The 57,671-nt window shown below is 68.4% G+C and carries 58 protein-coding genes (2 of these 58 running past the window's edge); 16 read left to right on the plus strand and 42 right to left on the minus strand.

Going from position 1 to position 57,671, the window contains the following annotated elements; all coding sequences use genetic code 11:
• The 6 genes from lnt to NV2_RS10015 form a co-directional block, all read right to left on the minus strand.
• Positions 1-389: the 5' portion of an apolipoprotein N-acyltransferase gene (lnt, locus tag NV2_RS09990; RefSeq protein ID WP_067871413.1), read on the minus strand. Its footprint begins 1,195 nt before the window's first position; only the first 389 of its 1,584 coding nucleotides appear in the window; it begins with the start codon at positions 387-389; its stop codon lies beyond the left edge, outside the window.
• 83 nt (positions 390-472) lie between these two features.
• A complete protein-coding gene (locus NV2_RS09995; RefSeq protein ID WP_067871292.1) occupies positions 473-2,068 on the minus strand; it encodes an amidohydrolase in 1,596 nt (531 codons plus the stop codon).
• A 59-nt stretch (positions 2,069-2,127) separates the two neighbouring features.
• Entirely contained in the window at positions 2,128-2,610 is a 483-nt protein-coding gene (locus tag NV2_RS10000; protein ID WP_067871293.1) for an FxsA family protein, read from the minus strand.
• 96 nt (positions 2,611-2,706) lie between these two features.
• Positions 2,707-3,366 carry a response regulator gene (locus NV2_RS10005; RefSeq protein WP_067871294.1) on the minus strand — a complete coding sequence of 220 codons (660 nt, stop codon included), beginning with the start codon at positions 3,364-3,366 and terminating at the stop codon, positions 2,707-2,709.
• A gap of 31 nt (positions 3,367-3,397) precedes the next feature.
• Positions 3,398-4,615, minus strand: a complete 1,218-nt coding sequence (locus NV2_RS10010) for a sensor histidine kinase (RefSeq protein WP_067871295.1) — start codon at positions 4,613-4,615, stop codon at positions 3,398-3,400.
• 89 nt (positions 4,616-4,704) lie between these two features.
• Complete coding sequence (locus NV2_RS10015; protein ID WP_084474307.1) at positions 4,705-5,367, minus strand: TetR/AcrR family transcriptional regulator; 663 nt, start codon at positions 5,365-5,367, stop codon at positions 4,705-4,707.
• A 207-nt stretch (positions 5,368-5,574) separates the two neighbouring features.
• On the opposite strand from NV2_RS10015, the gene NV2_RS10020 reads away from it, so the two are divergent.
• Genes NV2_RS10020 through NV2_RS10025 form a run of 3 tightly spaced genes read left to right on the plus strand, consistent with a single transcriptional unit; the run spans position 5,575 to position 8,629 of the window.
• Positions 5,575-7,098 carry a TldD/PmbA family protein gene (locus NV2_RS10020; RefSeq protein WP_067871415.1) on the plus strand — a complete coding sequence of 508 codons (1,524 nt, stop codon included), beginning with the start codon at positions 5,575-5,577 and terminating at the stop codon, positions 7,096-7,098.
• Complete coding sequence (locus NV2_RS31365) at positions 7,095-7,238, plus strand: hypothetical protein (RefSeq protein ID WP_157102832.1); 144 nt, start codon at positions 7,095-7,097, stop codon at positions 7,236-7,238. Before NV2_RS10020 ends, NV2_RS31365 begins: the two co-directional genes overlap by 4 nt.
• A 5-nt stretch (positions 7,239-7,243) precedes the next feature.
• Positions 7,244-8,629 carry a metallopeptidase TldD-related protein gene (locus NV2_RS10025; protein WP_210749361.1) on the plus strand — a complete coding sequence of 462 codons (1,386 nt, stop codon included), beginning with the start codon at positions 7,244-7,246 and terminating at the stop codon, positions 8,627-8,629.
• A 3-nt stretch (positions 8,630-8,632) separates the two neighbouring features.
• Here the strand turns inward: NV2_RS10025 and NV2_RS10030 are convergent, their stop codons facing one another.
• Complete coding sequence (locus NV2_RS10030; protein WP_067871296.1) at positions 8,633-9,133, minus strand: PNPOx family protein; 501 nt, start codon at positions 9,131-9,133, stop codon at positions 8,633-8,635.
• A 101-nt stretch (positions 9,134-9,234) separates the two neighbouring features.
• Here NV2_RS10030 and NV2_RS10035 point away from each other — a divergent pair, with 101 nt between their 5' ends.
• Positions 9,235-9,858: a TetR/AcrR family transcriptional regulator gene (locus NV2_RS10035; protein ID WP_067871297.1), complete on the plus strand. Its 624-nt coding sequence runs from the start codon at positions 9,235-9,237 to the stop codon at positions 9,856-9,858.
• A 70-nt stretch (positions 9,859-9,928) separates the two neighbouring features.
• On the opposite strand, the gene NV2_RS10040 is transcribed toward NV2_RS10035, so the two are convergent.
• Positions 9,929-10,192 carry a helix-turn-helix domain-containing protein gene (locus NV2_RS10040; protein ID WP_067871298.1) on the minus strand — a complete coding sequence of 88 codons (264 nt, stop codon included), beginning with the start codon at positions 10,190-10,192 and terminating at the stop codon, positions 9,929-9,931.
• A 75-nt stretch (positions 10,193-10,267) separates the two neighbouring features.
• Between NV2_RS10040 and map the strand changes: the two genes are divergently transcribed.
• Together map and NV2_RS10050 are read left to right on the plus strand one after the other, a co-directional pair.
• Positions 10,268-11,035 (plus strand): type I methionyl aminopeptidase, encoded by a 768-nt coding sequence (map, locus tag NV2_RS10045; protein ID WP_067871299.1) that lies wholly within the window; start codon positions 10,268-10,270, stop codon positions 11,033-11,035.
• Between the two features lie 32 nt (positions 11,036-11,067).
• Positions 11,068-11,454 (plus strand): PPOX class F420-dependent oxidoreductase, encoded by a 387-nt coding sequence (locus NV2_RS10050; protein ID WP_067871300.1) that lies wholly within the window; start codon positions 11,068-11,070, stop codon positions 11,452-11,454.
• Between the two features lie 22 nt (positions 11,455-11,476).
• Here the strand turns inward: NV2_RS10050 and NV2_RS10055 are convergent, their stop codons facing one another.
• A complete protein-coding gene (locus tag NV2_RS10055) occupies positions 11,477-11,857 on the minus strand; it encodes a PPOX class F420-dependent oxidoreductase (protein WP_174550569.1) in 381 nt (126 codons plus the stop codon).
• An 84-nt stretch (positions 11,858-11,941) separates the two neighbouring features.
• On the minus strand, positions 11,942-15,571 hold the full coding sequence (gene cobN / locus NV2_RS10060) for a cobaltochelatase subunit CobN (RefSeq protein ID WP_067871302.1): 3,630 nt from the start codon (positions 15,569-15,571) through the stop codon (positions 11,942-11,944).
• 332 nt (positions 15,572-15,903) lie between these two features.
• Here cobN and NV2_RS10065 point away from each other — a divergent pair, with 332 nt between their 5' ends.
• The 5 genes from NV2_RS10065 to NV2_RS10085 all read left to right on the plus strand — a co-directional run bounded on the left by NV2_RS10065 (position 15,904) and on the right by NV2_RS10085 (position 20,276).
• Positions 15,904-16,143: a hypothetical protein gene (locus tag NV2_RS10065; RefSeq protein WP_157102833.1), complete on the plus strand. Its 240-nt coding sequence runs from the start codon at positions 15,904-15,906 to the stop codon at positions 16,141-16,143.
• Positions 16,144-16,149: 6 nt separating this feature from the next.
• Complete coding sequence (locus NV2_RS31875) at positions 16,150-16,476, plus strand: hypothetical protein (RefSeq protein WP_174550570.1); 327 nt, start codon at positions 16,150-16,152, stop codon at positions 16,474-16,476.
• A 60-nt stretch (positions 16,477-16,536) separates the two neighbouring features.
• Entirely contained in the window at positions 16,537-17,730 is a 1,194-nt protein-coding gene (cobG, locus tag NV2_RS10075; RefSeq protein WP_067871304.1) for a precorrin-3B synthase, read from the plus strand.
• 198 nt (positions 17,731-17,928) lie between these two features.
• On the plus strand, positions 17,929-18,564 hold the full coding sequence (locus NV2_RS10080; RefSeq protein ID WP_067871305.1) for a precorrin-8X methylmutase: 636 nt from the start codon (positions 17,929-17,931) through the stop codon (positions 18,562-18,564).
• A 104-nt stretch (positions 18,565-18,668) separates the two neighbouring features.
• Entirely contained in the window at positions 18,669-20,276 is a 1,608-nt protein-coding gene (locus tag NV2_RS10085) for a precorrin-2 C(20)-methyltransferase (RefSeq protein ID WP_067871417.1), read from the plus strand.
• Positions 20,277-20,337: 61 nt separating this feature from the next.
• On the opposite strand, the gene NV2_RS10090 is transcribed toward NV2_RS10085, so the two are convergent.
• Genes NV2_RS10090 through dprE2 form a run of 3 tightly spaced genes read right to left on the minus strand, consistent with a single transcriptional unit; the run spans position 20,338 to position 23,104 of the window.
• Positions 20,338-21,156 (minus strand): cobalt-precorrin-6A reductase, encoded by an 819-nt coding sequence (locus tag NV2_RS10090; RefSeq protein ID WP_067871306.1) that lies wholly within the window; start codon positions 21,154-21,156, stop codon positions 20,338-20,340.
• Positions 21,126-22,352: a precorrin-6y C5,15-methyltransferase (decarboxylating) subunit CbiE gene (cbiE, locus tag NV2_RS10095; protein ID WP_157102834.1), complete on the minus strand. Its 1,227-nt coding sequence runs from the start codon at positions 22,350-22,352 to the stop codon at positions 21,126-21,128. Before cbiE ends, NV2_RS10090 begins: the two co-directional genes overlap by 31 nt.
• Positions 22,349-23,104, minus strand: a complete 756-nt coding sequence (gene dprE2, locus NV2_RS10100; RefSeq protein ID WP_174550571.1) for a decaprenylphospho-beta-D-erythro-pentofuranosid-2-ulose 2-reductase — start codon at positions 23,102-23,104, stop codon at positions 22,349-22,351. Before dprE2 ends, cbiE begins: the two co-directional genes overlap by 4 nt.
• Positions 23,105-23,218: 114 nt before the next feature.
• Between dprE2 and NV2_RS10105 the strand changes: the two genes are divergently transcribed.
• Complete coding sequence (locus NV2_RS10105; RefSeq protein ID WP_067871308.1) at positions 23,219-23,629, plus strand: PPOX class F420-dependent oxidoreductase; 411 nt, start codon at positions 23,219-23,221, stop codon at positions 23,627-23,629.
• A 30-nt stretch (positions 23,630-23,659) separates the two neighbouring features.
• Here the strand turns inward: NV2_RS10105 and NV2_RS10110 are convergent, their stop codons facing one another.
• Positions 23,660-24,787: a M24 family metallopeptidase gene (locus tag NV2_RS10110; RefSeq protein WP_067871309.1), complete on the minus strand. Its 1,128-nt coding sequence runs from the start codon at positions 24,785-24,787 to the stop codon at positions 23,660-23,662.
• A 101-nt stretch (positions 24,788-24,888) separates the two neighbouring features.
• Between NV2_RS10110 and NV2_RS10115 the strand changes: the two genes are divergently transcribed.
• Positions 24,889-25,857: a 5'-3' exonuclease gene (locus NV2_RS10115; RefSeq protein ID WP_067871310.1), complete on the plus strand. Its 969-nt coding sequence runs from the start codon at positions 24,889-24,891 to the stop codon at positions 25,855-25,857.
• Positions 25,858-25,927: 70 nt separating this feature from the next.
• Here the strand turns inward: NV2_RS10115 and NV2_RS10120 are convergent, their stop codons facing one another.
• From NV2_RS10120 to NV2_RS10200, 17 genes are all read right to left on the minus strand, one after another.
• Entirely contained in the window at positions 25,928-26,698 is a 771-nt protein-coding gene (locus tag NV2_RS10120; protein ID WP_067871311.1) for a DUF4333 domain-containing protein, read from the minus strand.
• Positions 26,699-26,797: 99 nt separating this feature from the next.
• Positions 26,798-29,497 (minus strand): DEAD/DEAH box helicase, encoded by a 2,700-nt coding sequence (locus NV2_RS10125; RefSeq protein ID WP_067871312.1) that lies wholly within the window; start codon positions 29,495-29,497, stop codon positions 26,798-26,800.
• The gene (tatC, locus tag NV2_RS10130; protein ID WP_067871419.1) at positions 29,494-30,498 is read right to left on the minus strand and encodes a twin-arginine translocase subunit TatC; all 1,005 of its coding nucleotides are present in this window, start codon (positions 30,496-30,498) and stop codon (positions 29,494-29,496) included. Before tatC ends, NV2_RS10125 begins: the two co-directional genes overlap by 4 nt.
• Before the next feature lie 113 nt (positions 30,499-30,611).
• Entirely contained in the window at positions 30,612-30,911 is a 300-nt protein-coding gene (gene tatA / locus NV2_RS10135) for a Sec-independent protein translocase subunit TatA (protein ID WP_067871313.1), read from the minus strand.
• A 64-nt stretch (positions 30,912-30,975) separates the two neighbouring features.
• Positions 30,976-32,013, minus strand: a complete 1,038-nt coding sequence (locus NV2_RS10140) for a 2-dehydropantoate 2-reductase (RefSeq protein ID WP_084474276.1) — start codon at positions 32,011-32,013, stop codon at positions 30,976-30,978.
• On the minus strand, positions 32,010-33,008 hold the full coding sequence (locus NV2_RS10145) for a helix-turn-helix transcriptional regulator (protein ID WP_067871315.1): 999 nt from the start codon (positions 33,006-33,008) through the stop codon (positions 32,010-32,012). Before NV2_RS10145 ends, NV2_RS10140 begins: the two co-directional genes overlap by 4 nt.
• A gap of 37 nt (positions 33,009-33,045) precedes the next feature.
• Complete coding sequence (locus NV2_RS10150) at positions 33,046-34,041, minus strand: helix-turn-helix transcriptional regulator (RefSeq protein WP_157102836.1); 996 nt, start codon at positions 34,039-34,041, stop codon at positions 33,046-33,048.
• A gap of 104 nt (positions 34,042-34,145) precedes the next feature.
• Positions 34,146-35,504 carry a Pup--protein ligase gene (gene pafA, locus NV2_RS10155; protein ID WP_218018966.1) on the minus strand — a complete coding sequence of 453 codons (1,359 nt, stop codon included), beginning with the start codon at positions 35,502-35,504 and terminating at the stop codon, positions 34,146-34,148.
• Positions 35,505-35,702: 198 nt separating this feature from the next.
• Positions 35,703-36,506: a proteasome subunit alpha gene (prcA, locus tag NV2_RS10160; protein ID WP_067871317.1), complete on the minus strand. Its 804-nt coding sequence runs from the start codon at positions 36,504-36,506 to the stop codon at positions 35,703-35,705.
• 40 nt (positions 36,507-36,546) lie between these two features.
• Positions 36,547-37,368 carry a proteasome subunit beta gene (prcB, locus tag NV2_RS10165; protein WP_067871318.1) on the minus strand — a complete coding sequence of 274 codons (822 nt, stop codon included), beginning with the start codon at positions 37,366-37,368 and terminating at the stop codon, positions 36,547-36,549.
• Positions 37,369-37,394: 26 nt separating this feature from the next.
• Positions 37,395-37,589 carry a ubiquitin-like protein Pup gene (locus NV2_RS10170; protein ID WP_067871319.1) on the minus strand — a complete coding sequence of 65 codons (195 nt, stop codon included), beginning with the start codon at positions 37,587-37,589 and terminating at the stop codon, positions 37,395-37,397.
• A 119-nt stretch (positions 37,590-37,708) separates the two neighbouring features.
• Entirely contained in the window at positions 37,709-39,208 is a 1,500-nt protein-coding gene (dop, locus tag NV2_RS10175; RefSeq protein WP_067871320.1) for a depupylase/deamidase Dop, read from the minus strand.
• A gap of 79 nt (positions 39,209-39,287) precedes the next feature.
• Positions 39,288-39,656, minus strand: a complete 369-nt coding sequence (locus NV2_RS10180) for an arsenate reductase family protein (RefSeq protein WP_067871321.1) — start codon at positions 39,654-39,656, stop codon at positions 39,288-39,290.
• A 41-nt stretch (positions 39,657-39,697) separates the two neighbouring features.
• A complete protein-coding gene (locus tag NV2_RS10185; RefSeq protein WP_084474278.1) occupies positions 39,698-40,588 on the minus strand; it encodes a 5-oxoprolinase subunit C family protein in 891 nt (296 codons plus the stop codon).
• A complete protein-coding gene (locus NV2_RS10190) occupies positions 40,585-41,217 on the minus strand; it encodes a 5-oxoprolinase subunit B family protein (protein ID WP_067871323.1) in 633 nt (210 codons plus the stop codon). Before NV2_RS10190 ends, NV2_RS10185 begins: the two co-directional genes overlap by 4 nt.
• A complete protein-coding gene (locus NV2_RS10195) occupies positions 41,214-41,963 on the minus strand; it encodes a LamB/YcsF family protein (RefSeq protein ID WP_157102837.1) in 750 nt (249 codons plus the stop codon). Before NV2_RS10195 ends, NV2_RS10190 begins: the two co-directional genes overlap by 4 nt.
• A 162-nt stretch (positions 41,964-42,125) precedes the next feature.
• Positions 42,126-42,806, minus strand: coding sequence for a TIGR00266 family protein (locus tag NV2_RS10200; RefSeq protein WP_067871324.1), 681 nt, complete (start codon positions 42,804-42,806; stop codon positions 42,126-42,128).
• Positions 42,807-43,115: 309 nt separating this feature from the next.
• On the opposite strand from NV2_RS10200, the gene NV2_RS10205 reads away from it, so the two are divergent.
• Complete coding sequence (locus NV2_RS10205; protein ID WP_084474310.1) at positions 43,116-43,664, plus strand: peptidylprolyl isomerase; 549 nt, start codon at positions 43,116-43,118, stop codon at positions 43,662-43,664.
• Between the two features lie 75 nt (positions 43,665-43,739).
• On the opposite strand, the gene arc is transcribed toward NV2_RS10205, so the two are convergent.
• Positions 43,740-45,500, minus strand: coding sequence for a proteasome ATPase (arc, locus tag NV2_RS10210; protein ID WP_067871325.1), 1,761 nt, complete (start codon positions 45,498-45,500; stop codon positions 43,740-43,742).
• Between the two features lie 296 nt (positions 45,501-45,796).
• Between arc and NV2_RS10215 the strand changes: the two genes are divergently transcribed.
• Entirely contained in the window at positions 45,797-46,288 is a 492-nt protein-coding gene (locus tag NV2_RS10215; RefSeq protein WP_067871423.1) for a WKL family lipoprotein, read from the plus strand.
• Between the two features lie 117 nt (positions 46,289-46,405).
• Here NV2_RS10215 and NV2_RS10220 read toward each other — a convergent pair whose 3' ends face one another.
• Positions 46,406-47,239, minus strand: a complete 834-nt coding sequence (locus NV2_RS10220; protein WP_067871326.1) for a tRNA (adenine-N1)-methyltransferase — start codon at positions 47,237-47,239, stop codon at positions 46,406-46,408.
• An 82-nt stretch (positions 47,240-47,321) separates the two neighbouring features.
• On the opposite strand from NV2_RS10220, the gene NV2_RS10225 reads away from it, so the two are divergent.
• Positions 47,322-48,185, plus strand: a complete 864-nt coding sequence (locus NV2_RS10225) for a RecB family exonuclease (protein ID WP_067871327.1) — start codon at positions 47,322-47,324, stop codon at positions 48,183-48,185.
• Between the two features lie 28 nt (positions 48,186-48,213).
• Here the strand turns inward: NV2_RS10225 and hisG are convergent, their stop codons facing one another.
• From hisG to metH, 9 genes are all read right to left on the minus strand, one after another.
• Positions 48,214-49,065: an ATP phosphoribosyltransferase gene (gene hisG, locus NV2_RS10230; protein WP_067871328.1), complete on the minus strand. Its 852-nt coding sequence runs from the start codon at positions 49,063-49,065 to the stop codon at positions 48,214-48,216.
• Positions 49,066-49,114: 49 nt separating this feature from the next.
• Positions 49,115-49,378: a phosphoribosyl-ATP diphosphatase gene (locus NV2_RS10235; RefSeq protein WP_067871424.1), complete on the minus strand. Its 264-nt coding sequence runs from the start codon at positions 49,376-49,378 to the stop codon at positions 49,115-49,117.
• Positions 49,379-49,463: 85 nt separating this feature from the next.
• Positions 49,464-50,057 carry a GNAT family N-acetyltransferase gene (locus NV2_RS10240; protein ID WP_067871329.1) on the minus strand — a complete coding sequence of 198 codons (594 nt, stop codon included), beginning with the start codon at positions 50,055-50,057 and terminating at the stop codon, positions 49,464-49,466.
• A gap of 22 nt (positions 50,058-50,079) precedes the next feature.
• Positions 50,080-51,894 carry a choline/carnitine O-acyltransferase gene (locus tag NV2_RS10245; protein ID WP_067871330.1) on the minus strand — a complete coding sequence of 605 codons (1,815 nt, stop codon included), beginning with the start codon at positions 51,892-51,894 and terminating at the stop codon, positions 50,080-50,082.
• Positions 51,891-52,736: a class I SAM-dependent methyltransferase gene (locus NV2_RS10250; RefSeq protein WP_067871331.1), complete on the minus strand. Its 846-nt coding sequence runs from the start codon at positions 52,734-52,736 to the stop codon at positions 51,891-51,893. Before NV2_RS10250 ends, NV2_RS10245 begins: the two co-directional genes overlap by 4 nt.
• Positions 52,737-52,764: 28 nt before the next feature.
• Entirely contained in the window at positions 52,765-53,691 is a 927-nt protein-coding gene (locus tag NV2_RS10255) for a HalD/BesD family halogenase (protein ID WP_245662533.1), read from the minus strand.
• Between the two features lie 188 nt (positions 53,692-53,879).
• Entirely contained in the window at positions 53,880-54,545 is a 666-nt protein-coding gene (locus tag NV2_RS10260; RefSeq protein ID WP_067871332.1) for an HAD family hydrolase, read from the minus strand.
• Between the two features lie 16 nt (positions 54,546-54,561).
• Positions 54,562-56,190, minus strand: coding sequence for a serine/threonine-protein kinase (locus tag NV2_RS10265; RefSeq protein ID WP_067871333.1), 1,629 nt, complete (start codon positions 56,188-56,190; stop codon positions 54,562-54,564).
• A gap of 106 nt (positions 56,191-56,296) precedes the next feature.
• Positions 56,297-57,671 carry the 3' portion of a methionine synthase gene (gene metH / locus NV2_RS10270; RefSeq protein WP_067871426.1) on the minus strand. It continues 2,204 nt past the right edge of the window, so only the last 1,375 of its 3,579 coding nucleotides appear in the window; its start codon lies beyond the right edge, outside the window; it ends in the stop codon at positions 56,297-56,299.

Raw genomic sequence — 57,671 nt, forward strand, 5'->3', positions numbered from 1 at the left:
AATCCACCGAAGGGGAAGCTGGACCGGCCCCATTCGGTGAGCGTCCACATCAGTGCCGCCCACACCGGCCAGCCCGGCAGCACGGTGACCCACCGCGTCGCGAGGCCGAACAGTCCGACGTAGACCGCGCAGGCCGCCGACAACGCCAACCAGGGCACCGGCCCGACATAGATTCCGGTCCAGGGCAGCAGCGGCAGGAAGAACGCCAGGCCGCCGAGCAGACCGTAGCCGAAGGCGCCGCGCAGCCGGGTGGCGTCACGAGCCACCAGGGTCAGGATCGCGATGCCCAGCGGCGCGAGATACCAGCAGGTGCGTGGCGGGAAGCTCGCGAACACCAGCAGCCCGGCGACGACAGCGGCACCGATCCTCCCCCACACCCGCCACGTCATGCCCAGCACGGCGCCGATGCTACTGGGACCGCCGGTGGCCGGCCGATTCCGGGTCGTAGCGGCTCGGTGATATCGCGGCGTGGTCAGGCATCGTAGATGACGGTGCCCGCACGCACGGTGCGCAGACAGCGTGGCAGCGCGACGCCGGGATCCAGTGACGGCAGACCCGGAACCCCCGAGCGGGGATCGGTGGACCAGCGCTGCACCGTATCCGACGCCGCCGCGACCACCAGGTCCGCTGCCTCCCAGACCGCGTACGAGGCGGGAGCGCCGGGCACGAGAGTGCCTGCGACTCCGTCGCGGACGCCACCGGCCCGCCAGGCGCCACGCGTGGCCGCGGCGAACGCCGCTCGCGGGGAGATCTGATGGCCGGGCGTGCGATGGTGCGCGGCCGCACGCACCGCCTCCCACGGATTCAGCGCGGTGACCGGGGCATCGGAGCTGATCGCCAACGAAATCCCGGCCGCCGCCATCGCCGAGAACGGATTGGCGGCCGCCGCGCGGTCGGCCCCCAGGCGGGTGGCATACATTCCGTCGGGTCCGCCCCAGGCCGCGTCGAAACCCGGTTGCACACTGGCGATCACGCCGAACTCGGCGAGTTTCGCGATCTGGCCCCCGTCGAGCAGCTCGGCGTGTTCGATCCGATGCCCACGAGTGGCGACCGCCGGCGCGCCCAGCTCGGCGGCGACCCGGGAGACCCCTTCGACCACGGCGTCGGCGGCCGCATCACCGATGGCGTGGAAGCCGGCCTGGATCCCGGCCTCGGTGCAGGCGCGGACATGTGCGGTGATCGCGTCGGCGTCGAGGTAGCCGATCCCGGTTCCGGCGCGGTCGGCGTAGGGCTCACGCAGCCAGGCGGTGTGCGAGCCGAACGACCCGTCGACGAACAGGTCACCGGCGAGACCGTGCACTCCGAGTTCGTCGACGAGTGCGCGGGCCCCCGCGGCGGAGGTGACCGCTTCACCCCAGTAGGCGCGTACCTGCACTCCGTGCTCGAATTCGAGAAGTTCGCGGATGTCGGTGCGACCGGCGATCTGCGGCCCACCACATTCGTGCACGGCGACGACACCGTGCGCGGCGGCGTGGTCGAGTGCGGCCGCACGTGCCCGGTCTCGGCCGGCGCGATCGAGAGTGTCCAGCGCCGCGGCCCGGACCAGATGGTGTGCCTCGGCGCGCAGTGGTTCGCCCGCGGTGTATCCGTTCGCGTCGCGTACCGCGGGCACCGCGTCGAGCAGGGCGGTCGAGGCGACCGCCGAATGCGCGTCGACCCGGGCGAGGTAGACCGCGCGCCCCGTGCCTGCCGCCGCGTCCAGTTCCGCGGTACTGGGCGGGCGTTGTTCGGGCCACCGGGTCTCGTCCCACCCGTCGCCGATCACGGTTCCCCGATGGGCTGCCGAGAATTCCCGCACCAGTTCCAGGCAGTGCGGCAGCGACCGTGCCCGCGACAGGTCCAAACCGGTGAGCTGCAGGCCGAGCGCGGTGACGTGGACGTGGGTATCGACGAAGGCAGGCGCCACGAACGCGCCGTCCAGGTCGATGATCTCGGCGTCGGGGTGCAGCGCGCGGCCGGGTCGTTCGGCACCGAGCCAGACCACCGTGCCGTCGGTGACGGCCATCGCGGTCGCGTCGGGAGAACTGGAACTGTAGATTCGGCCACCGACCAGCAACTGGGTACTCACGGATGATCAGTGTGCCGCACGCCCCCGGGCCGCCCGTCGGTGCGGGTCGATCGCCGGCGTCAGTTGGGCTCGATGATGCGGCGTGCCGCACCCTGCCCGTCGTCGTAATGCTGATCGACCACCACACCGTCGACGACGTCGCCGGACGGATCCACCACCACGCCGCGGTATCCGGCGGCCATGGTGAACCGATCGAAGCGGCGCAGTGCGGCGGCCGAGACCAGCGGGCGCAGCAACGCGCGGGTGGGGAGCAGCAGGATCAGGCCGAGGACCGAGGTCACCAGGCCTGGCACGAACATCAGCAGGCCACCGGCCGCGACCAGGGCACCGTCGGCGACTGCCGTTCCGGCAGCGAGTTCGCCGCGACCGGCGCGACGGAACTGCTGGAAGACCCGCCGTCCCTGGGAGCGCACCAGGATCAGCCCCAGAGCGGATCCGGCGATCAGCAGCAGAATGGTCGGTACGGCCCCGATCAGGTGGCCGACCACGACCAGCGCCGCGATCTCGACGACGAGATAGAGAGCGAACAGCAGGGCGGGCATCGGCGATCCTTTCCACGATCTACTCTGCACAACGCGTCACGTCGCGATTTTTCTCCCGATCCGGGCACATCGACCGGAGATCGGTGCCGTGCCGTCTCAGGTACCGGGTGTGACCAGGCCCGTCTCGTAGGCCAGCACCACCGCTTGTACCCGGTCACGAAGCCCCAATTTGGTGAGCACCCGGCCCACGTGGGTTTTCACCGTCGCCTCCGACAGATACAGCTGCGCCGCGATCTCGGCGTTGGACCGTCCGGCCGCGATCTGCTCGAGCACTTCGCGCTCGCGGACGGTGAGAACATCGAGAATTCCCGGATCACGCATCCGTGCCGGATCGGTGGCGATCATCCGGTCGAGCAGGCGTTTGGTGACCTTGGGTGAGACCACGGCATCACCGGCGGCGACACTGCGGATCGCGGAGATCAGGTCCTCGGGCGGGGTGTCCTTGAGCAGGAAGCCGCTGGCTCCGGCACGGAGGGCACCCAGCGCGTGTTCGTCGAGGTCGAAGGTGGTCATGACCAGAACGCGGCTGCCGCATCCGGAATCGAGGATCTGGGCGGTCGCCGCGACGCCGTCGACCACGGGCATCCGCACGTCCATCAGCACCACGTCGGGGGTGAGTTCACCGGCCAGCCGGACGGCCGTGGCACCGTTGTCCGCCTCGGCGACCACATCGACGTCCGGATGTGCGCCCAGCACCATCTTCAATCCGGCACGCATCAGTTCCTGGTCGTCGACGACGAGTACGGAGATCGGCACGGGGTCCAATCTAATCGGGTCGGATCCGCGGTCAGTCCGGTGGTTCCCGCCGCAGCGGGATGCTGGCCCGGACCCGCCAGCCGCCCCCGGGACGGCGACCGGCGTCCAATGTGCCGCCGAGCACCGCGATGCGCTCCCGCATTCCGACCAGACCGAGCCCGCTGCCCGCGATCCCCCGGCGACCGGCGCCGTCGGTGCCGGGTTCGGCCTCGACGCCGGATACGAGCCGCTCGCTGTCCGGGCCGGGGCCACGATCGAGCACTTCGACCAGGACATCGTCGCTGCGACGACGCACCCGCACCCACGCCGTCGGGTCCGGGCCCGCGTGGCGGAAGGTGTTGGTCAGCGATTCCTGCACGATCCGATGCATGCCGAGACTCACCTCGGGTTCCACGTCATCGAGTTCGCCGGTGAGTTCGAGCTCCACGGCCAGTCCGGCACTGCGCATCATCGCGACCACCTTCGCCAGACCCGCCGTACCGTGCTGCGGCAGTTCGTCGGGTGCGTGCTCGGTGCGCAGCAACTCGACCGTGCGGCGCAATTCGCGCAATGCCTCACGGCCGGTACCGGCAATGGTGGACAAGGCCTGTTCGGCCAGGTCGGGATCGCGGCGCAGAGCGTATTTGGCGCCGTCGGCCTGCACGATGATCACGCTCACCGCGTGGGCGACCACATCGTGCAGTTCGCGAGCGATCCGGGTGCGTTCGGCCGCCACCGCGTCGTGGGCGCGTCGTTCCCGGTCGTAGTCGGCCACCGCGAGCCTCGCCTCGACCTCGGCGTCGTAGGCGTGGCGGGCACCGATGATCTCGGCGAGGGTCCAGCACAGCGCGTAGAACATGACCTCGTAGCCGACCACCATCGGCAGCGACAGCTCCACCACGGCCAACGAGAAGGCGCCGTCGACGACCAGCCCGATCAGGAACAGCAGCCCTTCGCGCCGGCCCACGTAGGCGACCAAGGTGTACAGGGCAATACCCAGGGCCAGCAGGGCGGGCGGTTGCAGATCTTCGTCGACGACCAGGCAGATCGCGCTGGTCGAGATGGACAGCACCAGCATCGCCGCGGCACTGGCCCGCGGGCGCACCCGCCGCCAGATCACTGGGATCGGGGTGATCAGCGCGAGGAACAGGTAGACGCGCCAGTGCTCCTTGCCGCCGATGCCGACCAGGTTCAGCAGCATCAGGGCGGTCGCGAGGATGGAGTCGGCGACCAGGGGTTTACCACGAAGCCACAGACTGAATCGGCGCACCCGCCCAGCCTAGGCGGCCTGCCCGACACCACCTGCGCAGACGGCCCGATCATGGTGCGTCGACCGAACCGCGCGCCGACGGGCCGGAGTCAGCACGACACTTCGGCCGGCGTCATGGTCATGTGCCGTCCGGCCGACAACCATGGCGCCAGTACCCGCGAGGTGGTCTCACGGATGGTGCGGTGCAACCCCTCGCCGTCTTCGACCGCACCACGTCCCTGGAACAGGACCGTGAGTGCGCCCGAGACCGCACCCACGACCGCACCGACGAGCGCGGCGGCGCCGACCTCGTCCAGTTCCTCCGGGAACGCCACCCGCAGCCGCCGGGCGATCTCCTGCTGGGCGGCGAGCTGGGCGTGGGCGGCCCGGCCGCTGACGGCCGGCACCGTGCGGGATATCCGGGCCCGCAACACCGCGAGGCGGGAGGCCAGGTCGTCGCCCAGATGGTCGCCCGGGTTGTCACCGGCGGCACGCAGGGCACGCAGTAGCACTTCGACCGGGCGCTCGTCCGGCCTGCGGCTGTCGATCGCTGCGACGGCGGCGGTGACGCGTTCGTCGGGCTCGGGGAACAACAGTTCCTCTTTGCTCTCGAAATAGTTGAAGAATGTGCGGGTGCCCACCTCGGCTTCGGCGGCGATGTCGGCGACGGTGGTCGCCTCGTAGCCGCGGGATTCGAACAGGGCGGCGGCGGCCTCGAGGAGGGCACGGCGGGTACGTTCCCGCTTGCGGTCACGGAGTGCGGATGGCGGCACGCGGGCAGACAGTACGGCATCGGCGGCGTACCGGGCCGCAGGCTGGGAGTTTCGCGCGCGTTGCAGTCGGTGCCACACCGCATACCGTGCACCTTTGCATTCGATGCAAACATGCACGGCGTGTCGCATTGGGTGGCAGCAGGTTTCGCGACGTCGACGGCAACGATTCGTTGGACCGGTGCCTGCCCGGCCGATAGCGTGGTCCCGGTGAGTATCACAACGTCGGCCGTGGACGATCAGTTCCGCGCCCTGCCGCTGGCGGCCCTGACCGATGCGGCACTGGCGGCAGCGCGCGCGGCCGGAGCCGAATACGCCGATCTGCGGGTACACCGGCTGGTCACACAATCGATCCGGTTGCGCGACGGCCGGGTCGAGTCCATCGACAATACCGTCGATCTCGGTTTCGCGGTACGGGTGATCGTCGACGGCACCTGGGGATTCGCCTCCCATTGCGAGCTCACCACCGACACCGCGGCGGCGGTCGCCCGGCGGGCGGTCACGGTCGCGGGCACCGTGCGCGCCCTCAATCGTGAACGGGTCGAACTCGCCGCCGAATCCGTCTACGCCGATGCCACCTGGGTCTCGTCCTACGACCTCGACCCCTTCGCGGTGCCGACACCGGAGAAGGTGGCGCTGCTGCAGGACTATTCGCACCGACTGGCCTCGGCAACAGGTGTCGACCATGTCACCGCGTCGGTACTGCAGGTCAAGGAACAGACCTATTACGCCGACACTTTCGGAACCCGGACCACCCAGCAGCGGGTACGGCTACACCCCGAGCTGGAGGCGATCGCGATCGACGCGGCCGGAGGCGGATTCGAGAGCATGCGCACGCTGGCCGCACCCGCCGGACGCGGCTGGGAGTACGTCACCGGTGCCGACGGGGTCTGGGACTGGGACGCCGAACTGGCCCGGATCCCCGAGTGGCTGGCCGAGAAGCTCGCGGCACCGTCGGTCACGCCGGGGCCGACCGACCTGGTGATCGATCCGACCAACCTGTGGCTCACGATTCACGAATCCATCGGTCACGCCACCGAGTACGACCGCGCGATCGGCTACGAATCCGCCTACGCGGGTACCTCCTTCGCAACTCCGGACCAGCTGGGGACGTTGCGTTACGGCACCCCGGTCATGCACGTCACCGCCGACCGCACGCAGGAATACGGCTTGGCGACCGTGGGCTACGACGACGAGGGCGTGGCCGGACAGCGCTGGGACCTGGTGCGTGCGGGCACCCTGGTCGGCTATCAGCTCGACCGCGTCTTCGCACCCCGGCTCGGCGTCGAACGCTCCAACGGCTGTTCCTACGCCGACTCGGCCCATCACGTGCCGATCCAGCGCATGGCCAACGTGTCGCTGCAACCGGATCCGGACCGCGATACCGGTACCGCCGAGCTCATCTCACGCGTCGACGACGGTATCTATGTCGTCGGCGACCGGTCCTGGTCGATCGATATGCAGCGCTACAACTTCCAGTTCACCGGCCAGCGTTTCTATCGGATCCGCAACGGAGAGTTGTCCGGTCAGCTGCGTGATGTGGCCTATCAGGCCACCACCACCGATTTCTGGGGTGCGATGGAAGCGGTCGGCGGCCCGTCGACCTGGGTGCTGGGAGGTGCGTTCAATTGCGGCAAGGCCCAACCCGGCCAGACCGCCGCTGTCTCCCACGGATGCCCGTCGGTACTCGTGCGCGGGATCAATATTCTCAATACGCGCCAGGAGGCGCAGTGAGTGACCATGGCGTAGCCGCCCACTGCGCCGACCGGGTGCGGGTGTCCCGCAAACCACCGGGCGCAGTGAGTGATCATGGCGTAGCCACCCACTGCGCCGACCGGGTGCGGGTGTCCCGCAAATTTCAGGAGGCGGAGTGACCGTGATGCATGGGGGCGAGGTTGTCGAACGGGCGTTGGCGGCCGCTCGCGCCGACGAGACGATCGTGATCGTCACCGACGCGTCGGAGGCCTCGCTGCGCTGGGCGGGCAATTCCATGACCACCAACGGAGCCTCGGAATCGCGGTCCTGGTCGGTGATCTCGATTCTGCGTGACGGCCCGCATGCCGCCCGGGTGGGCGGTACCGGGTCGACGAGTGTGGATCCCACCGAGATCGAGGCGGTGGTGCGCGCGGCGGAGGAGGCGGCGCGGACGGCCGAACCGGCGGCCGACGCGATGCCACTGCTGGATCCCGGCACCGCCGGTGCGGTGGCGGGCCCCGAGTGGGCCGGCGCCGTCGCGCATACGGGTATCGAGGCGTTCACCGGTCTCGCCGGTGAGCTCGCGGTCGGTTTCGCCGGTGCCGACCGGCTCTACGGTTTCGCCCACCACCAGCTGCACACCACCTGGCTGGGAACCTCCACCGGTATTCGGCGGCGCTGGACCGAGCCCACCGGGTCGATCGAGATCAACGGGAAACGCGGTGCGGAGGGCGAGCAGGCCAGCGCGTGGGTGGGCGCGCCGACCGCCGATTTCACCGATATCGACGTCACCGCGATGCTGGCCGAGCTGAGCAGGCGCCTGGACTGGAATGCGCGGCGGGTCGACTTGCCGGCGGGGCGTTATCCGACGTTGTTGCCGCCCTCGGCCGTCGCCGATCTGCTGATTCCGATGCTGTGGTCGATGGACGGTCGCGGCGCGCACGAGGGCCACACGGCGTTCTCCCGCGCAGGCGGCACCCGAGTCGGTGAGCGGCTCACCGACCTCCCGCTGACGATGTATTCCGATCCGGCGGCGCCCGGACTGCAGTATCGGCCGTTCGTCGCCACATCCGCTTCCTCGGAGCTGGTGTCGGTTTTCGACAACGGGATGGCCGCCGGACGGGTGGACTGGTTGCACGAGGGGGTGATCCGGTCCCTGGTCCAGCCGCGTTCGGTGGCGGCGCGATTCGACACTCCGGTCACGACGCCGGGTGACAATCTCCTGCTCACCGGCGGATCCGAGGCTACCCTCGAGCAGATGATCGCCGGCACCGAACGTGGACTGCTGCTGACCTGCCTGTGGTACATCCGCGAGGTCGACCCCGCCACCTTGTTGCAGACCGGTCTGACCCGCGACGGCGTGTATCTGGTCGAGGACGGCCGGGTCACCGCGGCGGTCAACAATTTCCGGTTCAACGAGAGCCCGCTGGATCTGCTGCGCCGCGCCACCGAGGCCGGCGCGACCGAGATCACCCTGCCGCGGGAGTGGAAGGACTGGTTCACGCGGACGGCGATGCCACCGTTGCGGATTCCCGATTTCCACATGTCGTCGGTGAGCCGGGCGACCTGACCCTCACTGCGGTGGACGCGGGTGCAGTCGCACGATCACGGTGCCGCGCTGCAGCGCCGCACGCAACTGGTCGCGGTTGATGCTGCCGTCGGGGTTCAGCCCGATGCCGGCGAACCGGCCGTGGGTCGGGTTGCTGGTGATCAGGATCCGGTAGGGCTCGGCGATCTCCGCTTCCCCGGTGATGATGTCCCAGTCGGCGAGCCGGTCACGCCCGCGCCAGGTGATGCGCACGGGTTCGCCCGGCCGGAGGTTGCGCCGCCAGTTCGCGGCGGTGCCGATCAGTAGTGCGCCACCGGATTCGACGTAGCCGACCGGGTTCGCGTAGACGCGGCCGGTGGTGCGGCCTGTCACCGTGATCACCAGCAGTTTGGCGCTGAGCAGCCGATGCAACGGGGAACGCAACAGTGTCCGCATCGCGGCGTCGACGGCCGGCTGCATGCGCAGTCTGCCACGACCGGGCTCGGTGACGGCCGGTGTGGGCTCGGGGGTACTGGAACCGGACATGGGGACCTCTCCCGCTCGAGATTTACTGAGCTTATACTCAGAAAATACGCGCCTCGCGCGGCCTACTGCAAGGGCCGCCCGAATCCGAGAGGAGAACCCGGGTGACGACCGGAAACCCCGCCCGCGGCACCCGGCCGCGCGGACGCCCGCGCCGCGGTGTCCGGGAGGCCGTCATCGCCGCAGCACAGCAGATTCTCACCGACCGGGGCGTGGCCCGGTTGAGCACCAAGGAGATCGCCACCCGGGCCGGAGTGGCCGAATCGAGCATCTTCTATCACTTCGGCGACCGGACGGGCCTACTCCACGCTGTGATCCGCGAGCACCTGCGCCCGCTGCAGGAGATGCTGACCGACCCGACCGGCGGCGAAACCTGCGACCTGCGCACGGACCTGATCCGGTTGGTGACCGTCCTGGAAGAGTTCTTCGGCGCGGCGATTCCGGTCATCGCGGCCATCGAATCCGATGCCGACCTGCGCGTGACCTACTCGCAGCGCAGCCGCGAACTGAATCTGGGACCGCATCGCGCCCTCGACACGGTGATCGCCCACCTGTCGGCGCGACACACCCTCGTGCCCGAGCCGCGTACGGCGGCGCTGTTCGTCTCCGGGGCCGCATACCAGCGAGCACTGCAGCATCGAATGAGCCCGCCGCACGCACATGCGACCCTCCCCACCCCTGAGGCGATCGCCGATCTGGCACTCCCCCTGTTCCTCCCGGAGCAGTGATCGAGGCCGAACGGATCCGCGTGCTCCGAATATCGGTGTGCGCATTCGGCGAACGGAAGGAACCCGCAGTTCAGGCGGAGGCGCTCAAGCCCGGCGACTGCCAGACCTCGGCCAGGTCCTGCAGTGGCACACCCAGCGCAACACTCAGCCCGACCACGGTGCCGAATGCCGGGCTGGGCAGGCGGCCGGATTCGATTTTGCGCAGCGTTTCCGGCGAAATGCCCGCGGTGTGCGCGATGTCGGCGAGGTCCCGGCCGCCCCGGGCGGTACGCAGGTAGGCGCCCAGGCGACGACCGGCCTCGACCTGGGCAGCAGTCAACGGGAGACGAACCATGCCGCCAGCATAGAGTTGGTATTTAAATACCGCAAGGGCTACAGTCGGTATACAAATACCGATACTGGAGGTTTCATGGTCGAACTCAAAACAGCCGCCGAGATCGAGCGGATGCGGGTGACCGGGCAATTCGTCGGGCGCACCCTCGCGGAGTTACGAGAACTCGCCGTCGTCGGGGTGAATCTCCTCGATCTGGAGCAGCATGTGCGGGCACGGATCCGCGAACGGGGTGCGGTCTCGTGCTACTGGGACTACTCCCCCTCGTTCGGCCGCGGCCCGTTCCGCAACACGGTCTGCCTGTCGGTCAACGATGCCGTCCTGCACGGGCTGCCCTTCGACTACCGCCTGCGCGACGGTGATCTGCTGAGCATGGATCTGGCCGTATCGATCGACGGCTGGGTGGCCGATGCCGCGGTGAGCGTCGTCGTCGGCACCGCCGACCCCGAGGACACCCGCCTCGTCACCGCCACCGAGGACGCCTTGGCCGCCGCGATCGAGGTCGCGCAGCCGGGTGGCCGGCTCGGCGACATCTCCGCTGCCATCGCCGCGGTCGCACGCCGCAACGGCTATCCGGTCAATACCGAATTCGGCGGCCACGGCCTGGGCCGCACCATGCACGAAGACCCGCACGTTGCCAACGACGGTCGCCCCGGGCGCGGGATGCGGCTGTTCTCGGGCCTGACCATCGCGATCGAGCCGTGGTTCGCGCGCACCACCGACCGCATCGTCGTCGATCCGGACGGCTGGACCATTCGCTCCGCCGACGGCTCGCGCACCGCCCATTCCGAGCACACCATCGCCATCACCGACACCGGCCCCGAAATCCTCACGCTCGCCGCGTGATCGGGGCCCGTCACCCAGTAGGCTGACTCGTTGTGGACAACCCTTTCGGACCGGCGGGCACCGCCTCCTACGTACTGCTGACCACCTACAAGAAGGACGGAACGGCGGTCGGGACAGCGGTGTGGGCAGCGCTCGACGACTCCCGGCTCTATGTCTGGACCGAGACCGGCAGTTGGAAGGTCAAGCGGTTGCGGCGCAATCCGGAAGTGACCCTGCAACCGTGCAGCGTCGCCGGTAAGCCCCGGGGGCCCGTCGTACGCGGTACCGGCACCGTACTCGACGAGCAGGGCAGCGATCGGGTCCGGCGCCTCATCAAGCGCAAGTACGGGATTCAGGGCCGGCTGATCGTCACCGGCAGCCTGCTACGCCGCGGCCGCACGGGCACGATCGGTATCGAAATCACCGCCGACGCATCCTGATCCGACCTCCCGACGGGTTCGGTCAGGGCTGCGCGGATATCGCCAGTCCCACCGAACGATCGTCACCCAGGATCAGTTTGTGGCCGCGGATCAGCAAGGTGCCGAGGAGCCCGTACTTACCGGCGATGAGCCCGCGCACCCGATCGGTACCGGCCGGATCGAGGATACGGCCGGTACCGGCGCTCACCTCTCCCCCGGCGGGACGACCGCGATTGTCACATGCCTGCAGCGTCACCGATGGGTTACGCCGCAATCGCTTGACCTTCCAGGACTTGGGGTTGGTCCACACCACCAGCCGGTCGCCGTCGGGAGCGGCCCAGACGGGGGTCCCGACCGGCGTGCCGTCCTTCTTGTAGGTGGTGAGCAGGACATATCGCTGCTGTGCAAGCTCGTTCCAGGTCATACACCCCACCGTAGGGATCTACCGGGTACCGCACATCCGCGTCGCGGCGCATACCCGAACTGCGTCCGCGGGCGTAGCGCCGGGCTACTCCAATTCGCCCTCGGTCTCCAGATAGATCTGCCGCAGCCGATCCAGCGTCTCGGGTTGCGGCGCCTGCCACAGCTTGCGTTCGGCAGCTTCGAGCAGACGTTCGGCGATGCCGTGCAGTGCCCACGGATTCGACTCCGTCATGAACTTGCGGTTCACCTCGTCGAATACGTAGCTCTCGGAGAGCTTCTCGTACATCCAGTCGGCGACCACATCGGTGGTGGCGTCGTACCCGAACAGATAGTCGACCGTCGCCGCCATCTCGAAGGCCCCCTTGTAACCGTGCCGGCGCATCGCCTCGAGCCAGCGCGGATTGACCACCCGCGAGCGGAACACCCGCGTGGTCTCCTCCGACAGGGTCCGGGTGCGCACCGAGTCCGGCCGGGTGCTGTCGCCGATGTAGGCCTCCGGATTCGTGCCGGTCAGCGCACGAACCGCGGCCACCATTCCACCGTGGTACTGGAAGTAGTCGTCGGAATCGGCGATATCGTGCTCACGGGTATCGGTGTTCTTGGCCGCGACCGCGATCCGCCGATAGGCGGCCCGCATATCGTCCGCGGCCGGCGCCCCGTCCAGATCCCGGCCGTAGGCATAGCCACCCCAGGTGGTGTACACCTGCGCCAGATCGTCGTCGGTGCGCCAGCTCTTGGAATCGATCAGCTGCAGCAGTCCGGCACCATAGGTTCCCGGCTTCGAGCCGAAGATACGGGTGGTGGCCCGACGCTGATCACCGTGCTCGGCGACATCGGCATCGGTGTGCGCGCGCACGTAGTTCGATTCCACCGGCTCGTCCAGTTCGGCGACCATGCGGACCGCGTCGTCGAGCAGCGCCAGCACGTGCGGGAACGCATCACGGAAGAATCCGGAGATGCGCACGGTGACGTCGATGCGCGGGCGGCCCAGCTCGGCCGGTTCGATCACTTCCAGGCGGGTCACCCGGCGGCTGGCCTCGTCCCAGACCGGGCGCACGCCCAGCAGCGCGAACACTTCGGCGATGTCGTCACCGGCGGTACGCATCGCGGAGGTGCCCCACACCGACAGACCCACCGACCGCGGATACTCGCCGTGATCGGTGAGGTAGCGCTCGAGCAGCGAATCGGCCATGGCCTGCCCGGTCTCCCACGCCAGCCGCGACGGCACTGCCTTGGGATCCACCGAGTAGAAGTTGCGGCCGGTCGGCAACACGTTGATCAGGCCACGCAGCGGCGAACCACTCGGGCCGGCCGGAATGAAACCACCGTCGAGGGCGTGCAGGATCCGGGCGAGCTCGATATCGGTCTGCCGCAGCCGCGGCACCACCTCGGTGGCGGCGAAACGCAGCACATCGGCCAGCGTGTCCGGTCGGGGGACCTCGGGTTCGTGCCGGGCCACCAGATCGCCGACCACCTCGGCCGACCAGTCGGTGGCCTGCAGCGCGGCCAGCAACCGACGAGCCCGCTGTTCCACAGCGTCGACCCGCTCGCGCGACTCCTCGCCGGATTCGTCGAGCCCCAGCGCCTCCCGCAGACCGGGCACCGCGAATTCGCCACCCCACAACTGCCGGGCGCGCAACATGGCCAGCACCAGGTCCAGCTCGCCCTCACCCGCCGGTGCCTGCCCGAGAATGTGCAGGCCGTCGCGGATCTGCACATCCTTGATCTCACACAACCAACCGTCGACGTGCAGCAGCATATCGTCGAAGACGTCTTCGTCCGGGCGCTCGTCCAGGCCCAGGTCGTGGTCCATCTTCGCGGCCCGCATCAGGGTCCAGATCTGCTGCCGGATCGCGGGGAGTTTCGCCGGATCCAGCGCCGAGATATTGGCGTGCTCGTCGAGCAACTGCTCGAGCCGAGCGATATCGCCGTAGGTCTCCGCGCGCGCCATCGGCGGGATCAGATGATCGACGAGGGTGGCGTGCGCGCGGCGCTTGGCCTGAGTTCCCTCACCGGGATCGTTGACGAGGAACGGATAGATCAGCGGTAGATCGCCCAGTGCCGCATCGGTGCCGCACGCCGCCGACATGCCCAGCGTCTTACCGGGCAGCCATTCGAGGTTGCCGTGCTTACCCAGGTGCACCATCGCGTCGGCGCCGAACCCGCCGTCGGGTCCTGCGGCCGCCAGCCAGCGGTAGACGGCCAGATAGTGGTGACTCGGTGGCAGGTCGGGATCGTGGTAGATCGCGACCGGGTTCTCACCGAAACCGCGCGGCGGCTGCACCAACAGTACGATATTGCCGAAACGCAATGCGGCGATGACGATCTCACCGTCCGGATCGGCGGACCGATCGACGAACAGCTCGCCCGGCGGCGGCCCCCACGCCCGCACGACCGCCTCGCGCAGTTCCGCGGGCAGAGTGGCGAACCAGGCGGAGTACTGCCGGGCGCCGATGCGGATCGGATTGCCCTCCAGCTGTTCGGCACTGAGCCAGTCCTGATCCTGGCCACCGGCGGCGATCAGCGCATGGATGAGCGCGTCACCATCGTGTTCCTCGAGTCCCGGCACTTCTCCCGGTGCGCCCAGATCGTAACCGGCGGACCGCATCTCGGTGAGCAGGCGGATGGCGCTGGCGGGGGTGTCGAGGCCGACGGCATTGCCGATTCGGGCATGTTTGGTCGGATACGCCGACAGCATCAGCGCGATCCGGCGCTGCGTGGTGGGCAGCTGCCGCAGCCGTGCATGCCGCACCGCGATACCGGCCACTCGGGCCGCACGTTCCGGATCGGGCACGTAGGTGGACAGACCGTCGGCGTCGAACTCCTTGAACGAGAACGGGACCGTGATGATGCGGCCGTCGAATTCCGGCACCGCCACCTGTGTCGCCACATCCAGCGGCGACAGGCCGTCGTCGTTGGCCTCCCATTGGGCACGACCACTCGTCAGGCACAGGCCCTGCAGGATCGGCACGTCCAGATCGGCGAGGGCACCGATATCCCAGGCTTCGTCGTCACCGCCGGCGGACGCGGTCGCCGGTTTGGTGCCACCGGCCGCCAGCACCGTCACCACCAGCGCATCGGCCCGGCGCAGGGTCGCCAGCAGCTCCGGTTCGGCATTGCGCAGCGAGGCGCAGTACAGCGGCAGCGGGCGGGCGCCGGCGGCTTCCACCGCACGGCACAGCGCCTCCACATAGGTGGTGTTCCCGGCCAGATGCTGGGCGCGGTAGTACAGCACGGCGACCACCGGCACCCGCCCGAGGCGAGAGTCGCTGTCTGCCACGGTGCCGGCGTCGCGATCGAGTTCACCCCACGACGGCAGCTGCACGGGCGGATCGAAACCGTGGCCGGTCAGCAGCACGGTGTCGGACAGGAAGTTGTGCAACTGGCGCAGATTCTGCGGGCCGCCGGCAGCCAGATAGTTGTGCGCATCGGCGGCGACACCGACCGGGACGGTGGAACATTCCATCAATTCGGCGTCGGGGGCCATCTCACCCCCGAGTGCCACCAGTGGGACGCCGCTCTCGCGCAGTGCGTCGAGCCCTTCCTCCCACGCGCGCCGGCCGCCGAGGATCCGGACCACGACCAGGTCCACACCGCTCAGCAGCTCGGGCAGGTCCTCCACCAGCAGGCGTGCCGGGTTGGCGAGCCGGTAGTCGGCGCGGCAGGCCCGCGCGGACAACAGGTCGGTGTCGGAGGTGGACAGCAGCAGGATCACAGTTCTCCTCGGGTGACGCGCCCAATTGCGGATTCGGCGCCCGCCCGGAGGGTCTGACTGTCACAGCGGCGCGACCGCACCGGAATTGCACCGGTTTCCTCTGGGGACGAGCCCCCGGATGCTATCGCGCCCGGACCCGCCCCAGCGCCCCGGCCGTCCAATGCCCACTCGAGCGCCCGGCGGAACCTGTTGTGCAGCACTGGCAGGCCGGTCGCGAAGCGGTTCCGGAATTCGCAAACCGGGCGTACGCTGAGAATATGCCGAACTCACCGGGATGGGCCAGGCGGAATCGCTTCGCCGCCTGGTCGGGAATTACATGCATGTTCGTTGCTGTGGCTTTGCTGGCAATGGCATTGGCGGCCGCAGCAGGCGACCGCGGGTGGCTGGTACTCGTCGCTGCGGGCGCCTGCGCGGCAGTCGCGATCTTCGGTCTGCTGGTCTTCGAGTCGACCGTGCACCGCGATCACTCCGATCGGCACGAAACTCCCCATCTGCTGTCGGACACCTACGTCGCCACACCCCCGTGGAAGGCGGCGCGCGGTCGCGGCAGGAGTAGCGCGCGAGGAAGGTGAAGCGCCATGCCCGGCAAACCCGGCTGGGTACGACGCAACCGTTTCGTCGCCTGGACCGCCTACTACTGCGTGCTGATCGGATTCGCGACACTCGCCATGACCCTGACCGCCGCCGGCACCGGACACCACGGCTGGGCACTGACGGCCGGGGTGGTGTGTGCGATCGCCTTCCTCAGCGGCATCGGGATGGTCGGCACCACCGCCCGCCAGGACCGCAGTGCCGATCACGCCACCCCGAATCTGCTCACCGACTCCTGGCACTCCCTGGAACTACAGCCGGCCGCCCACCCCGCAGGGTCACGCCTGCATCTGCCTCTGCGTCACCGCCACTGAGTCGGCACGACACCGGCCACCCGGGCGGCGGTAGCCGCCCGGCCGTAGGCTCGACACACCATGACTCGTACCGTCCCCGATTCCTGTCCGGGCGTGCTGCGTATGCACCAGGCCGCCGACGGCCCCCTGGCCCGCATCCGACTGCCCGGCGGCGTGATCACCCCCGACCAGCTGCGGGCCCTGGCGGCTGCGGCGGCCGAACTGGGTGACGGCACCCTCGAGCTCACCTCGCGCGGCAATGTCCAGCTCCGAGCGATGCACGATGCCGCGGCGCTCGCCGAGCGCCTCGAACGGGCCCGACTGCTGCCCGCACCCGGACACGAACGAGTCCGCAATATCGTCGCCTCTCCCCTGTCGGGCCGACGCGGTGGCCGGACCGACGTGCGCCCGGTAGCCGCCGAACTGGACGCCGCGCTGCAGGCAGCCCCGGAACTGGCCGCACTACCCGGGCGCGTCCTGTTCACCCTCGACGACGGCCGCGGCGATGTCACCGGTCTCGGTGGGGACATCGGCGTACACGCGGTCGGCACCGACGAATACGCACTCGTGCTCGCCGGACGCGATCACGGGCTCCGGGTCGCCGCGACACATGTGGTGCCGACGATGCTCGCCGCCGCACACTGCTTCCAGCGCATCCGCGCCGAGCACTGGCGGCTGCGTGAGGTTCCGGGCGGTACCGCCACAGTGATAGCGGAACTCGGTCTCGAATCGCGGTCCGAACCACGGACGTTGCCGGTCGACCACGACATTCCGATCGGGTGGCTACCCCAGGACGACGATCGGGTGGCACTGGGCGCCGCGGTGCCACTCGGCACGCTCGCCGCGCGAACCGCGGAATTCCTCGCCGCGGTCGAGCATCCGATCATCGTGACGCCGTGGCGTGGTCTGATCCTGGCAGATCTCGACGAATGGACCGCCGAACAGGTAGTGCGGGTGCTCGCACCGATGGGACTGATCTTCGACGCGCACTCACCGTGGCTCGCCGTCACCGCATGCGCGGGACAACCGGGGTGCGCGAAATCCCGCACCGACGTCCGCGCCGACGCCGCCGCCGCGATCGACACCGGACGGGCCTCGGCGACGGGACCGCCGTCACCCGATCGGACCGGGATCGCAGCCGGGGACATACGAGTGGCCGGCCGGCAGCACTGGTCCGGATGCGAACGACGCTGCGGCCGCCCCACCGGACCGGTCACCGACATCGTCGCCGAACCCGACGGGTACCGCATCTCCGGAGCAACCGAACAGTCCTGACGCAGCGCGGTGACGCCACCCGAGCCCACCGTGCCGCACAGGTGCCCCGCAGTTACCGCACAACCCTCCATGGTTACGCACGCTGCCGCCTCCGGGCCGTGCTCCCACTGCAGTATCCGATCGCGGCGTCCACACAACCCTCCATGGTTACGCACGCTGCCGCCTCCGGGCCGTGCTCCCACCGCTAGGGTGGTCGCCATGTCCGATGTGCGTACCAGCTATCTCACCGACGGGGCCGAGATCTATCGGCGTTCGTTCGCGACCATCCGGGACGAGGCCGACCTGGCCCGGTTTCCGGCCGATGTCGCGCAAGTGGTGGTGCGCATGATCCACGCCTGCGGGCAGGTCGATCTGACCACCGACGTCTCGCACACCCCGCAGGTGGTTGCGGCGGCCCGCGGTGCGCTGCGCGCGGGTGCTCCCATCCTGTGTGACGCCACCATGGTCGCCTCGGGCGTCACCCGCAAGCGGCTACCGGCCGACAACGAGGTGTTGTGCCTGCTCGCCGACCCCCGGGTGCCGGAGCTGGCGCGGCGGATGGGAAATACCAGATCCGCTGCAGCGCTGGAACTGTGGCGCGACCGGCTCGCCGGGGCCGTGGTCGCGATCGGCAACGCGCCCACCGCACTGTTTCACCTGCTCGACATGCTCGACGCCGGTGCGCCGCGTCCGGCCGCGATCCTCGGCATCCCGGTCGGCTTCATCGGCGCCGCCGAATCCAAACAGGCGCTCGCCGAGTACAGCGGCGTCGACTACCTCACCGTCCACGGCCGGCGCGGCGGCAGCGCGATCACCGCCGCCGCCCTCAACGCCATCGCGAGTGAGCAGGAGTGAACGATCAGGGCGCGGAGGAGGCAGCGGGCGTAACCACGCAGCGTCCCAGTGAACTCCTCGACACACACAGCGTGAACGATCAAGGCGTGCAGGAGGCAGCGGGCGTGAGCCGGCACCACGTTCCCGGCAAGTTGTGGGGCGTCGGCCTCGGGCCCGGCGATCCCGAACTTGTGACGGTGAAGGCGGCACGGGTCATCGAGAACGCCGACGTCATCGCGTTTCACAGCGCACGGCACGGCCGCAGCATTTCCCGGTCGATTGCCGCGCCGTACATGCGGCCCGGCCAGCTGGAGGAACATCTCGTCTATCCGGTGACCACCGAGACCACCGATCATCCGGGTGGATATCAGGGCGCGATCGACGAGTTCTATGCGCAGGCCGCCGAGGTGCTGGCCGCGCATCTGGCGGCGGGCCGCAGCGTGGCGCTGCTGGCGGCGGGCGATCCGTTGTTCTACAGCTCCTACATGCATATGCACCGGCGGCTGGCCGACCGGTTCCCGGCCGAGATCATCCCGGGCGTCACCTCGGTGAGTGCGGCGTCGGCCGCGCTGGGAACTCCTCTCGTGGAAGGGGAACAGGTGCTCACGGTGTTGCCCGGCACGATGCCGCCGGATCAGCTCGCCGAACGCCTGGCCGGCACCGACGCCGCGGCCGTCATGAAGCTCGGGCGTACCTATCCCGGTGTGCGGCAAGCACTGTCGCAGGCGGGCCGGCTCGACGACGCCTTCTACGTGGAACGGGCCAGCACCGGCCGGCAACGGGTACTGCGCGCCGCCGACGTCGCCGACGACGAGGTCCCCTACTTCGCCGTCGCCGTGGTTCCCGGCCCGGCACCGACCACCGAGATCCCGCTCACCCGCCACGGTGCCCCCCACTCCGAGACCGCCGCGCGGCCCGAGGTTTCTCCTCGGCCCGAGGTGCTTGCGGGTGAGGTGGTCGTGGTCGGGTTGGGGCCCGGATCACCGCAGTGGACCACTCCGGAGGTCACCCGCGCGCTAGCGGCGGCAACCGACATCGTCGGCTACACGACCTATGTGAACCGGGTGCCGGTCCGCCCGGGGCAGCGCCGCCATCTCAGCGACAACCGGGTCGAGTCCGAACGTGCCGCGATGGCCCTGGATCTGGCGAAGTCCGGCGCCCGGGTGGTCGTCGTCTCCTCCGGCGATCCGGGTGTGTTCGCGATGGCCGCGGCGGTGATCGAGGAGTCCGCCGATCCGCAGTGGCGCGACGTTCCGGTGCGGGTGTTGCCGGGTGTCACCGCAGCGAGCGCTGTCGCTGCACGGATCGGAGCGCCGCTCGGCCACGACTTCGCGATGATCTCGCTGTCGGATCGGCTCAAGCCCTGGGACACGGTGGCGGCCCGGATCGCCGCGGCCGCAGCCGCGGATATGGCCATCGCGATCTACAACCCGGCCTCGAGTCAGCGCCGGTGGCAGGTCGCCGCACTGCGCGACATCCTGCTCGAACACCGCGCACCGCAGACTCCGGTGGTCTTGGGCCGCGATGTCGGCGGACCGTCGGAATCTGTCCGCGCCACCACGCTGGCGGCTCTGGACCCGGCCGAGGTCGATATGCGCACCCTGCTCGTCATCGGCGCCTCCACCACCGTCGCGGTGGATACGCCCACCGGACCCCGGGTCTACACCTCACGCCGGTACGGCCCGCAGCCCACCACCTACGACGCCACGGCATCGCCATCGGCATCGCGATAGCCTCCGCGCGAGCTGCTGCGGCCGAGTTGACACACCTGGGTGTGCATCGCCGACCTCGATGCTAGATGCCTTCGAGGCCGACGACGGGACCGTCAGTCTCGGCCGGGATGCGGTCTCGGCCGGAGCGCGCGCACAGCCAATCCCACGCTCCTGCAACGGTATCGGTGTGGTCCGCTCCGGCCGGCAGCGGTGGCCGGTCGACCACGATGACCGGGATGCCTTCGTGCCGTGCAGCGGTCATTTTGGCCTCGGTGAGATCGCCACCGCTGTCCTTGGTCAGGAGCGCGTCGATCCGATGTTCGCGCAGCAGTGCGATTTCCTGTTCCACCGTGAACGGACCGCGCGCCAGCAGCAGCAGATGCTGCGGCGGCACCGGTCCGGTCGGCGGGTCGATGGCCCGGATCAGGAACCAGGTCTCGTCGAGATCGGCGAACTCACCCACATGCTGGCGTCCGATGGTGAGAAAGACTCGCTCGAAACCGGCAGCGGCCGCCGCGGCCGCCGCCATGTCGGGAACCCGCAGCCAGTGGTCGTCGGGCTGTTGTGGCCAGCCCGGCCGGCGCAGCTGCAGGATCGGCACTCCGGTCATGCGGGCGGCCTGGGCCGCGTGCGCGGATATGGTGGCGGCGAACGGATGGGTGGCGTCGACGATGACCTCGATCCCGTTGTCGGCCAGCCAGTCCCGCAGACCTCGCACACCGCCGAAACCGCCGACGCGAACGGCGCCGGCGGGTAGTACGGGCCGGGCCACCCGCCCGGCAAGCGAGGACACGACGTCGAAACCCCGTTCGCCGGTGGCGAGGCCGGCCAGCTGCCGGGCTTCCCGCGTACCACCCAATATCAGAACCTTCAGTGCTGCTCCGATTTCGTCACCACCCATTGCGCAACCGGCAACTGTGGTCGCCACGCGGTGAACCCGCCCAGCGCCCCCGCCCGGTATATCTGGAACTTTCGGAGTGCACCACCGTAGGTGGCGGCCCAGTTCACCAGCAACGCTTCCGATTCCGCGGTCACCGCGTTGGCCACCAGCCGCCCGCCCACGGGCAGCCGCGCCCAGCAGGCCGCGAAGACCCCGTCCTGGGTCAGTCCACCGCCGAGGAATATCGCATCAGGACCGGCCACATCACCGGCGGCCAGCGCCTCCAGCACCGCACCGCGCACGACCACCGCCGGCACTCCGAGCGCCGTCGCGTTGCTGCCGATCCGGTCGCGCCGCGCGGCATCGCGCTCGAAGCTGATCGCACGACAGTCCGGGTGTGTACGACACCATTCGATCGCTATGGTTCCCGAGCCGCCGCCCACATCCCACAACAGTTCTCCCGGTGCGGGAGCGAGCGCCGTGAGAGACAGCGCGCGTACCTCTGCCTTGGTCAACTGGCCGTCGCCGCCGTAGCGCGCGTCGGACAGCCCGGGGAGCCTGGTCAGCCGGGGCGCATCCGGATCGCGGACTGCTTCGACGGCGATCAGATTCAGCGGATCTCCCGGTGGTGGTGTCCATTGCGCCGCGGTCGAGGCAACCGCCCGCTCACGGGGACCGCCCAGTTGCTCCAGCACTGTCATCCGGGACTGACCGAAGCCGTTGCCGCGCAGCAGGTCTGCCACTTGCGACGGAGAATGCTCATCCGCGCTCAGGACCAGCAGCCGCCGTCCGTCGGACAGTTCGGGCAGCACCGTCTCGACGGGACGCCCGACGACACTCACCACGGGGGTGTGCGCACTGGCCCAGCCGAGCCGGGCACAGGCCAGCGCCGCGGACGAGGGCTGCGGATATACCCGGATCCCGTGCGGTCCCAGCATTCTGGCCAGCGTGACACCGATCCCGTAGAACATCGGGTCGCCGCTGGCCAGCACACAGACGCGGCGGTCACGGTGACGGTCGAGCAGTTCCGCGAGCGCCGGCAACAGCGGGCTGGGCCAGCGTTCCCGCCGTGCACCGGTAGCGTCCGCGGGCACCAGATCCAGTTGCCGCGCCGAACCGAGTACCACCTGTGCGTCACTCACCTGCTTCCGGGCGGCGGCAGCCACACCGGTCCAGCCGTCGGCGCCGATTCCGACGACCACGATCGGCGCCATCAGCGCGGCATCCGGCGCCAGAGTGCGCGCGGAACCAGCCGCGCCACCACGTAGGCCGCGCCGAGTGCCCGCGGCACCCAGATCTGCCCGGTCCGCCGGCGCAGACCCGTCACCACGGCCTCGGCCACCTGATCCGGTGTCCGCGACAGCGGTGCCGGGCTCATCCCCGCCGTCATCCGTCCGATCACGAAACCGCTGCGCACCAGCAACAGGTGCACCCCACTACCGTGCAACGCATCCGACAGGCCGGAGGCGAATCCGTGCAGTCCGGCCTTGCCCGAACCGTAGACGTAGTTGGCACGCCGAACCCGGACCCCGGCGACCGATCCGAATACCACCAGCTGGCCACTTCCCTGGGCGCGCAACAGATTCGCCAGCACCGTGAGCACGTTCACCTGGGCGATGAAATCGGTCTGCAGTACCGCCACCGCCGCGGCCGGGTCCCGTTCCGCGGCGGCCTGGTCACCCAGCACGCCGAAGGCGAGGACGGCGACCCCGATGCGCCCGTGTTCGGCTGCCACCTGCTCCAGCAGCGGCTGATGACTGCCGAGATCGTCGGCATCGAATTCCACGGTGTGCACCGCGCGGGCGCCGGCGCCACGCAGCTCTGCGCATTCGGCCGCGAGATCGGCGCTGCGTCGCGCCGCGAGGATCACGTCTCGACCGGCGCAGATCCGCCGCACCACTTCCAGGCCTATTTCACTACGCCCGCCGAGCAGCACGATCACACCGTCGTCGACATCCCGCACAACCATGGCGCTCAGTGTGCCACCGCCCGCCGCCGACCTCGCGACACGGATCACCCTCGACCGGTGCTCCGGGCCCACCCGCACCCCTACCGTCGTACCGCCGATTGCTACCGTCGCGTCATGACCAGCACCGCCGCCGAGCGCGTCGACCTGTCGGCGAGCGCCTCGGAATTCGTCACCGAACGACATCTGGCCACACTCACCACGTTGCGTGCCGACGGCACTCCGCATGTCGTCGCGATCGGGTTCACCTGGGATCCGGAGGCCGGTATCGCCCGCGTGATCACCGACGGCTCCAGCACCAAGGCCCGCAATGTACGGCGTTCCGGATACGCGGCACTGAGCCAGGTCGACGGGCCGCGGTGGTTGACCCTGGAGGGCCCGGCCGAGGTGTGGACCGAGCCCGAGCGCGTCGCCGAGGCCGAGCACCGCTATGCCCGGCGCTACCGCACACCGCGGGAGAACCCGACCCGCGTCGTCATCGCGGTGCGAGCCACCCGCGTGTTGTCGAGCAGCACCTTGCGCGGCTGATCGGCGTTCAGAACGCAGATACGGGAGGGCCTACAGCACCGCCAGTCCGTGTGGCCGGTGGTTCACCGATTCGACACCGTCCTCGGTGACCACGACGATGTCCTCGATCCGAGCGCCCCATTCACCGTCGAAGTAGATGCCGGGCTCGATGCTGAAGGCCATACCCGCGCGCAGCACGATGTCGTTGCCGTCCACGACATACGGTTCCTCGTGTACCGACAACCCGATGCCGTGACCGGTGCGGTGGATGAACTCCGCCCCGAATCCGGCCTCGGTCAACACCTTCCGTGCCGCGGCATCCACCGAGGCTGCGGTGACTCCCGGGCGTACGGCAGCGACCGCGGCAGCCTGGGCACGTTCCAGTACGGCGTAGCGCTCCGCGATCTCCGGGTCGGGTTCGCCCAGCACGTAGGTACGGGTCGAATCGGAGAAGTAGCCCGGTTCCACCGGGCCGCCGATATCGATCACCACCACATCCCCGGGCTCGACGACGCGGCCGGATTCGGCATGGTGTGGGTTGGCACCGTTGGGTCCGCTGCCCACGATCACGAAATCGGCGTCGAGGTGCCCCTCGGCCACGATGGCCGCCCGGATATCTGCCGCGATATCGGCCTCGGTACGCCCGGTCCGTAGCCACTCTCCCATCCGGGCGTGAACGCGATCGATGGCGGCGCCGGCACGGCGCAAGGCATCGATCTCGGCGGAGTCCTTGGTCATCCGCAACTCGCGCAGGATCGGGGTGGCCGACACCGGCAGCGCGGTCAACGCGTCGGCGATCGGCAGCAGATGCAGCGCCGGCATGGAATCCGCGACCGCGACCCGGGCGCCGGCGTTGAGCGTGGATTTCACGACCCCGTACGGATCCACGCCGTCGACCCAGGGGACCAGGTGGATGCCGAGCTCCGCGGCGGCCGAACCGTCCAGCGCCGCCAGTTCGAGTTTCGGCAGCACCACCGACGGCGTCTCGCCGCTGGCGGGCACGATCAGGCAGGTCAGCCGTTCGAACGACTGCGCGGCCGAGCCCAGCAGATAGCGCAGATCCGGCCCCGGTGTGATCAGCAATGCGTCCAGATGTGCCGCACGGGTCAGCTCCGCCGCCCGCTCCAGCCGCCTGCCGTAGATTTCGGCACCGAACCGTGACTCCGTCTGTGCGCTCATGGAATACGACGTTACCCGCCGGTGGTCCCAGCGGTAGCGATCGCACCGTCCGCTCCGGGTCGTGCCCGCGCCTGTCGGTGCGGCCCGGTAGCGTCTGCAGCATGCTCACCTCCAGTGCGAGTGACCGGCCGTTGTTGCTGCTCGACGGTGCCGGCCTGTGGTTCCGGGCGTTCTACGCGATTCCCGAGAAGATCACCGCGCCCGACGGGCGACCGGTCAACGCGCTGCGCGGATTCACCGATATGGTCGCCGCGCTCATCACCCGGCACCGGCCCGGGCGATTGGTCGTCTGTCTGGATCTCGACTGGCGCCCGGCCTTCCGGGTCGACTTGCTGCCCTCCTACAAGGCCCACCGCCTCGACACCACCGCGGCCGACCCGGGCGCCGAAGAGGTCCCCGACACCCTGACACCGCAGGTCGACATGATCGCCGAGATGCTCGCCGCCGCCGGAATCGCCACCGCCGGTGCGGCCGGACTCGAAGCCGACGACGTGATCGGCACCCTGGCGACGCGAGAACGCGACAACGAGGTGATCGTCGTCAGCGGCGACCGGGACCTGCTGCAACTGGTACGCGACGACAGCCCACCGGTCCGGGTGTTCTACGTGGGCCGCGGCCTGGCCAAGGCCGAACTGTTCGGGCCGGCCGAGGTCGCCGCGAAATACGGTGTCCCCGTGGAGCATGCGGGCCCGGCGTATGCGGATATGGCGACTCTGCGCGGCGACGCCTCCGACGGTCTGCCCGGCGTCGCCGGTATCGGCGACAAATCCGCGGCTACCCTCATCTCACGGTTCGGTTCCCTCGAGGCGCTGCTCGAGGCGGTCGCCGATCCGGAGGCGAATCTGGCGCGCGGCATCCGGGCGAAACTCGTCGCGGCACAGGATTATCTGCAGGTGGCGGCGCCGGTCGTACGAGTCGTCCGCGACGCCGAGGTGACGATGTCCGGCCCGGATCCGCTCCCCGGCGAGCCTGCAGACATCGAACAGTTGCGGGCACTGGCAACCGGATACAACGCCGAGAGCCCCGTTGAACGCCTCATTTCGGCCATGGCAGCGAATTCCCGGAGCTGACGCCGACCGGCATACCGACCGGACCCGTGGCGGGCGACGAATTCGCCCGGCACAGGTCCCGGTCAGGCGATCAATTGGGGCGGCCGACCTCATAGGTGCCGTCATCCTTGGTGATCTTGACGGTGACCTGCTTCTGCTCCCCGCCCACCTTCAGATCACAATCGAAGCTGGCGCCGACCTCGACTTTCTGGCCCGACGGGCAGCTGACTTCCTGGACGTCGTCGATGCCGTAGGAATCCTTCAACACCTTCTGCACGCCGTCCTGGACGGCCGAGTTGTCGAGTTTGTCCCCGCCCAGGAAGATTACGGCGAGAACCACGGCGACGATCACCACGACCGCCACGGCGATACCGCCGAAGAGCACGCCCTTCTTGGGCTTCTTGGCGGGCGTACCGATGAGCTGCGCTTCGGTGGCCGCCCACTGCGGCTGCTGCTGTCCGTCCCATTGCTGGTTCTGCGGCGGCTGCTGCTGCGCCCACGGCTGAGACGGCGGCTGCTGGGACGGCTGCTGCCCCCACGGTTGCTGATTCTGCTGTGGCGGCTGCCCCCACTGCTGTTGCGTTTGATCCCACGGCTGCGGCTGCGCCGGCGGTTGCTGCGGCCAGGAAGGCTGGCTCTGTTGCCCCCACTGCGGTTGCTGCGGGGGTTGCTGAGGTGGCTGTTGCCCCCACGGCTCCTGATTCGGTGCGGGCTGTCCCCACTGCTGCGGAGGCTGCTGTCCGCCCTCCCACTGTGGTGGCTGCTGTGGTGGCTGCTGCTGCCCGGACCACTGTTGGGTCGGATCGCTGCTGGGTCCCTCCCCTGGGCCAGGGTTCTCGTTCGGTCCGTACGGGCCGCTCATGTGCCTGCCTCCACTCGTCGTCTCACTTCCCCCCGTGTGAGGTGATCAGGCTCCTCACCACGGTCGGTACCGTTAGTCATCCAATCACAGCCGGACCGGCTACGCGGCGTCCACCGCCACAACGCCGCGTCGGATCGCGCGCACCGACTTCGCGGCGGTAGCGGCGATTTCGGGATCGTCCGCGGTTTGGTGGATCTGGTCGAGCAGATCGATCACCTGCCGGCACCAGCGTACGAAATCACCGGCCGACAGCGCACCACCCTGTTCACCGCTGGCCAGCAACGATTCGGCCAAGCCGTCGCCGCGTGCCCATTTGTAGACACCGGTGACGAACCCCAGATCCGGTTCCCGCGTCGGCGCGAGCTTGTGCCGGGCCTCGTCGGAACGCAGTGTGCTCCACACTCCGATCGTCGCCGCGATGGCACGGCGCACCGGTTCGGTCGGCCCGGCCGGGGACAGATAACCGCCCTCTTCCCGGCGTGATTCGAAGACCAGCACCGAGACCACCCCGGCCAGTTCGGCCGCGCCGAGGCCGCGCCACGATCCGTCCCGCAGGCATTCGGCCACCACCAGATCGGCCTCGGTGTAGATCCGCGCCAGGCGGCGACCGTCGGCGGTCACCTCACCATCGGTCACGTAGCCACGCTCGGTGAGCAGGGCGAGAATCCGGTCGAACGTGCGTGCCAGTGAATTCGTCGTGGTGGCGACCTTCTGGCGCATCGATTCCGTTTCGCGTTCCAGCCGGCCGAACCGCTCCCCCAGCCGGGCCAGCTGTTCCCGGTCGGGCCGGGTGTGGGCCGGATGAGCCCGCAGTGCCCGCCGCAACGTGGCCAGTTCACGGTCGTCGGCCGCGCGCGAACGCTTGCCGCGGCGTCCTCGGGCCGGGACCGAGATACCGGTACTGCGTAGTGCCGAGGCCAGATCGCGTCGTGCCCGAGCGGTCCGATGGTCCACGTGCCGGGGCAGCCGCATCCGGCCCAGCGGTTGCGCGGGCGTCGGGAAATCCGCGGCGGAGACCCGGCCTGCCCAGGTGTCGGCGGTCAGCACGAGCGGTCGCGGATCACCGGGGCGGGAGTCCGGCTCGAGGATCACCGCAAGCCCCTGGCGGCGGCCGGTCGGAATGGCCACCACGTCCCCGCGCCGCAGCGTGGTCAGCGATTCGACCGCGGCACCGCGGCGATCCGCGCGCCCTTGGCGTTCTACTTCGCGTTCCCGCTGCTTGACGCGTTCCCGTAGCGACAGATACTCCAGGAAACCGTCGTCACCGATCTGGGACCGCAGTTTGCGGATCTGGCCTTCGTTACGTTCGATGCCGCGGACCAGTCCCACCACCGATCGGTCCGCCTGGAACTGGGCGAAGGAACGTTCCAGCAGTCCGCGAGCCTGCGGGGCACCCATCCGGTCGACGAGGTTGATCGACATGTTGTATCCGGGCCGGAACGAACTTCGCAGCGGATAGGTACGCGTGGAGGCCAGTCCGGCGACGGCACTGGTGTCCACATCGGGATGCCACATCACCACCGCGTGGCCCTCCACGTCGATACCGCGGCGTCCGGCACGGCCCGTCAGCTGCGTGTACTCCCCGGGAGTCAGTTCGGCGTGGGTCTCGCCGTTGAATTTCACCAGTCGTTCCAGGACCACCGTGCGGGCCGGCATGTTGATGCCCAGCGCAAGGGTTTCGGTGGCGAACACCGCCCGCACCAGGCCACGGACGAACAGTTCCTCCACGGTGTGCCGAAAGGCCGGCAGCATGCCGGCGTGATGGGCGGCAAGCCCGCGGAACAGCGCCTCGCGCCACTCCCAGTATCCGAGAACGTCCAGATCGGCGCGGGGCAGATCACCGGTGTGGCGTTCGATGATCGCCTCGATCTCCTCCTCGTCTCCGGGGCGGCTCAGATCCAGCCGCGAACGCAGGCACTGTGCCAGTGCGCCGTCACATCCGGCACGGCTGAAGATGAAGGTGATCGCCGGCAGCAGGCCCTCCTCGTCGAGCCGGGCGAGCATTTCGGGCCGTGGCAGCGGCCGGAAGTAGCGTCGCGGGCCGCCGCGATGGCGGGGCGCCGACCAGTCGTTCATCCGGTCGGCCTCGCGCCGATGTTTGATGAACCGGACCAGATCCTCGTCGACGAGTACCTTCTGATCGCTGGATTTCGCATCGAACAGATCGAACAGTCGCCGCCCCACCATCACGTGCTGCCACAACGGCACCGGGCGGGTCTCGTCGACGATGACCGCGGTGTCCCCGCGCACCGTCTCCATCCAGGCGCCGAACTCCTCGGCGTTGCTGACCGTGGCCGACAGGCTCACCAGGCGCACCTCCGGCGGCAGGTGCAGAATCACTTCCTCCCACACCGCGCCGCGGAACCGGTCGGCGAGGTAGTGCACCTCGTCCATCACCACGTGCGACAGCCCGTGCAGCGCGTCGGAGCCCGCGTAGAGCATGTTGCGCAGCACCTCGGTGGTCATCACCACGACACCGGCAGCGGGGTTGATCGACTGGTCGCCGGTGAGCAGTCCCACGGCATCGCGCCCGTAGCGCTGCACCAGATCGGCGTACTTCTGATTCGACAACGCCTTGATCGGCGTGGTGTAGAAGCATTTCCCACCACCCACCCGGGCCAGATGCACCGCGAACTCCCCGACCACGGTCTTACCGGCGCCGGTCGGGGCACACACGAGCACACTGTGCCCGTTCTCCAGTGCGGCGCAGGCCTGCTGCTGGAACGGGTCGAGCGAGAAGGTCAGGTCGGCGGCGAATGCCGCGAGTTCGCCAGTCAGCGACGGATATCCCACGCTCAGAGCGTATCGGAGTAGTCCGACACCGGTCGTGGTGATTTCTCCGGGCCTCCTGCGGACAGCGGGCCCGCGGCCTCCACCGGGCTCGCTCCCTCCACCGGAGTCGTTGCGTCGACCTCGCCGGGTCCGGTCAACGGCGATGCCTCGTCATCCGACAGTGCGGCCCAGTTGTCGGCGCGCCGGGCACGGCGGCGATCGTTGACTCGCGCTATCTGTACGGCCACCTCGAACAGCACCGTCAGCGCGGCGGCCAGCGCCAGCATGGAGAACGGATCCTGCGGTGTGACGATCGCGGCGAAGACGAACAGGCCGAAGATCATGCCGCGACGCCACTTCTTGAGCTTCTCGTAGCTCAGCACGCCGATCATGTTCAGCCCGATGATCAGCAGCGGCGTCTCGAAACTGACCCCGAAGATGATCAGCAGCTGAATGATGAAACCGAAGTACTGGCTACCACTGAGCGCGGTGATCTGCACATTGCTGCCGATCCCCATCAGGAAGCTCAGCGCATGGGCCACCACCCAGTAGGCCAGCAGCGCGCCGGTAACGAACAGCACCGCACCCGAGGCGACGAAACCGACGGCGTACTTACGTTCCTTCGAATACAGCGCGGGAGTGACGAACGACCACAGTTGGTACAACCAGATCGGGCAGGCCATGACCACGCCGGCTGTCAAACCCACCTTGAACCGCAGCATGAACTGTTCGAACGGCGCGGTCGCCAGGAGCCGGCAGGATCCGTCGGTGGTCAGTTGCGCACGGCTCTCCGCCGGCAGCGCACAGTACGGGCCGCGCAGAATGTCGCCGAGGCTTTCGATGCCGATGGATCCGTAGATGTGCCAGCCGTGCGCGTACCAGAGGAAACCCAGCGCCGTCGTCAACGCGATCGCCAGCAGCGACTTGAGTACCCGCGACCGCAACTCGTGTAAATGTTCGACCAACGACATCGTGCCGTCGGGATTCGTCCTGCGCCGGCTGCGGCGGGGGTCGAACGGAATGCGCATGGATGTGAATGCCTCGCTGCTCACCTGGCGACGGACCCGGATGAAACGCCCACTCGTCATCGGACCGTCACCCCGCGGGCGTACCCGGGGTGACGGCCTGTGTCAGGACCGGATCAGGCCGTGTGGCGATCCTTGTCGGCCTGCGGCACCGGATTCACCGGTTGCGCGGACGGCAACTCGGCTGCCGGGGCCGATTGCTGCGACGCCCCGGACGCCTTCGCCGCGGAATTCCCGGAGTTGCCGGAATTCTCGGCACCCCCCGAACCGTCGGACTGCATCTCGCTCATCTCGCTCTTGAAGATGCGCAGGGATCGTCCGACACCGCGAGCGGCGTCGGGCAGCCGCTTGGCGCCGAACAGCAGCAGGATCACCAACGCAATGATGAGCCAGTGCGTCGGGCTCAATGAACCCATCGAAAACCTCCCAAGACTGTAGTATGTCCGATGCTACCGGACCGGTACCGGCCGCTGACCGGCATCATCCAACCCGGCTGCGGCGGCGGGCCGCGGTCCGTAGGTCCGCCAGCAGTTCGCCGCCCGACCAGCGACGGGTCGAGCCCTCCTCCTCCGCCGCCCGCACCAGCTCGATCAGCCGGGCGTTCACCGGGGTCGCCACCCCCACCGTCCGGCCCAGCTCCACGACCTCGCCGCACAGCCAGTCGATTTCGGTGCGGCGCCCCAACGCCAGGTCGTCCGCCATCGACGACCGCGCCATCGGGTCCACCGCCAGCACCGTCCCGGCCACCCGCCCGAATACGGCGTCGGGCACGCTCAGCACGCGCGCCATGACCCGAGGCGGTACCGGAGTCAGCCGAGCGGGACGGATCCCCGCCACGCGCATGGCGGCCAGCGCCTCGGTCTGTGCCAGGCCCAGGCAGCGCCGGTAGTTGCGGGACGCGAGCTCCTCCCGCAGCGGCAGGCCCGACAGCGCATTGACCGCATTGTTGAGGTTCAGCAGCAGTTTCGCCCATTGCACCGGGCGCAGATCCGCATGTAGTGCCGGGGCCAGGCCGGCCCGCTCGAACAGCGGTGCCAGCCGAGTCACGGCCGGGTCGGCAGTCAGTGCCAGGCCGCCCTCGGTGCCGCGGTGGTACCAGCCCTCGCCACGGTGTACGACATTGAACATCACCATTCCGGCCGACACCGGCGAGGCGGGCAGTACCTCCCGGATCACCGCATCGTTGCCGATCCCGTTCTGCAGGCTGACCACCGCGGTCTCCGGCCGGATCCGGCCGCGCAGCTGTGCGGCCGCATCCGCACTCTGTGCCGATTTCACCGTGATCAGCACCAGATCCGCGGTGTCCGCGCTGTCGGGTTCGGTCTCGGTGCGAAATCCGCTCACGGCGACCCGATCTTCGCCCCCGTCCAGATCGGTGAGCCGCAGACCGTGCGCCTGCACCTCGTCGAGCACCCGCGGCCGGCCCACGAAGCTCACCTCGGCACCACCGGCCGCGAGTTTTCCACCCACGAACAGACCGATACTGCCCGCGCCCAGCACTGTCACCCGAACACTCACGCGGGGCCGGCCTCCCCGGCCGCGGATTCGAAGGCCATCTCGCCGCTGTCACCGTAGGCCGCGAGTGCCGCTGTCGAACGCTCACGCACCGCGGTCACCAGCTCCGGCGGACCCAAGACGGTCACTCCGGATCCGAATCCGAGCAACAACCGCGCGATCCAGTCCAGAGTGGCGAAACGCATCGTCGCCTCGACATCACCGTCGGGGTGCACGACCACCGGATGCATCGGATACTGGTCGAGCACCCAGCCGTAATCGGCGCGGATCCGCAGTCGCGCCAGGGCGACCGCCGGATCGTCGGAGAACAGGTCCAGCCCTGCCGTCTCGTCGGTGGCGTGCCGGGGCGGATCCGCCGCCTCGGCGAGTTCGGTCGCCTCCTCGATCCGGTCGAACCGAAACAGCCGCACTCCTTCGGCCTGCCGGCACCAGGCCTGCAGATACGAGTTGTTGTCCACCAGCACGATCCGGATGGGGTCCACGATGCGCTCGGACACCACGTCCCGGCTCGCCGAGTAGTACACCAGCCGGAGCGCATGGCCGCGCGCCAGTGCCGACCGCACCGTCGTCACGGCGGGCGCCTCGACCGGCACCGGCGTATCAGGTGCGTCACGCCCGCCGTCACCGGCGATGGCGGATTCGATCTTCGCGATCGCCGACCGTGCCGCCGTCGGATCCACCATGCCCGGCAGATCCGCGATCGACCGCAGCGCCACCAGCAGGGCGGTCGCCTCGGTCGAGGTCAGACGCAGCGGCCGGTCGATACCCGCGGAGAACGTGACCTCGATGCTCTCCTCGGAGAACGACAGATCGATCAGATCGCCGGGGCCGTAGCCCGGCAGCCCGCACATCCACAGCTGATTCAGATCACTCATCAACTGCTTCGTACTGACTCCCAGGTCGGCGGCCGCCTCGGGCGCGCTGATTCCCGGATTGGCCAGGAAGTACGGAACCATGTTCAGCAGCCGTGACAACCGGGTGGACAACCGCCCGCTCATCGCTGCGCCCCTGTGGCCGGTCCGCTGTTCACCGAGCTCATGCCGACACCTCCGTCCGTTCCAGTACCGAGCGCAACCGGGAGATCACATCGGCGCGCAGATCCTCCGGCGCCAGCACCAGGGCGTCCGGGCCCAGACCGGTGATCAGCCGGGCGAGCCAATCACGGGACCGTACCGGTACCTCGACCACTGCCCCCGGACGTCCGGCCACCTCACGTTCGGCGACCACCACACCCAACCGGCGGATCTCCTGACCACGTTCCTTCGCCACCCATACCGTGGCCGAACCCGTGACCGGCGCCGCGCCCGTGACCCGCGCCACGATCTCACGGAGATCCAGGTCGGCGGGCTTGTGCACCACGTTCTCTGGGCCGTAGATCTCGACCTGCGCGCCGATCCGCGACAGCCGGAAGGTTCGCACCGCGTCGCGATCCCGATCGTGTCCCACCAGATACCAGCGGCCGTGTCGGGTCACCACCCCCCACGGCTCCACATCACGCAGCGCGTACGGCGCGTTGTGGGTCACTCGATGCTGGAATCGCACCGCGCGGCCCGCGTCGATCGCCGCGAGCAGGGTCCCCAGTGCCGCCTCCGAACCGCGGGTGCGCGCCGGCACCGACGGCACCGACGCCGACGCGGCATCCGGGTCCACGTGGACCCCCGCGGCGCGCAACTTCAGCACCGCACTCTCGGCGGCGCTGGCCAATTCCGGAGACTCCCACAACTGCACCGCCACGGCGACGGCAGCCGTCTCCGCGCTGGTCAGATCGATATCGGGAAGTTCGTAGGCATCGCGGTTGATGCGATACCCCTCTTGTCCGGAGTACCGGCCCACCGGGCCGACCTCCAGCGGGATCCCCAGATCCCGCAGTTCGTTCTTATCGCGCTCGAACATCCGGCTGAACGCCTCGTCGCTGGCCGATTCCTCGTATCCGGCGACATTGTCGCGAATGCGCTCCGCGGTCAGGAACTGCCGGGTCGACAGCAGCGCGATCACCAGATTCATCAGACGCTCGACCTTGGAAATCGCCACGTGACACAGAGTAATCGGCGCATCTCGACAGCGGTGCGTCACCGCACCGAAAGACCCGCACGGCGTCCGGATCCGGGCCTTCGGAACGGCCCGGATCCTTCGGCTCACATCGAGGCGATCAGTCGATCCACTCGCTCGTCCACCGAACGGAACGGATCCTTGCACAGCACCGTGCGCTGCGCCTGATCGTTCAACTTCAGATGCACCCAGTCCACGGTGAAGTCCCGGCCGGCCTCCTGCGCGGCGGTGATGAAGTCGCCGCGCAGTTTCGCCCGGGTCGTCTGCGGTGGGGTCGTGACCGCGGCGTCCACCGTCTCGTCCTCGGTGACCCGCTTGACCAAGCCCTTACGCTGCAGCAGATCGAACACGCCGCGACCACGCTTGATGTCGTGATAAGCCAGGTCCAGCTGGGAGATCTTCGGATCCGACAGCTCCATCGAATACCGATCCTGATAGCGCTGGAACAGCTTGCGCTTGATCACCCAGTCGATTTCGGTGTCGACCTTCGCGAAATCCTGAGCCTCCACCGCGTCGAGCGTGCGACCCCACAGATCCACCACCGCATCCACCTGCGGATCGCGTTCGCGATTGCGAAGATGCTCCACGGCGCGGGCGTAGTACTCGCGCTGAATTTCGAGGGCGCTGGCCTGCCGGCCGCCGGCCAGACGCACCGGTTTGCGGCCCGTCACATCGTGGCTGACCTCACGGATGGCGCGGATCGGATTGTCCAGCGCGAAATCGCGGAAGGAGACACCGGCCTCGATCATCTCCAGCACCAGCGCCGCCGTCCCCACCTTCAGCATGGTGGTGGGTTCGGCCATATTCGAGTCGCCGACGATCACGTGCAGGCGACGGTACTTCTCGGCATCGGCATGCGGTTCGTCGCGCGTATTGATGATCGGACGCGACCGGGTGGTCGCCGAGGACACCCCTTCCCAGATGTGCTCGGCACGCTGCGACAGGCAGAATGTCGCTGCCTTCGGCGTCTGCAGAATCTTGCCGGCACCGCAGATCAACTGCCTGGTGACCAGGAACGGCAACAGGACATCGGAGATCCGGGAGAACTCGCCGGCGCGCACCACCAGGAAATTCTCGTGACATCCGTAGGAGTTGCCCGCCGAATCGGTGTTGTTCTTGAACAGATAGATATCGCCGCCGATCCCCTCCTCCGCCAAGCGCTGCTCGGCATCGATCAGCAACTCCTCGAGCACCCGCTCACCCGCGCGATCGTGAGTGACCAACTGCACCAGCGAGTCGCATTCGGCCGTCGCGTACTCCGGATGGGAACCGACATCGAGATACAGCCGTGCCCCATTGCGAAGAAAGACGTTCGAACTACGACCCCAGGACACCACCCGGCGGAACAGATACCGGGCCACCTCGTCAGGACTCAACCGACGGTGACCGTGGAACGTGCACGTCACCCCGAACTCGGTTTCGATCCCCATAATTCGTCGCTGCACACCATCGACATTACAGCCAAGTGATCATCGAAAGTGGCTGTGCGAGCAAGAGGTTGCTAACAATATGGCGCTGCTCCCGCCCAGACGGTGATTTGCCGACCTCGAACCGAGGATTCACCGGCCGACACCGCAGGAGACCGCCGCGCTCTCGTGCGAGAGTGCGGCGGTCTCACCGGGTGCTCACGTGGTGACCAGCGGTTACGGATTGGACGGATCGCCCGCCGACGGGGTCTCCGGCTCGGTTTTCGCATCCTTCTTCGCGCCCTTGCCGACTGCCTTACCGGCTGCGCTGTCGGCGTCCAGCAGTGATTCGAGCGTGGCGCGGGTGATTCTGCGGAATGCACGACGCGGCCGGGCCTGTTCCAAGGTCGCCACCTCGAGGGAGGACACGGCAATACCTTTGGTGTCCTTGTCACCGTTGTCCGGCGACCCCTTCTGCAACGCTTCGACGGCCGTGCGGATCGCGGCACCCAATTCCAGTCCCGGCTGGTAGGTGTCCTTGAGCGCGGTGCTGATGGGGTCGGTATTTCCGCCCATCACCACGAAGTCGCGTTCGTCGACGATGGAGCCGTCGAAGTTGATCCGGTACAACACCGAGTTCGACGCCTGTTCGGGGTAGCCGACCTCACCGATGCAGATCTCCACCTCGTAGGGCTTGAGCTGATCGGTGAAGATGGTGCCCAGCGTCGAGGCGTACATGTTCGCCAGCGCACGGCCCGTCACATCCCGCCGGTCGTACTGGTACCCGCGCAGGTCCGCCTGCAGAATTCCGCCGCGGCGCAGGCTGTCGAACTCGTTGTACTTACCGACCGCGGCGAATCCCACCCGGTCGTAGAGCTCACTCACCTTGTGCAGCGTCGCCGAGGGATTCTCGGCGACGAACAGCACGCCCTTGTCGTACACCAGCGCCACCACACTGCGTCCCCGGGCGATACCTTTGCGCGCAAGTTCGGTCTTGTCGCGCATGATCTGTTCGGCCGACGCGTAGTACGGCAGTGTCATGCTGTAATTCCTTCCCCTACTACCTCCGGCCGCCGACCGTTCACGCGGGCGCACCTCCCTGTTCTGCCGCTGCCCGCGCCGCACCGATCGTCCGCGCGGTCTCTTCCAGGCGCTCGCCGGAAACCTCCAGCGCGCCTTCGGCATTGATGACGGCGGCGGTCGGGTAGATCCCGCGCAGCAGATCGGGGCCGCCGGTGGCGGTGTCGTCGTCGGAAGCGTCGACCAGCGCTTCCACCGCGATCTGCAGGGCACGATCCTCGTCGATATCGCGGCTGTAGGTCTTCTTCAGCGACGATTTCGCGAACATCGACCCCGACCCGATGGCGGTGTAGCCGAAGCGTTCCTCACTGCGGCCGCCGACCATGTCGTAGGACACGATGCGACCGGCACGCTCGGGGTCGGTGGCCTCGAGGTCGTAACCGACGAGCAGCGGTACCGCCGCCATGCCCTGCATGGCGGCGGGCAGATTGTCGCGCACCATTTTCGACAGCTTGTTGGCCTTGCCGTCGAAGGTGAGTGATACGCCCTCGATCTTCTCGTAGTGTTCCAGTTCCACCGCGAACAGCCGGATCATCTCCACCGCGACGCCCACGGTCCCGGCGATACCCGCTGCCGAGAACGTGTCGGTGATGTACACCTTGTCGATATCGCGGCTGGCCAGCAGGTTTCCCTGAGTGGCCCGGCGGTCGCCGGCGATCAGCACACCGCCGCGGTAGGTCACCGCGACGATGGTGGTGCCGTGCGGTGCCAGCTCGCTGGTGGTACCGGACTGCCCGGAGGCCGCGCCGAAGCCGTTGCCAGGCAACAGTTCCGGCGCGTTGGCCCGCAGATGTTCGGAGAAGGAGGAGAGGGCGTACCCCATGTGGAGCCGCGAGGGGTCACCTGATGTCACTGGCCGCCTTTCTGAACGTAAGCACGCACGAAGTCCTCGGCGTTCTCCTCGAGCACGTCATCGATCTCGTCGAGCAGGTCGTCGGTATCGTCGGCCAGCTTTTCGCGGCGCTCCTGTCCCGCGGCCTCCGCACCGGCCGTGTCGTCGTCCTCGTCGCCACCACCGGCGCGCTTGGTCTGCTCTTGTGCCATAGCAGCCGACCTCCTCTGTGATCATCGGCGAGCACCGGAAACCTCCGATGCTCGTACTTCAACACTACCCAGCAACTCCGACAACAGGGCGGATTACCTCGCAATGAGGCATCCGCCGGTCAGGAGGTCAGCTGTTTGACCAGTTCGGCCGCGCTGCCCGCCCCCTCCAGCAACTCGCCCACATGGGATTTGGTCCCACGGCGCGGTTCCAGAGTGGGAATGCGCACCAGCGAATCCCCACCCAGGTCGAAGATCACCGAATCCCAGCTGGCCGCGGCGATATCGGCACCGAAACGGCGCAGGCATTCGCCGCGGAAATACGCACGAGTGTCGGTCGGCGGGGTGGTCATCGCAGCGGTGACCTCCGCTTCGGTGACCAGGCGCTCCATCGAGCCGCGCGCGACCAGCCGGTTGTAGAGCCCCTTGTCCAGCCGCACGTCGGAATACTGCAGATCCATCAGATGCAGCTTCGGCGCCGCCCAGCCCAGCCCCTCCCGGCTGCGCATCCCCTCGAACAGGCGCAGCTTGGCCGGCCAGTCCAGCAGATGCGCGCATTCCATCGGATCGCGTTCGAGCAGATCCAGCACGTGTGCCCACTTCTCGAGCACATCGGTGACCCGCGCATCCGCGGTCCCCTCGCGATCGTGGAACTTCTCCGCCCGATCGAGGTAGATCCGTTGCAGCGCAAGGCCGGTCAGTTCACGTCCGTCGGCCAGGGCCACGGTCGCCCGCAGGGTCGGGTCGTGACTGATGGTGTGCACCGCGGTCACCGGTCGGGCCAGCTGCAGATCCGACAGATCCTCACCGGCCTCGATCAGGTCGAGGACCAGGGCGGTGGTACCGACCTTGAGATAGGTCGACCATTCGGCCAGGTTGGCGTCGCCGATGATCACGTGCAGCCGGCGATACTTGTCGGCGTCGGCGTGCGGCTCGTCGCGGGTATTGATGATGCCGCGTTTGAGCGTGGTCTCCAGCCCGACCTCGACCTCGATGTAGTCCGACCGCTGCGACAACTGGAATCCGGCGTGGTCCCCCGACTGCCCCAGGCCCACGCGGCCCGATCCGGTCACCACCTGGCGCGAGGCGAAGAACGGCGTCAGGCCCACGATGATCTGGTTGAACGGCGTATCGCGGTTCATCAGATAGTTCTCGTGGGTGCCGTAGGAGGCACCCTTACCGTCGACATTGTTCTTGTAGAGCTGCATGCGCGGCGCACCGGGCACACTCGAGGCGTGCCTGGCGGCCGCCTCCATCACACGCTCACCGGCCTTGTCCCAGATCACCGCGTCCATCGGGTCCACGACCTCGGGGGCCGAGTACTCCGGATGGGCGTGATCGACATAGAGGCGGGCACCGTTGGTGAGGATCATATTCGCCGCGCCGACCTCGTCGGCATCGATCACCGGCGCGGGCCCGTTGAGCCGTCCCAGGTCGAATCCGCGCGCGTCGCGTAGCGGGGACTCCACCTCGTAGTCCCAGCGTGTGCGCTTGGCGCGGGGCACTCCCTCGGCCGCCGCATAGGCCAGCACCGCCTGAGTCGATGTGAGAATCGGGTTGGCCGAGGGTTCGGTTGGCGTGGAGATGCCGTACTCGACCTCGATTCCGATGATGCGCTGCATATGTCGAGCCTAGGCGACGGAAGCGTTTTCCGGGCACGCGCGGGCGGACCGGCCCGCCTGCTCCCCGGGGGCGGACGGGCTAGAGCACCGATCGCACCGTCTGCTCGTCGCGCGCCAGCACGGCGCGGCCGTCCGGGGTCACCACGATGGGACGCTGGATGAGTTTCGGCGTACCCGCCAGTGCCTCTATCCACTGGTCGCGGTCCGCTTCGGTACGCGACCAGCCCGGCATCCCGAGTTCTTTCGCCTCCGGCTCCGCCAGGCGAGTGATATCCCACGGCTGCAGCCCGAGCCGGGTCAGCACGGATCGTAGTTCCGCGGCGGTCGGTGGTTCGTCGAGATAGCGCCGCTCGATGTAGTCCACCCCGGCCTCGTCCAGCGCCGCCTTGGCCGCACGGCTCTTCGAGCAGCGAGGGTTGTGCCAGATCTGAGTCTTTTCCGATGTCATATCCGAAACCCTAATCGGCCGACGACGGCGTCGGCGGTGGGTCAGAGCTGCCAGGAGCGGAATTCGATGCACTGGCCGGGACGGACCTGCCCCAGCGCATCGACATCGGCGTCGATCACCGTCCCCACCACCGGATATCCGCCGGTGATGGGGCGATCGGCCAGCAGCACCACGGGACGGCCCGCCGGTGGCACCTGAATCGCGCCGAGAGCCATTCCCTCCGTGGGTAGTTCGCCGGTGTCGACGCGCTGCAGTGCCGGCGCGTCCGCGCACCGTTCCAGCCGCACCCCGATCCGATCGATCTCGGTCGACACCTGCCAGGCGCCGGTGAACAGGTCGGTGGCATTGCGGAACCAGTCGGCACGGGGGCCCAGCAACACCCGCGGCCGCACCGTCGCATCCGTGGGCCCGGCGACGGGCGCGACGTCGACGAGCGGCCAGCCGTGCGGTGGCGCCCCCACCGGCACGGTGTCGTCGCGGCGCAGCGGAGCGGGCCCGATCCCTGCCATGGTGTCGCGACTGCGTGAGCCGAGCACCGGCTCCACCGCGATACCGCCACGCACCGCCAGATAGCAGCGCAGCCCGGTCGCGGCCGTACCGAGCCGCACTCGCTGCCCGGCGCCGACGAACAACACCGAGGCCGGTGGTTCGTGCCGGCCGGCCACGGTGATCGGCACGGATGCGCCGGTCACCGCCACGACCGCCGGTATCTCGAACTCCACCTCGAGTCCGCCCAGCATGCATTCGACGGCAGCAGCCGATTCAGCATTGCCCACCAGCCGGTTCGCCAGCCGCAGCGCACCACGGTCGACGGCTCCCGAGACGCCGACTCCCGCGTGGAACCATCCCGGCCGGCCGAGATCCTGAATCGTGCTCAGCGCGCCGGGCTCGAGCACACGCATCCGGCCCCGCGCCACCCGGGCGGGGCTCATCGGCCCACCGCCTCGAAGCGGACGCTCGTCCCGGCTCGCAACAGGGCGGGTTCGGGCCGATCCAGATCCCACAACGCCAGCTCGGTCCGTCCGATCAACTGCCAGCCTCCCGGTGAATCACGCGGATACACGGCGCTGTATCCACCGGCGAGGGCGACCGCACCGGCCGGAACCACGGTGCGCGCCTGGGCCCGGCGTGGGACCGCCAGCGCGGCGTCCGGGGACCGGAGATATCCGAACCCGGGCGCGAAACCGATGAATGCGCACCGCCACCGCGCCGCGGTGTGCCGACGGACGAGCTCGTCCGGGGGGATATCGAGGAGTTCGGCGGCGGCATCGAGGTCGGGCCCGTCGTAATGCACCGGCACGGACACCACGTCGGCGGCGTCCGCCGCGGCGGTATCGGCGCCGGTGACCAGTGGCAGGGACCGCACCCGGCTCTCGATCCGCGCCGGATCCACACCCCGGTGCAGGGTGAGCAGTACGGTGCGCGCGGCAGGCAGCAGATCGGCCACTCCGTCGATCGGATCGGCCCGCAGCCGGTCGAGCAGGACAGGCAGCCGGGCCTCGTCGGACGGTTCGATCAGCAGCCCCCGGTCACCGGCGAGACGCACGCTCAGCTCGCTCATGCGAAGCTCCGCAACCGGACGCCCTTGTCCACCAGTGCCTGCCGGATCGAGCGAGCCATCCGCACCGCATCGGGCGAATCACCGTGTACGCAGAGGCTGCGTACCTGCACGCCGACCTGCGCGCCGTCCACCGTCGACGCACGGCCGTCCACGGCGATCGATACCGCCTGGGCCAGGGCGGCCTCGGCGCCGAGCACGGCACCGGGTTGCCCACGCGGCACCAGGCGCGCCTGCGGGGTGTACGCGCGATCGGCGAAACCTTCGGCATGGAACGGTATTTCGGCAGCCGCGGCCGACCTGGCCAGTTCCGAATCGGCGGGCCCGAGCAGGCTCGCGCCGCCGAAGGACACCAGGGCCGCCACCACCGCATCGGCCACCTCACGGTCGGCCGCCGCCGAGTGATACAGCGCGCCGTGCGGTTTCACGTAGCGAACGCGGTCGCCCGCGGCTCGGGCGAAGGCATCGAGCGCACCGATCTGATACAGCGATTCCGCGGTCAGGTCGTCCGGGGTCACGGCCATCGCACGGCGGCCGAAGCCCGCGAGATCGCGGTAGGAGATGTGGGCGCCGATCCGCACCGAATGCGCCACCGCGAGCTCGCAGGTGCGGCGCATGATCGACGGGTCACCGGCGTGGAAGCCACACGCGATGTTGGCGCTGGTGACGATGTCGAGCAGGGCGGCGTCGTCGCCCATCGACCACGCCCCGAATCCCTCGCCGAGATCACTGTTCAGATCGATCACCATCGCGCACGACCTCCCGCCTGAGCTGTTTGCCTCCATCATCGTCCCTGCCCGCCCACAGTGCCGCATCGCGTGGGATCCGGTGGCGACGGTGAGCGCTCGCAGACGTTGTCGAGCACGCCACGGCGTGGGTACGCAGCCGCCGATCGCGGCGGATTCCCCGGCCTACCCGGAGGAGGTCACCGCGCCCGCCCAGGCGGCAAAGGCGCCCGGGTTGCGGGTCTGCAGCAGCACTCGTCCCGGTCCGGAGAAGTCGAAGACCAGCCCCTCCCCGGACGTGAACGACTGCAACGAACGTCCCGATACGGCCCGGCGGATCCCGAATTTCATCGCCAGGTCGTAGGCCACCACGTGACCACTGTCGATGGTCACCACTTCACCCGGACGCAGATCGATCACATCCAGGGCGCCGAAGACTCCGACGACGACCTCGCCCTGCCCCTGGGCACGCAGACCGAAGCCACCCTCCCCACCGAACATGTTGGCGAAGCCACCCCACTTCGCCTCGACCTGTACACCATGAGAATTCGCGATCCAGCCGCCCCGACTGATGAAATACGGCCGGTCCGCGGCGATCGGCAACGCCAGCATGTCGCCCGGCAGCGCGGGGGCGACATCCACCCATCCGCCTTCCGGTGGCGCGGTGAACGTGGAGACGAAGAACGACTCCCCCGCCAGGACCGAACGTTTCAGTCCCGCAAGGAATCCCCCTTCCGCCTTCGCGGACAGGCCCACGCCTGCGGAATGAGCCACCATCGCGCCGGTCTCCGCGCGCAGCGGCTCCCCACCGTCGAGAAAACACCGCGCCACCGTCGACGACGGGTTGTGCCGCAACTGCACCTTCATATCGGCCGAGGTTAGCAGCGCGCCGCCGGCCGGGGGCTGCGCTGTGCGGTATCACCCCCCGCTCACGGGCACGGCATGCGATGATGCCGAGCGACCGACGCAGCAACCGGATACGTATTCGTCGAAAGGCCCGCCCAGGTGCACATCGCTTCGCAATTCTCGCAGCCCCGCCCGGACCGTCCCTCCCGCCGATCGCGCAGAACGGCGGTGCGCTGCGGGGTGGCGGCGGCCGGAGCGGCGATCGCACTACTGACCGCAGGGCCGGCCGCGGCGGCTCCCGTCCCGGTACACACGCAGACACCGGGTTGTATGACACCGGGCGACGGCGTACCCAACGGCAAACAATGGCCCGCCGAGCCGGCCATGACCGTCGATCCGAACGCCGGCTACACCGCGACGCTGCAAACGAACTGCGGCACGATCACCGCAACACTCGACGCCGCGGCCGCACCGCATACGGTCAACTCGTTCGCATTCCTGGCCGGTGAGCAGTACTTCGACAACACGCGGTGCCATCGCGTCACCACCGAGGGCATCTTCGTGCTGCAGTGCGGCGATCCCACCGGTACCGGCACCGGCGGGCCCGGTTACCAGTTCGGCGACGAGAATCTCGCCGGGGCGACGTATCCGGCCGGCACGCTCGCCATGGCCAATTCCGGGCCGAACACCAACGGCAGCCAGTTCTTCCTGGTGTACTCCGACAGCCAACTGCCGCCCAACTACACCCCGTTCGGCCGTATCACCGACGGCATGGATGTGTTGCAGAACATCGCCGCGGGCGGTACCAAGGACGGATCCGGCGACGGCGCACCGGCCACCGATATTGTGCTCGGCTCGGTGACCACTGCCCGGCGCTGACAACCGGATACGACGAAGGCCGCGCTCGCACTGCGGGCGCGGCCTTCGTGTATTCGGTGTAGGGCTACCCGAGGCTCACAGGTACTGCCCCGTATTGGATTCGGTATCGATCGCCCGGCTGGCCGAGGCGTTCTTACCGGTGACCAGCGTGCGGATGTAGACGATCCGCTCGCCCTTCTTGCCCGAGATCCGTGCCCAGTCATCGGGATTGGTGGTGTTGGGCAGGTCCTCGTTCTCGGAGAACTCGTCCACGATCGAGTCGAACAGGTGCTGGATACGCAGTCCGGGATTACCGGTTTCCAGTACGGACTTGATCGCGTACTTCTTGGACCGGTCCACGATGTTCTGGATCATGGCACCGGAGTTGAAGTCCTTGAAGTACAGCACTTCCTTGTCGCCGTTGGCGTAGGTGACCTCCAGGAAGCGGTTGTCCTCGCTCTCGGCGTACATCCGGTCCACGACCCGCTCGATCATCGCCTTCACGCACTTGGTGCGATCACCGGAGAACTCCGCGATGTCGTCGGCGTGCAGCGGCAGCCCGTCGGTCAGGTACTTGGAGAAGATGTCCTGCGCCGCTTCGGCATCCGGCCGTTCGATCTTGATCTTTACATCGAGACGGCCCGGACGCAGAATCGCCGGATCGATCATGTCCTCACGGTTGGAGGCACCGATCACGATCACGTTCTCGAGGCCTTCCACACCGTCGATCTCCGACAGCAACTGCGGCACCACGGTCGTCTCCACATCCGAGGAAACGCCGGAACCACGGGTCCGGAAGATCGAGTCCATCTCGTCGAAGAACACGATCACCGGGGTACCTTCGGACGCCTTCTCCCGGGCCCGCTGGAAGATGATCCGGATATGGCGCTCGGTCTCACCGACGAACTTGTTCAGCAGTTCGGGGCCCTTGATATTGAGGAAGAAGGACTTGGCTTCCTTGGCGTCCTCACCGCGGGCCTCGGCGATCTTCTTGGCCAGCGAATTGGCCACGGCCTTCGCGATCAGCGTCTTACCGCATCCCGGCGGGCCGTAGAGCAGCACACCCTTCGGGGGACGCAACGCGTACTCGTGGAACAGATCCTTGTGCAGGAACGGCAATTCCACCGCGTCGCGAATCTGCTCGATCTGACGGCCGAGACCGCCGATGTCCTCGTAGCCGACATCGGGCACCTCTTCGAGGACCAGATCCTCGACCTCGGCCTTGGGAATCCGCTCGAACGCGAAGCCGGCCTTGCTGTCGACCAGCAGCGAGTCACCCGCGCGCAGACGGCGCACCGGCTGATTCGGGTCCTCGGTGTCGTCGGCGTCGACCAGGGCCGTCAGCGGACCGGACAGCCACACCACCCGCTCCTCGTCGGCATGGCCGACGACCAGGGCGCGACGCCCGTCGTCGAGGACCTCGCGCAGGGTTCCGATCTCTCCGGTCCGGTCGAAGGTGCCGGCCTCGACCACCGTGAGTGCCTCGTTCAGGCGCAGCGTCTGGCCGTAGTGCAGTTCGGCGGTATCGATGTTCGGCGAGCAGGTCAGGCGCATCTTGCGCCCGGAGGTGAACACATCCACCGTCTGGTCGTCGTACACCCCGATCAGCACGCCGTAGCCGCTGGGCGGCTGGCCCAGCCGGTCGACCTCCTCACGCAACGCCACCAACTGCTGACGGGCCTCTTTCAGGGTGTCCATCAGTTTGGTGTTGCGAATCGTCAGCGAATCGATACGAGCTTCCAATTCCCTTGACCGATCCGGCGAGTCGGCGAGTTGCCTACGGAGTGCAGCCGCCTCGGCGCGTACCACCTCGAGTTCTCTCCAGGCCGCCGAATCCGAATTCTCGATGGGGCTCATGATGCTGCTCCTCCCAGTCCCGGTCTATCAACGCTACCGGGCGCGAACCGTTCTCGCTTTCCGACATGGTTTCGTCGTGATCACATCTCAGCTGCGGTCTACCGGCCCGGTCAACCATGTTAGCCTGCCCTAACCTAGATTCGGCGAGGGATTTCGCCGGACCGAACCGAAAGGTGTAGTCGATGCTCCTTCCCACGCGCCACCGCTGTACCGCTCACAGTGGCAATACCCGCACCGGGGGCAACGTCACACCGGCTGCCGTTGTTTCCGGTACCCGCCGCCGCGGGTTCCGCCTCGTGACAGCTACCGCGTTCGCGGCGCTCGCTGTTACGGCTATGACAGCATGCGGGTCCGACAACACCGAAGACTCCACGCCGAGCAACAGTGCAGCGGCCACCAGCGCGTCGGCCGCCGAGACCACTACCAGCGGCGATACCGCCGAGGCCGGCGCGCCCACCGCGCCGGAACTGGAGGCCACGCTCAATGGGATCGCCGATCCGAACACCCCGGCGGCCGATAAGCAGAAACTGATCGTCGACGGTGACAAGCGCGCGGCGAACCTGGATGCGGTGACGAAGGCGCTGGCCAACTACGGCAGCCTGACCTTCACCGTCGCCGGCATCACCACCGAGGGAGACGAGGCCACCGGTCAGGTGACCATCCAGTCCCCGCACGGTCCGGCCGGGCCGATGCCGATGACCTGGCAGCACTCCGAGCAGGGATGGCAGCTGTCGGATGCGTCGGCATGCCAGATCCTGGCCATGGGTCAGGCCCCCTGCCAGCCCTGATGGCCGGCCCCACCCCGACACCCCGAAGGCCCCGTCCGATTCGGACGGGGCCTTCGGGGTGTACTCCGCGCACAGTGGCCGTCCCGGTGCGGAACGGGCAGGCCCGGACGGGCACGCTCAGCCCTTGGACGGGCGGCGCTGCGGCTTCGGGGCCACCACACCGTCGGCAAGTCGCCGAGCGCTCACCAGGAACGCGGTATGGCCCTGCATTCGATGCTCAGGGCGTACCGCCAGCCCCACCACGTGCCACGGCCGTACCAGAGATTCCCAGGAGCGCGGCTCGGTCCAGCACTGTTGCTGCCGCAATGCCTCGACCACTTCCGACAGCTGCGTCACGGTAGCCACATAGACCATGAGCACGCCCCCCGGAATGAGCGCGCGCGAGACGGCGGGCAACGCATCCCACGGTTTGAGCATGTCCAGCACCACGCGATCGACCTGTTCGCCGTCGTAATCGGCGACGTCGGCGATGGTCAGGGTCCAGTTCTCCGGGCGTTCGCCGAAGAATCGCTCGACATTGCGCACGGCATGTTCGGCGTGATCCTCACGAATCTCGAACGAACGCACCGTGCCCTGCGGGCCGACCGCGCGCAGCAGCGAACAGGTCAGGGCGCCCGAGCCGGCTCCGGCCTCGAGCACCCGTGCTCCGGGGAAGACGTCCCCCTCGTGCACGATCTGTGCGGCGTCTTTCGGGTAGATGACCGCCGCACCACGCGGCATCGACAGCACATAGTCGACCAGCAGCGGCCGCAGCGCCAGATACGGTGTGCCGTTGACGGTTTGCACCACCGTGCCCTCGTCGGCACCGATCAGCTCGTCGTGGCTGATCGGGCCCTTGTGGGTGTGGAACTCCTTGCCCGGCTCCAGCACGACGGTGTGTTGCCTGCCCTTGGCATCGGTCAGCTGCACCCGGTCCCCCGTGGCGAATGGGCCGGTCCGTCTGGCCGTCATGAATCTCCGTTCTCCTGCGCATCATTTCCGGTGGCGGCATAGCGCCCCGAATGTGTCGGTACCCGCGGATAGCCTGCCAGGTATGTCCGCACCACCGACGGCGACCCCGTCCGAATTGCCCTCCATTGCCCGCGGGCCGGCGTTGTCACCGTCGCGGGCAACGGATTTCAAACAATGTCCGCTGAAATACCGATTGCGCGCAATCGACCGGATTCCGGAAACGCCCACCCGTGACGCGGTCCGCGGAACAGCGGTGCATGCGGTACTGGAATCGCTGTACGGGCTACCCAGCGGCGAACGCGAACCCGAGCGCGCCGCGGCGCTGGTGGAACCGGCCTGGCAACAGTTGCTGCACGATCGCCCAGAGTTCGAGGAGGTCCTCGGCACGGACGGCCCGGCGCCGTTTCTCGCCGAAGTCGCCGATCTCGTGCACCGGTACTACCGGCTCGAGAATCCGACCGGTTTCGATCCGCAGTCCTGCGAATCACTGGTGGAGGTGCGTCTTGCGGACGGCTCCCCGCTACGGGGCTATGTCGACCGCATCGACGTCGCGGCGGACGGCCGGTTGCGGGTCGTCGACTACAAGACCGGCCGTACCCCCGGCCCCGACGCCGAACAGCAGGCACTGTTCCAGCTCAAGTTCTACGCCCTCGTCGTGTACCGGAGCAGGGGCGTGGTCCCGGCCGAACTGCGACTGCTCTACCTGCGCGACGGTCAGATCCTGACCTATACGCCGGACGTCGACGAGCTGGTTCGCTTCGAACGCATCGTGTCGGCCCTGTGGGAGGCGATCACCGCCGCCGGCCGCGACGGCGACTTCCCGGCCCGGCGCGGCGGCGGCTGCCGATTCTGCGAATATCAGCAGCTGTGCCCGGCCTTCGGTGGAACTCCCCCGCCGTATCCGGGCTGGCCCGGGCAGGGCGGCGACCCGGCACCGGTACCCTGAGGCGCACCGTCGGCGGGCCCGCACACGCTCACAGCGCGCGACAGGACCGGATATCGCTGGCGAGGATGGCCTTGGCACCGAGCTCGGCGAGCTCGTCCATCACACCGTTGACCTGACTGCGCGGTACCAGCGCACGTACCGCCACCCAGGCCGGGTCGGTCAGCGGTGCGACCGTCGGCGACTCCAGGCCCGGGGTCACCGCACCGGCACGCTCGAGCAGCTCCTTGGGGCAGTCGTAGTCCAGCATCACGTACTGCTGGGCGAAGACCACGCCCTGGACCCGCGCGACGAGCTGATTGCGGGCCCTGTCGCCACGTTCGGCGGTGGCGGCCTCGATGAGCACCGCCTCCGAATCGCACAGCGAATCACCGAACGGCACCAAATTGTGCTGACGCAGGGTACGGCCCGATCCGACCACATCGGCAATGGCATCGGCGACGCCGAGCTGGATGGAGATCTCCACGGCACCGTCGAGCCGGATGACCTCGGCCTCGACGCCGCGTGTACGCAGGTCGCGCCGCACCAGGTTCGGGTACGAGGTGGCGATGCGCTTTCCGGCGAGGTCCTCCGGCTTCCAGTCCCGCCCGGCGGGGGCCGCGTACCGGAAGGTGGAGCGGCCGAAGCCCATCGCCAGGCGTTCCTGTACCGGGGCTCCGGAGTCGAGCGCCAGATCACGGCCGGTGATGCCGAGATCGAGTTCTCCGGAACCGACGTAGATGGCGATGTCCTTCGGGCGCAGGAAGAAGAACTCGACCTGATTGGCATTGTCGAGCACCGAAAGATCGCGAGAATCGGTCCGTTTGCGGTAGCCGGCCTCGGTCAGGATCTCGACGGCGGTCTGGGACAGGGCGCCCTTGTTGGGGACTGCGACGCGGAGCATGGGAATGGTGTCCTTTCGGGACGGGTGACGGACAGGACGGCGCGGGCCGTCACAGATGTCGGTACACGTCCTCGAGCTGCAGACCACGGCCCACCATCAGCACCTGCAGCCAGTACAGGAGCTGGGAGATCTCCTCGGCCAGCTCGTCGTCGGACTCGTGCTCGGCGGCCAGCCACACCTCGCCGGCCTCTTCGATCACCTTCTTGCCCTGTGCATGGACCCCGGCGTCCAATGCCGCCACGGTTGCGGAACCTTCCGGACGGTTGGCCGCACGATCCTGCAGCTCGGCGAACAGGGTTTCGAAAGTCTTCACGGGAACCCATTCTTTCAGACGACCGCACATGTCCCGCAATCGGTTATCGATGCGAGCCGGGTGGTCAGGGCGGTTGTGCGCACGATCACGGTCTCGAGCCGGGAGTCGGCCACGTGACGCCGCCGCCGGGGCGGTCGATGCGATAGATGTGGTGCCAACCGTCGTCGACCGGGTTGTCCGGCGGCAACTCGCCTTCGGCGACACGGCGTAAGCCCGCCTTCTCCAGTGCCCGCCGGGATGCGCGGTTGGCGGCGGCGACCGGGATCACGATGCTGTCGGCGCGCGGATGGTCGACCCAGGTGGCTGCAACGATCGCCCGGAGCATCGCCGACCCCACTCCCCGGCCGACGCGACCGGGATCACCGATGAAGTAGTCCAGCGATATCGCTGCATCGGAGACCTCGAGCGTCGGCCGGAGCTGGGCCCTGTACTCGGGCCAGTCCGCCCAGCGAATGCGCTGCACCAGCCCGACCGGACGGCCGTCGGCGCTGACGAGCAGATCTTCCGCGGCCACCTCGCCCCGTGCGGTGGGCCCGAAATCGCGTTCGATCGCTGCGGCGTCGATCTCGTGATACCACCACCGCCGCACATGCGGCTGCGCCAACCAGCCCGCGAGCAGGCCGAAATCCCCAGGCGTCAGGGCACGCCAGGTGAACTGCGGTATCACCGGGTCGAGCATGTGGACGAGACTAGGCCGCGGTTCAGCTCGAGGCCAGCAGCTCCTCCAGTTCGGACACCGCACCGCGCAGTTCGTGGGCGAATCGGTCCATCTGCGCCGCAACCGCTTTCGGGGTGGCGAGGTAGATGTTCCAGCGATCTGGAAGCAGCACGTAGGCCACGCCGATGCACTTCGGGCTGGTGCAGCCGAATCCGAAGAATTCGATATTCGCCGACGGCGCCGAACTGGTACTCAGATAATCGTCACGGGTGATCACCCAGCCGGGACTGTCGTAGAACGGCATCGGCTCGGTGGCGCCCAGTTCGGCACCTCGGCGCCGCTGCACCCACTGCAGCTCCCACAGATGCTGTTCGGGGGCCGCACCGCGCTGACACTGTTTGGCACGCTCCACATGCGCGGTGGCCGCGGCGCGGGCAGAGGCGAGCTTCGCCGCCGGCGCCGCCGACCGGTCGTCCATGGTGGCGACGAATTCCAGCATTTCCGGGGTGATCACCCGCATCGCCTCGGTGCGGCCGTTGCGGTACTGGCGGGTCGCGATCGATTCGTAGGTTGCGCCGACCATGCCCTTGCTGCGCTGGTGTGCGAGCTGATAGCTCAGCTGGGCGAACGCGTCCGGCGAGATACCGAGTTGCTTGGCCCGCGTGGTACCGAAGCTGTCGAAGGAGACCGTGGTCGTGGCATTGTCGGCCACGAACTGCTCGAATGCCGCAGCGGCCGAGCCGATGTCGGCGCGCAACGCGGCATCGAGGCGGAATTCGATCGGGCGCACGGCCGGCAGTCCCTGGACCCGCGCGCCCGAGCGGGCGGCGTGTTCGGCCACCTTCGTCTCGAGCAGGAAGTCGACGAACGACAGGATGGTCGTGCCGTCCAGACCGCAGTGTTCGACATTGATGCCGGCGCTGCCGTCGGCGAACACGATCAGCGACACCGCCTTGTCGAACCAGCGATTGCCGCTGTCACCGTGCAGCAGCGTATCGGAGGCGGCCGCGGCATCGGCGGGGGCGACATCGTCGAGACAGACACAGAACAGCGCCGTCTCGATCGTGTCCAGCGCCGACGCGTTCACCGGATCTGCCAGCATGCGTCCCCGCACTCCGGCCCATTCGGCGCGCGCCATGGTGGTCAGATGTCCGGGTGACTGCTCCGCCGGCACCTGTTCGGGTGCCGCGTCGAGCACCGCCTGCAGCCCGCCCGCGAGATCCTCCGGTGCGTAGGCAGTGCCGTCCGCGCCGATGACCTCCATCCGGAACATCACGCCGTGGTGGAACACCACGATGTGGCGTTCCTGCGACGGGCCGGGCCACTGCTCGCTGTAGGGCACCCGCACACTGTCCTGCGGGTCGCCCGGAATCCTGGTCTCGGAGAACAGAGATTTGTTCTGGGCCATCGAGAAGTGTGCGCCACGCTGCACCACCGGCTCGATCTCCTCCCGGTCCAGGAGCAGTTTGTAGTTCACCGCGGCAGTGATCAGGCCGGCGGCGCGGTCGATCTGGCGATCGGAACTCGACTGGGCCAGCGGGGTGTCGTCGCGGAACAGGAAGAAGAAGTTCGCGTTGACCGCGATCCGGTCACGACGGCCCAGATAGCGCGACGGCCAGAATTCGTCGAGCCAGCTGCCGACGCCGGGAGTGCGGTCGAAACGCTCCACCTCGGCGTGCAGGATCCGGGCCGGTCCGTCGGCGCGCAGCAGATCGGCGACCGCGCGCTCGGTGGTGGCGTATTCATCCTCCGACAGCAGCGGCTTCGACCACTCCAGGAATCGTGCGCAGCTGTCGTCGAGCGTCGGCAAGGGCACGCGCGGCAGCTGATCGTCGAAGGCGAAGGTACGGTCGGTCACTGGCGATCCTCGGTGGTCGAAGGGGTTGGGGACTCGGACGGGAAGGTCTCTGCGGGCCGGGAGATGTGCAGCTGGGCGTGCAACCACCCCTCGGCTTCGTATCCGGCGGCGTCGATTCCGGCGGCGCCGAGTGTGTTCAGTACCTGCTGCTGCTCGGCCTCGGAGGCGAAGCGGCGCTGTCGGAAGGTGCCGGGGCGGCGTTCGGTCCGATACCCCAGCGCGGCGAGTTCGCGAGCCATCGGCTCGAAGTCGTACATCCGCAGCACGAAATGTGCCATCCACGGCAGTCGGGTTCCGTGCGCGCGAGCGATGCGGGTGAGCGTGCGACCGGTGACGTAGCCGACGCATCCGGTGGAGATCACCAGATCCGCGGAGCCGATGATGCGCCGTTGCGTCTCCGTCGCCTCGCCCGATTCCAGATCGGCGTGCACGGTTTCGTGCAGCAGTCCGGTCGCCGCGGCGTAGTCCAGGGCCGGTGCGGAGGCGTCCATACCGATGAACCGGATGTCGGGCAGCCGGTCGTCGGCGGCGAGACGGGCGCGGTCGCGGGCGATGCACGTGGCGGTATCGGCATCGCCGTAGTGGTCGGCCAGCTCGGCGACGGTGGTGCCGAACCGCAGCAACGCCGCGTTCACCCCATAGGAGCAGCCGAGGTCGAGTACGGTCGGCGCGGTGCCGGTCACGGCTTCGTACTCGGAGAACAACTCGATGAATTCCGGCGTGGCCAACTCCGGTATGCAGTAGTCCAATTCGGCCATGCGGCGGCAGTAGGCGCTCGGATCCGGGCGGTCGTAGATGTCGTCGAACGAAGCTTTTCCATTGGTGTGCGTGGAAACCGTCACGGGCGATCCTCCTGAATCGAACGGGTGCTCAGTCGAGAAGTCGGTCACCGCGCACGGCATTGCCGGCTGCGGCCAGATGCTCCGGCAGAACTCGCCCGAACAGTTGCCGGGAACGCTCGACCGCGCCGATGACACCGGCACGGTCGCTGTAGGCGAAGATCGCGCTGTGGCGTTCGGTGGCGCCCTCGACCGGTGATACCCGATGCAGAGAGAACCGGCCCTGGAACAGTTGCAGATCACCGGGGCGTAGTCGCAGCCGCCGGACCAACGAGTCACCGGTGCCGGTGAGTACCGACCGCACCGCCGCCAGGTTCTCCGACTCGGGCGTGCGGATGCGCGGGCAGTACTCGAATTCACCACCGGCGGCCGGCTCCCGGGTGAGCATCGATACCGTGAACTCGTTGGTGTCGAAATGCCATGGATGCGACATTCCGGGTGCGACGACGTTCAGGCACAGCCCCGCCAGCGGGTCGGCGTATTCGTGCAGCCGGGGCAGGCCGAAGCATTCGGCGATCAGGCGCTGGAACACCACACTCGTGTAGAGCACCTGAATCAACGCGGTGGGCGGTATGAGATCACGTGCCACGAAGGCATTTCCACGCTCGAGCACGATCGTGGCCGGATGGTCCGGTGGTAGTTCGGCATCGAGCGGGATGTTGTAGGCGTTGACCTTCTCGACCGTGTAGTGGGCGTGCGGAGCCAGTTCGGCACCTTCGGCGCACAGGGTCTCGCGCAGCTCGGGCCGCACGAACCCCGGCAGTACCGTGCACCCGTCGGCGGCGAGTTCCGCCCGCGCCGCCCCGACCACCTCGTCCCAGCGCGCACCACCCGGCGCGTCGAGGGGGTAGCGCGCGGTGTCCACGATGTCGGCGAGAGTCGGTGCCGCCTGTCCCGTGCCGTCCGGCGCCTGCCGTCTGCCGGTGTTCTCGCTGCTCTCTGCTCCTGTTTCACCCACGTCGACACAACCCCCTGTCAGCCACCATGAAGATCATTGTGACCTGTCGGGGGAGATCGCACATCCCATTCCCCGATATCCTTGGGAAAGGTCACAAACTCTTCAGTAACCATGTGCGGCAGTGGTATTCGGCGCCACAACGACAGCGGCGGAATCCGGCCACATCGCCCGTGTGACCGGCACCGATGTCAGCTCGCGCCGGCGTGCACGACCGTCAGATCCTCGAGGGTCAACCCCTCCAGCGACGCCCGCAGATGCAGCCCGGGCCGGTGCGGCACCTCGATCTCGCAGGGCACGACGAGCACCCGGCAGCCGGCCGCGAGCGCGGCCGTCGATCCCGTCGGCGAATCCTCCACCGCCACACAATCGCCCGGATCGACACCGAGCAGCGCCGCGGCCCGCAGATACGGGTCGGGTGCGGGTTTGCCGCGATCGACCTCGTCACCGCAGACCGACACATCGAATGTCTCCCGGCCCAGCGTTTCCAGGCACAGTTCGGTGAGCGACCGTGTGGTGTTGGTGACCAGGGCGGCGGGGACTCCCGCCGCGCGCAGCACCGCGAGTGCCTCCGCGGCACCCGGACGCCACGGCACCGGCCCGGTCATCAATTCGGCGACGCGGACTTCGAGCCACTGTCCCGCCGCGGTCATCGCGCCCGGATCCTGCTCCAGCCCCAGGCCCTCGAACAGGATTCGCAATGCGCTGGGCCCGTCGGCGCCGATCAGTGCGTGCCGCAGCACGTCGGTCATCCGTCCGCCGAGTTCCACGGCGAGCTCACGCACCGCGATATCCCAGAGCTTCTCCGAATCGAGCAGAGTGCCGTCCATATCCCACAGCACCGCCGCCATACTCATCCGAAGCTCGCTTTCCTCAGGTTCCCGAGCCGGTGATGAGCATCCGGCCGGCGGCCGTATCCACCGTGAACCAACGGCTCTCGGAGGTGACGGTCCCGTCGTTCAGGGTATAGGTCAGCGTCGCGACCACCCGGCCGGGACCGCTCTCGCGCACCCCGCTGATCTGTACCGCGGACACTGTCGACCAGAATGCGGAGTACTGGTCGTAGCCGCCGGTCTGCGCCTGATACGACGGCGCCAGCTGCGACCAGGCGCCGCCGGTGTCACGCGGCAACATCCCGTAATAGCCGGAGACGAAGCCCGTTGCCTCGGCCGCCCGCGGCGGACCGTAGGTGGTGCCGGGCGCCGGTGTCGCTCCCCCTGACGTGGCACCGGGCCGCGGGACCCCGGATGTGCCGGTGGGCGCGGGGCGAGCGCTCGGCCGGGGACTGCCCAGATCCACGCTGCCGCCGTCGCCGGTGACCGAGGAACCGCCCGGCGCCTCCGGGGTCACCGTGGCCGGCGACGGCCCGGATTCCGGGGCGTCGGGTTCGGCGGAGGCTGCGGTACCCGGCCCGCTCGCGGTCCGCTCGGTGCCGCCGTCGGAGCCCGACGTGGCGATCAGGCCGATGATCACTCCCAGCACGATCACCACGGCAGCCGCGCCGATCGGCCACAGTCGACGATTCGCGGTGCGCGGGGATCTCGGCGTTTCCGGAGGTGGTACGGGCGTTCGCGCAGTAGTCCCGGCCGCGGCCGCATCGGCCGTGGGCACCGACAGCACCGTGGTCGCCGCGGCGGCCGGATGTTCGAGCACCTTGGTCGGCGCCGGAGCCAGGTCGGAGGTCCGGCCCTCGGCAACGGCCTCGAGCGCCTGCTGCGCCTGCTGCATCGTCGGCCGGTCCGCCCCCTCGGGCGCGAGCAGACTCATCAGGACCGGCCCCAGCGGACCGGCGCGCGTCGGTTCGGGCACCTTGGCGCCGACGACCGCATGCAGCACGGCCAGCGGGTTGTCACCCTCGCCGAACGGTGGTGCGCCCTCGACCGCCGCGTACAGCGTGGACCCCAGGGCGAACACGTCCGAGGACGGTTCCGGATCTTCCCCACGGGCGATCTCCGGCGACAGATAGGCCGGGGTGCCGGCCAGGAATCCGGTGGAGGTGACGGTGACATCGCCGACCGCCCGGGAAATCCCGAAATCGGTGATCTTCACGGTGCCGTTGTCGGCCACGAGGATGTTGGCCGGCTTCACGTCGCGATGCACGATCCCCGCGTCGTGGGCGGCGGCCAGCGCAGCGGCGACCTTCGCACCGATCCGGGCGACCTCCCGCGGCTCCAACGGCCCCTTGTCCCGCATCAGCGCCGCCAGACTCGGGGCATCGACGAATTCCATCACCAGCCAGGGCTGGCCGTCCTCGTCGGCCACATCGAAGATCGTCACCGCATTCTGATGGTGCAGCCGGGCCGCAATCCGGCCCTCCCGCTTGGCGCGCATCTTCGCTTCGAACGCCTGCTCCTTGGTCAGACCGGGCGCCAGCAGTAGTTGCTTCACCGCGACGGTGCGGCGTAGCCGGACGTCGCTGGCTCGCCAGACCACCCCCATCGCACCGGTGCCGATCGGATCGCCCAGCCGGTACCGTCCGGAGATCAGCCGATCAGAACTCATGCTGTTATGTCCTCCTGCATTTCACCCGCCGAGTCACTGTGCCACTCTGCGCGTGAAACCCGGAAATTTCAGAATCTCCGAAAGCCTAGGCGATCGCGCGAAACCCCTAGGCGTTGAAGTACTTTGCTTCCGGGTGCAACAGCACGAAGGCATCGGTGGACTGCTCCGGATGCAGCTGCAGCTCCTCCGACAGCGACACTCCGATGCGCTCGGCCTCGAGCAGCGACACCAGTTTGGCGCGATCCTCGAGGTCGGGGCATGCGCCGTAGCCGAAGGCATACCGCGCGCCGCGGTAACCCAGTTTGAAGTAGTCGGCGATGTCGGCCGGATCGTCGGCGGCGAGCGAGCGGCCCTCCACCACGAGTTCCTCACGGATACGACGGTGCCAGTATTCGGCCAGTGCCTCGGTCAGCTGGACACCGATTCCGTGTACCTCGAGGTAGTCACGGTAGTTGTCGGCCGCGAACAGCTCGTTGGCGAAATCGGCGATCGGCTGGCCCATAGTGACCAGCTGGAACGGCAGTACATCGACCTGCCCGGTCCGCTCCGCTTCCCGGCGCGAGCGGATGAAGTCCGCGATGCACAGGAACCGGTCACGCTGCTGACGCGGGAAACTGAACCGGTATCGCTGCGGGGCGGCCGGATCCGCTTCGGTGAGCACGATCACGTCGTCCCCCTCGGACACGGCCGGAAAGTAGCCGTACACCACCGCGGCGTGCTGCAGAACCCCCTCGGTGGACAGCCGGTCCAGCCAGTACCGCAACCGCGGGCGGCCGTCCGACTCGACCAGTTCCTCGTAGCTCGGCCCCTCGCCACCACGCTGCCCGCGCAGCCCCCACTGCCCGAGGAACAACGCCCGTTCGTCCAGCAGCCCGGAGTACTCGCCCACACCGAGCCCCTTGATCACCCGGGTACCCCAGAACGGCGGCACCGGAACCGGCAGGTCGGCGGCGACATCGGAACGCTCCGGCACCACGACGGGAACCTCCTTGGCGCGCCGCTCCGCCGCAATGCGCTTGGAACGTTCGTGGCGGGCCTTGCGCTCGGCGAGCTTCGCGCGTTCGGCGATCGCCTCCGGGCTGTCGGGATCGGGGCCTCCCCCGCGCTTGCGGGTCATGATGTCGTCCATCAGCCGCAGTCCCTCGAAGGCATCGCGGGCGTAATGCACATCGCCCGCGTAGACATCGGTGAGATCGTTCTCGACGTACCCGCGGGTCAGTGCCGCGCCGCCCAGCAGGACGGGGAATTCGTCGGCGACCCCGCGGGTGTTCATCTCCTCGAGGTTCTCCTTCATGACCACGGTCGATTTCACCAGCAGGCCCGACATGCCGATGACATCGGCCTTCTTGTCGGCCGCGGCGTCGAGGATCGCCGAAATCGGTTGTTTGATACCGAGATTGACCACTTCGTAGCCGTTGTTGGACAAGATGATGTCGACCAGGTTCTTACCGATGTCGTGCACATCGCCCTTGACGGTGGCC

The sequence above is a fragment of the Nocardia vermiculata NBRC 100427 genome (genome assembly GCF_001613265.1).
In the GTDB taxonomy this organism is placed as follows: Bacteria; Actinomycetota; Actinomycetes; order Mycobacteriales; family Mycobacteriaceae; genus Nocardia; species Nocardia vermiculata.

Bases quoted from the DNA above. Each gene is read 5' to 3' on its own strand.
- NV2_RS10000 (WP_067871293.1), bottom strand. From the start codon at position 2,610: ATGCCCGCCCTGCTGTTCGCTCTCTATCTCGTCGTCGAGATCGCGGCG.
- NV2_RS10025 (WP_210749361.1), top strand. From the start codon at position 7,244: ATGCATGGGGGCGAGGTTGTCGAACGGGCGTTGGCGGCCGCTCGCGCC.
- NV2_RS10030 (WP_067871296.1), bottom strand. From the start codon at position 9,133: ATGTCCGGTTCCAGTACCCCCGAGCCCACACCGGCCGTCACCGAGCCC.
- NV2_RS10040 (WP_067871298.1), bottom strand. From the start codon at position 10,192: ATGGTTCGTCTCCCGTTGACTGCTGCCCAGGTCGAGGCCGGTCGTCGC.
- map (WP_067871299.1), top strand. From the start codon at position 10,268: ATGGTCGAACTCAAAACAGCCGCCGAGATCGAGCGGATGCGGGTGACC.
- NV2_RS10055 (WP_174550569.1), bottom strand. From the start codon at position 11,857: ATGACCTGGAACGAGCTTGCACAGCAGCGATATGTCCTGCTCACCACC.
- NV2_RS31875 (WP_174550570.1), top strand. From the start codon at position 16,150: ATGCCCGGCAAACCCGGCTGGGTACGACGCAACCGTTTCGTCGCCTGG.
- cobG (WP_067871304.1), top strand. From the start codon at position 16,537: ATGACTCGTACCGTCCCCGATTCCTGTCCGGGCGTGCTGCGTATGCAC.
- NV2_RS10080 (WP_067871305.1), top strand. From the start codon at position 17,929: ATGTCCGATGTGCGTACCAGCTATCTCACCGACGGGGCCGAGATCTAT.
- NV2_RS10090 (WP_067871306.1), bottom strand. From the start codon at position 21,156: ATGGGTGGTGACGAAATCGGAGCAGCACTGAAGGTTCTGATATTGGGT.
- dprE2 (WP_174550571.1), bottom strand. From the start codon at position 23,104: ATGGTTGTGCGGGATGTCGACGACGGTGTGATCGTGCTGCTCGGCGGG.
- NV2_RS10105 (WP_067871308.1), top strand. From the start codon at position 23,219: ATGACCAGCACCGCCGCCGAGCGCGTCGACCTGTCGGCGAGCGCCTCG.
- NV2_RS10110 (WP_067871309.1), bottom strand. From the start codon at position 24,787: ATGAGCGCACAGACGGAGTCACGGTTCGGTGCCGAAATCTACGGCAGG.
- NV2_RS10115 (WP_067871310.1), top strand. From the start codon at position 24,889: ATGCTCACCTCCAGTGCGAGTGACCGGCCGTTGTTGCTGCTCGACGGT.
- NV2_RS10120 (WP_067871311.1), bottom strand. From the start codon at position 26,698: ATGAGCGGCCCGTACGGACCGAACGAGAACCCTGGCCCAGGGGAGGGA.
- tatC (WP_067871419.1), bottom strand. From the start codon at position 30,498: ATGCGCATTCCGTTCGACCCCCGCCGCAGCCGGCGCAGGACGAATCCC.
- tatA (WP_067871313.1), bottom strand. From the start codon at position 30,911: ATGGGTTCATTGAGCCCGACGCACTGGCTCATCATTGCGTTGGTGATC.
- NV2_RS10145 (WP_067871315.1), bottom strand. From the start codon at position 33,008: ATGAGCGGGCGGTTGTCCACCCGGTTGTCACGGCTGCTGAACATGGTT.
- prcA (WP_067871317.1), bottom strand. From the start codon at position 36,506: ATGACACTGCCGTACTACGCGTCGGCCGAACAGATCATGCGCGACAAG.
- prcB (WP_067871318.1), bottom strand. From the start codon at position 37,368: ATGGGGTACGCCCTCTCCTCCTTCTCCGAACATCTGCGGGCCAACGCG.
- NV2_RS10170 (WP_067871319.1), bottom strand. From the start codon at position 37,589: ATGGCACAAGAGCAGACCAAGCGCGCCGGTGGTGGCGACGAGGACGAC.
- dop (WP_067871320.1), bottom strand. From the start codon at position 39,208: ATGCAGCGCATCATCGGAATCGAGGTCGAGTACGGCATCTCCACGCCA.
- NV2_RS10180 (WP_067871321.1), bottom strand. From the start codon at position 39,656: ATGACATCGGAAAAGACTCAGATCTGGCACAACCCTCGCTGCTCGAAG.
- NV2_RS10185 (WP_084474278.1), bottom strand. From the start codon at position 40,588: ATGAGCCCCGCCCGGGTGGCGCGGGGCCGGATGCGTGTGCTCGAGCCC.
- NV2_RS10190 (WP_067871323.1), bottom strand. From the start codon at position 41,217: ATGAGCGAGCTGAGCGTGCGTCTCGCCGGTGACCGGGGGCTGCTGATC.
- NV2_RS10195 (WP_157102837.1), bottom strand. From the start codon at position 41,963: ATGGTGATCGATCTGAACAGTGATCTCGGCGAGGGATTCGGGGCGTGG.
- NV2_RS10200 (WP_067871324.1), bottom strand. From the start codon at position 42,806: ATGAAGGTGCAGTTGCGGCACAACCCGTCGTCGACGGTGGCGCGGTGT.
- NV2_RS10205 (WP_084474310.1), top strand. From the start codon at position 43,116: ATGACACCGGGCGACGGCGTACCCAACGGCAAACAATGGCCCGCCGAG.
- arc (WP_067871325.1), bottom strand. From the start codon at position 45,500: ATGAGCCCCATCGAGAATTCGGATTCGGCGGCCTGGAGAGAACTCGAG.
- NV2_RS10220 (WP_067871326.1), bottom strand. From the start codon at position 47,239: ATGACGGCCAGACGGACCGGCCCATTCGCCACGGGGGACCGGGTGCAG.
- NV2_RS10225 (WP_067871327.1), top strand. From the start codon at position 47,322: ATGTCCGCACCACCGACGGCGACCCCGTCCGAATTGCCCTCCATTGCC.
- hisG (WP_067871328.1), bottom strand. From the start codon at position 49,065: ATGCTCCGCGTCGCAGTCCCCAACAAGGGCGCCCTGTCCCAGACCGCC.
- NV2_RS10240 (WP_067871329.1), bottom strand. From the start codon at position 50,057: ATGCTCGACCCGGTGATACCGCAGTTCACCTGGCGTGCCCTGACGCCT.
- NV2_RS10260 (WP_067871332.1), bottom strand. From the start codon at position 54,545: ATGAGTATGGCGGCGGTGCTGTGGGATATGGACGGCACTCTGCTCGAT.
- NV2_RS10265 (WP_067871333.1), bottom strand. From the start codon at position 56,190: ATGAGTTCTGATCGGCTGATCTCCGGACGGTACCGGCTGGGCGATCCG.